This window comes from Paenibacillus sp. R-74696 (assembly GCF_055814915.1).
The window spans coordinates 115,344-171,729 of sequence record NZ_JBPULM010000030.1 but is presented as its reverse complement, the minus strand read 5'-3'; the positions used below and the strand labels follow the sequence as shown (position 1 = coordinate 171,729).

Annotated in this window: 60 protein-coding genes (2 of these 60 only partly in view); 57 read left to right on the top strand and 3 right to left on the bottom strand. The window is 49.5% G+C overall.

The window, feature by feature from the left end; all coding sequences use genetic code 11:
• From spoIVA to ACSR9A_RS12375, 32 genes are all read left to right on the top strand, one after another.
• Positions 1-1,281, top strand: the 3' portion of a protein-coding gene (gene spoIVA / locus ACSR9A_RS12530) for a stage IV sporulation protein A (protein ID WP_473757530.1). 198 nt of this gene lie to the left of the window's left edge; 1,281 of the gene's 1,479 nt are visible here — the last part of the coding sequence; the start codon falls outside the window, past its left edge; it ends in the stop codon at positions 1,279-1,281.
• A gap of 280 nt (positions 1,282-1,561) precedes the next feature.
• A complete protein-coding gene (locus tag ACSR9A_RS12525) occupies positions 1,562-2,686 on the top strand; it encodes a sugar ABC transporter substrate-binding protein (RefSeq protein WP_473757529.1) in 1,125 nt (374 codons plus the stop codon).
• Between the two features lie 49 nt (positions 2,687-2,735).
• Complete coding sequence (locus ACSR9A_RS12520) at positions 2,736-4,250, top strand: sugar ABC transporter ATP-binding protein (RefSeq protein ID WP_473757528.1); 1,515 nt, start codon at positions 2,736-2,738, stop codon at positions 4,248-4,250.
• The gene (locus ACSR9A_RS12515) at positions 4,250-5,236 is read left to right on the top strand and encodes an ABC transporter permease (RefSeq protein ID WP_338551735.1); all 987 of its coding nucleotides are present in this window, start codon (positions 4,250-4,252) and stop codon (positions 5,234-5,236) included. Before ACSR9A_RS12520 ends, ACSR9A_RS12515 begins: the two co-directional genes overlap by 1 nt.
• A 147-nt stretch (positions 5,237-5,383) precedes the next feature.
• Positions 5,384-5,695, top strand: a complete 312-nt coding sequence (locus ACSR9A_RS12510) for an HU family DNA-binding protein (RefSeq protein ID WP_074904845.1) — start codon at positions 5,384-5,386, stop codon at positions 5,693-5,695.
• Positions 5,696-5,822: 127 nt separating this feature from the next.
• On the top strand, positions 5,823-6,044 hold the full coding sequence (gene mtrB, locus ACSR9A_RS12505; RefSeq protein ID WP_341278170.1) for a trp RNA-binding attenuation protein MtrB: 222 nt from the start codon (positions 5,823-5,825) through the stop codon (positions 6,042-6,044).
• 396 nt (positions 6,045-6,440) lie between these two features.
• Positions 6,441-7,064, top strand: coding sequence for a hypothetical protein (locus ACSR9A_RS12500; RefSeq protein ID WP_473757527.1), 624 nt, complete (start codon positions 6,441-6,443; stop codon positions 7,062-7,064).
• Between the two features lie 142 nt (positions 7,065-7,206).
• On the top strand, positions 7,207-8,076 hold the full coding sequence (locus ACSR9A_RS12495) for a heptaprenyl diphosphate synthase component 1 (RefSeq protein ID WP_473757526.1): 870 nt from the start codon (positions 7,207-7,209) through the stop codon (positions 8,074-8,076).
• A 10-nt stretch (positions 8,077-8,086) separates the two neighbouring features.
• Positions 8,087-8,803 (top strand): demethylmenaquinone methyltransferase, encoded by a 717-nt coding sequence (locus ACSR9A_RS12490; RefSeq protein WP_099519932.1) that lies wholly within the window; start codon positions 8,087-8,089, stop codon positions 8,801-8,803.
• A complete protein-coding gene (locus ACSR9A_RS12485) occupies positions 8,800-9,675 on the top strand; it encodes a UbiA-like polyprenyltransferase (protein WP_473757525.1) in 876 nt (291 codons plus the stop codon). Before ACSR9A_RS12490 ends, ACSR9A_RS12485 begins: the two co-directional genes overlap by 4 nt.
• Complete coding sequence (locus ACSR9A_RS12480; protein ID WP_473757524.1) at positions 9,669-10,304, top strand: UbiX family flavin prenyltransferase; 636 nt, start codon at positions 9,669-9,671, stop codon at positions 10,302-10,304. The genes ACSR9A_RS12485 and ACSR9A_RS12480 overlap by 7 nt, the downstream gene beginning before the upstream one ends.
• A complete protein-coding gene (locus ACSR9A_RS12475; RefSeq protein WP_473757523.1) occupies positions 10,294-11,148 on the top strand; it encodes a menaquinone biosynthesis protein in 855 nt (284 codons plus the stop codon). The genes ACSR9A_RS12480 and ACSR9A_RS12475 overlap by 11 nt, the downstream gene beginning before the upstream one ends.
• 8 nt (positions 11,149-11,156) lie before the next feature.
• Positions 11,157-12,131 (top strand): polyprenyl synthetase family protein, encoded by a 975-nt coding sequence (locus ACSR9A_RS12470; protein WP_473757522.1) that lies wholly within the window; start codon positions 11,157-11,159, stop codon positions 12,129-12,131.
• Between the two features lie 27 nt (positions 12,132-12,158).
• Positions 12,159-12,602, top strand: a complete 444-nt coding sequence (gene ndk, locus ACSR9A_RS12465; RefSeq protein ID WP_473757521.1) for a nucleoside-diphosphate kinase — start codon at positions 12,159-12,161, stop codon at positions 12,600-12,602.
• A gap of 33 nt (positions 12,603-12,635) precedes the next feature.
• Positions 12,636-13,421: a CheR family methyltransferase gene (locus ACSR9A_RS12460; protein ID WP_473757520.1), complete on the top strand. Its 786-nt coding sequence runs from the start codon at positions 12,636-12,638 to the stop codon at positions 13,419-13,421.
• Positions 13,422-13,487: 66 nt separating this feature from the next.
• Positions 13,488-13,655: a hypothetical protein gene (locus ACSR9A_RS12455; RefSeq protein ID WP_341278161.1), complete on the top strand. Its 168-nt coding sequence runs from the start codon at positions 13,488-13,490 to the stop codon at positions 13,653-13,655.
• Between the two features lie 366 nt (positions 13,656-14,021).
• The gene (aroC, locus tag ACSR9A_RS12450; protein WP_338551723.1) at positions 14,022-15,191 is read left to right on the top strand and encodes a chorismate synthase; all 1,170 of its coding nucleotides are present in this window, start codon (positions 14,022-14,024) and stop codon (positions 15,189-15,191) included.
• A 3-nt stretch (positions 15,192-15,194) separates the two neighbouring features.
• Complete coding sequence (gene aroB / locus ACSR9A_RS12445; protein WP_473757519.1) at positions 15,195-16,292, top strand: 3-dehydroquinate synthase; 1,098 nt, start codon at positions 15,195-15,197, stop codon at positions 16,290-16,292.
• A gap of 1 nt (position 16,293) precedes the next feature.
• Positions 16,294-16,662 carry a chorismate mutase gene (gene aroH / locus ACSR9A_RS12440; protein WP_338551721.1) on the top strand — a complete coding sequence of 123 codons (369 nt, stop codon included), beginning with the start codon at positions 16,294-16,296 and terminating at the stop codon, positions 16,660-16,662.
• A 410-nt stretch (positions 16,663-17,072) separates the two neighbouring features.
• Positions 17,073-18,665 (top strand): anthranilate synthase component I, encoded by a 1,593-nt coding sequence (gene trpE / locus ACSR9A_RS12435; RefSeq protein ID WP_341278159.1) that lies wholly within the window; start codon positions 17,073-17,075, stop codon positions 18,663-18,665.
• The gene (gene trpD / locus ACSR9A_RS12430) at positions 18,662-19,717 is read left to right on the top strand and encodes an anthranilate phosphoribosyltransferase (protein ID WP_473757518.1); all 1,056 of its coding nucleotides are present in this window, start codon (positions 18,662-18,664) and stop codon (positions 19,715-19,717) included. Before trpE ends, trpD begins: the two co-directional genes overlap by 4 nt.
• Positions 19,704-20,498, top strand: a complete 795-nt coding sequence (gene trpC / locus ACSR9A_RS12425; RefSeq protein WP_473757517.1) for an indole-3-glycerol phosphate synthase TrpC — start codon at positions 19,704-19,706, stop codon at positions 20,496-20,498. Before trpD ends, trpC begins: the two co-directional genes overlap by 14 nt.
• Positions 20,498-21,232 (top strand): phosphoribosylanthranilate isomerase, encoded by a 735-nt coding sequence (locus ACSR9A_RS12420; protein ID WP_473757516.1) that lies wholly within the window; start codon positions 20,498-20,500, stop codon positions 21,230-21,232. The genes trpC and ACSR9A_RS12420 overlap by 1 nt, the downstream gene beginning before the upstream one ends.
• Entirely contained in the window at positions 21,229-22,434 is a 1,206-nt protein-coding gene (trpB, locus tag ACSR9A_RS12415; RefSeq protein WP_473757515.1) for a tryptophan synthase subunit beta, read from the top strand. Before ACSR9A_RS12420 ends, trpB begins: the two co-directional genes overlap by 4 nt.
• A complete protein-coding gene (trpA, locus tag ACSR9A_RS12410) occupies positions 22,421-23,227 on the top strand; it encodes a tryptophan synthase subunit alpha (RefSeq protein WP_473757514.1) in 807 nt (268 codons plus the stop codon). Before trpB ends, trpA begins: the two co-directional genes overlap by 14 nt.
• 162 nt (positions 23,228-23,389) lie before the next feature.
• Positions 23,390-23,812, top strand: a complete 423-nt coding sequence (gene fabZ, locus ACSR9A_RS12405) for a 3-hydroxyacyl-ACP dehydratase FabZ (RefSeq protein WP_473757513.1) — start codon at positions 23,390-23,392, stop codon at positions 23,810-23,812.
• A gap of 151 nt (positions 23,813-23,963) precedes the next feature.
• The gene (locus ACSR9A_RS12400) at positions 23,964-24,599 is read left to right on the top strand and encodes a TetR/AcrR family transcriptional regulator (RefSeq protein ID WP_473757512.1); all 636 of its coding nucleotides are present in this window, start codon (positions 23,964-23,966) and stop codon (positions 24,597-24,599) included.
• A gap of 186 nt (positions 24,600-24,785) precedes the next feature.
• Positions 24,786-26,090 (top strand): MFS transporter, encoded by a 1,305-nt coding sequence (locus ACSR9A_RS12395; protein ID WP_473757511.1) that lies wholly within the window; start codon positions 24,786-24,788, stop codon positions 26,088-26,090.
• Positions 26,050-28,389 carry an ABC transporter permease gene (locus ACSR9A_RS12390; RefSeq protein ID WP_473757510.1) on the top strand — a complete coding sequence of 780 codons (2,340 nt, stop codon included), beginning with the start codon at positions 26,050-26,052 and terminating at the stop codon, positions 28,387-28,389. Before ACSR9A_RS12395 ends, ACSR9A_RS12390 begins: the two co-directional genes overlap by 41 nt.
• Before the next feature lie 22 nt (positions 28,390-28,411).
• Positions 28,412-29,164 carry an ABC transporter ATP-binding protein gene (locus ACSR9A_RS12385; RefSeq protein WP_473757509.1) on the top strand — a complete coding sequence of 251 codons (753 nt, stop codon included), beginning with the start codon at positions 28,412-28,414 and terminating at the stop codon, positions 29,162-29,164.
• A gap of 139 nt (positions 29,165-29,303) precedes the next feature.
• Entirely contained in the window at positions 29,304-30,401 is a 1,098-nt protein-coding gene (hisC, locus tag ACSR9A_RS12380; RefSeq protein ID WP_473757508.1) for a histidinol-phosphate transaminase, read from the top strand.
• A 4-nt stretch (positions 30,402-30,405) separates the two neighbouring features.
• Positions 30,406-31,500, top strand: coding sequence for a prephenate dehydrogenase (locus tag ACSR9A_RS12375; RefSeq protein ID WP_473757507.1), 1,095 nt, complete (start codon positions 30,406-30,408; stop codon positions 31,498-31,500).
• A 377-nt stretch (positions 31,501-31,877) separates the two neighbouring features.
• Here ACSR9A_RS12375 and ACSR9A_RS12370 read toward each other — a convergent pair whose 3' ends face one another.
• Both ACSR9A_RS12370 and ACSR9A_RS12365 read right to left on the bottom strand, forming a co-directional pair.
• Positions 31,878-32,729 carry a collagen-like triple helix repeat-containing protein gene (locus tag ACSR9A_RS12370; protein WP_473757506.1) on the bottom strand — a complete coding sequence of 284 codons (852 nt, stop codon included), beginning with the start codon at positions 32,727-32,729 and terminating at the stop codon, positions 31,878-31,880.
• A 280-nt stretch (positions 32,730-33,009) separates the two neighbouring features.
• On the bottom strand, positions 33,010-34,224 hold the full coding sequence (locus ACSR9A_RS12365) for an MFS transporter (protein ID WP_473757505.1): 1,215 nt from the start codon (positions 34,222-34,224) through the stop codon (positions 33,010-33,012).
• Positions 34,225-34,605: 381 nt separating this feature from the next.
• On the opposite strand from ACSR9A_RS12365, the gene ACSR9A_RS12360 reads away from it, so the two are divergent.
• The 12 genes from ACSR9A_RS12360 (at position 34,606) to ACSR9A_RS12305 (ending at position 43,675) form a co-directional block, all read left to right on the top strand.
• Positions 34,606-35,202 (top strand): RNA polymerase sigma factor, encoded by a 597-nt coding sequence (locus ACSR9A_RS12360; RefSeq protein WP_056028760.1) that lies wholly within the window; start codon positions 34,606-34,608, stop codon positions 35,200-35,202.
• Positions 35,199-35,801: an anti-sigma factor gene (locus tag ACSR9A_RS12355; protein ID WP_341278147.1), complete on the top strand. Its 603-nt coding sequence runs from the start codon at positions 35,199-35,201 to the stop codon at positions 35,799-35,801. Before ACSR9A_RS12360 ends, ACSR9A_RS12355 begins: the two co-directional genes overlap by 4 nt.
• Before the next feature lie 82 nt (positions 35,802-35,883).
• Complete coding sequence (locus ACSR9A_RS12350) at positions 35,884-36,480, top strand: histidine phosphatase family protein (protein WP_473757504.1); 597 nt, start codon at positions 35,884-35,886, stop codon at positions 36,478-36,480.
• Between the two features lie 248 nt (positions 36,481-36,728).
• Complete coding sequence (locus ACSR9A_RS12345) at positions 36,729-37,961, top strand: hypothetical protein (protein ID WP_473757503.1); 1,233 nt, start codon at positions 36,729-36,731, stop codon at positions 37,959-37,961.
• 106 nt (positions 37,962-38,067) lie between these two features.
• Positions 38,068-38,574 (top strand): gamma carbonic anhydrase family protein, encoded by a 507-nt coding sequence (locus ACSR9A_RS12340; RefSeq protein WP_473757502.1) that lies wholly within the window; start codon positions 38,068-38,070, stop codon positions 38,572-38,574.
• Positions 38,575-38,596: 22 nt separating this feature from the next.
• The gene (locus ACSR9A_RS12335) at positions 38,597-38,776 is read left to right on the top strand and encodes an IDEAL domain-containing protein (RefSeq protein WP_056028751.1); all 180 of its coding nucleotides are present in this window, start codon (positions 38,597-38,599) and stop codon (positions 38,774-38,776) included.
• A 258-nt stretch (positions 38,777-39,034) separates the two neighbouring features.
• Complete coding sequence (locus ACSR9A_RS12330) at positions 39,035-39,457, top strand: DUF2487 family protein (protein WP_473757501.1); 423 nt, start codon at positions 39,035-39,037, stop codon at positions 39,455-39,457.
• A gap of 420 nt (positions 39,458-39,877) precedes the next feature.
• Entirely contained in the window at positions 39,878-40,411 is a 534-nt protein-coding gene (locus tag ACSR9A_RS12325) for a Rieske (2Fe-2S) protein (RefSeq protein ID WP_473757500.1), read from the top strand.
• Between the two features lie 16 nt (positions 40,412-40,427).
• Complete coding sequence (gene qcrB, locus ACSR9A_RS12320; protein ID WP_338551698.1) at positions 40,428-41,099, top strand: menaquinol-cytochrome c reductase cytochrome b subunit; 672 nt, start codon at positions 40,428-40,430, stop codon at positions 41,097-41,099.
• Between the two features lie 19 nt (positions 41,100-41,118).
• A complete protein-coding gene (locus ACSR9A_RS12315; protein WP_341283012.1) occupies positions 41,119-41,997 on the top strand; it encodes a c-type cytochrome in 879 nt (292 codons plus the stop codon).
• A gap of 114 nt (positions 41,998-42,111) precedes the next feature.
• Positions 42,112-42,747, top strand: a complete 636-nt coding sequence (locus ACSR9A_RS12310; protein ID WP_473757499.1) for a DUF1405 domain-containing protein — start codon at positions 42,112-42,114, stop codon at positions 42,745-42,747.
• Between the two features lie 52 nt (positions 42,748-42,799).
• On the top strand, positions 42,800-43,675 hold the full coding sequence (locus ACSR9A_RS12305) for a sporulation protein YpjB (RefSeq protein WP_473757498.1): 876 nt from the start codon (positions 42,800-42,802) through the stop codon (positions 43,673-43,675).
• Between the two features lie 19 nt (positions 43,676-43,694).
• On the opposite strand, the gene ACSR9A_RS12300 is transcribed toward ACSR9A_RS12305, so the two are convergent.
• On the bottom strand, positions 43,695-44,564 hold the full coding sequence (locus ACSR9A_RS12300) for a YitT family protein (RefSeq protein ID WP_473757497.1): 870 nt from the start codon (positions 44,562-44,564) through the stop codon (positions 43,695-43,697).
• Positions 44,565-44,864: 300 nt separating this feature from the next.
• Here ACSR9A_RS12300 and ACSR9A_RS12295 point away from each other — a divergent pair, with 300 nt between their 5' ends.
• The 13 genes from ACSR9A_RS12295 to dinG form a co-directional block, all read left to right on the top strand.
• Positions 44,865-45,200, top strand: coding sequence for a nucleotide pyrophosphohydrolase (locus tag ACSR9A_RS12295; RefSeq protein WP_341278137.1), 336 nt, complete (start codon positions 44,865-44,867; stop codon positions 45,198-45,200).
• 56 nt (positions 45,201-45,256) lie between these two features.
• Positions 45,257-45,802: a tetratricopeptide repeat protein gene (locus ACSR9A_RS12290; RefSeq protein WP_473757496.1), complete on the top strand. Its 546-nt coding sequence runs from the start codon at positions 45,257-45,259 to the stop codon at positions 45,800-45,802.
• A gap of 49 nt (positions 45,803-45,851) precedes the next feature.
• The gene (dapB, locus tag ACSR9A_RS12285) at positions 45,852-46,610 is read left to right on the top strand and encodes a 4-hydroxy-tetrahydrodipicolinate reductase (RefSeq protein WP_473757996.1); all 759 of its coding nucleotides are present in this window, start codon (positions 45,852-45,854) and stop codon (positions 46,608-46,610) included.
• A 40-nt stretch (positions 46,611-46,650) separates the two neighbouring features.
• Positions 46,651-47,070, top strand: coding sequence for a methylglyoxal synthase (mgsA, locus tag ACSR9A_RS12280; RefSeq protein ID WP_473757495.1), 420 nt, complete (start codon positions 46,651-46,653; stop codon positions 47,068-47,070).
• The gene (bshB1, locus tag ACSR9A_RS12275) at positions 47,067-47,765 is read left to right on the top strand and encodes a bacillithiol biosynthesis deacetylase BshB1 (RefSeq protein ID WP_473757494.1); all 699 of its coding nucleotides are present in this window, start codon (positions 47,067-47,069) and stop codon (positions 47,763-47,765) included. The genes mgsA and bshB1 overlap by 4 nt, the downstream gene beginning before the upstream one ends.
• Positions 47,766-47,853: 88 nt before the next feature.
• On the top strand, positions 47,854-49,020 hold the full coding sequence (gene bshA, locus ACSR9A_RS12270) for an N-acetyl-alpha-D-glucosaminyl L-malate synthase BshA (RefSeq protein ID WP_473757493.1): 1,167 nt from the start codon (positions 47,854-47,856) through the stop codon (positions 49,018-49,020).
• A gap of 19 nt (positions 49,021-49,039) precedes the next feature.
• Positions 49,040-50,323 (top strand): CCA tRNA nucleotidyltransferase, encoded by a 1,284-nt coding sequence (locus tag ACSR9A_RS12265; protein ID WP_473757492.1) that lies wholly within the window; start codon positions 49,040-49,042, stop codon positions 50,321-50,323.
• On the top strand, positions 50,313-51,293 hold the full coding sequence (locus ACSR9A_RS12260; RefSeq protein ID WP_473757491.1) for a biotin--[acetyl-CoA-carboxylase] ligase: 981 nt from the start codon (positions 50,313-50,315) through the stop codon (positions 51,291-51,293). Before ACSR9A_RS12265 ends, ACSR9A_RS12260 begins: the two co-directional genes overlap by 11 nt.
• 376 nt (positions 51,294-51,669) lie before the next feature.
• A complete protein-coding gene (gene panB / locus ACSR9A_RS12255) occupies positions 51,670-52,614 on the top strand; it encodes a 3-methyl-2-oxobutanoate hydroxymethyltransferase (RefSeq protein WP_473757490.1) in 945 nt (314 codons plus the stop codon).
• The gene (gene panC, locus ACSR9A_RS12250) at positions 52,589-53,479 is read left to right on the top strand and encodes a pantoate--beta-alanine ligase (protein ID WP_473757995.1); all 891 of its coding nucleotides are present in this window, start codon (positions 52,589-52,591) and stop codon (positions 53,477-53,479) included. Before panB ends, panC begins: the two co-directional genes overlap by 26 nt.
• Positions 53,472-53,855: an aspartate 1-decarboxylase gene (gene panD, locus ACSR9A_RS12245; RefSeq protein WP_473757489.1), complete on the top strand. Its 384-nt coding sequence runs from the start codon at positions 53,472-53,474 to the stop codon at positions 53,853-53,855. The genes panC and panD overlap by 8 nt, the downstream gene beginning before the upstream one ends.
• Before the next feature lie 113 nt (positions 53,856-53,968).
• The gene (locus ACSR9A_RS12240; RefSeq protein ID WP_473757488.1) at positions 53,969-54,709 is read left to right on the top strand and encodes a tetratricopeptide repeat protein; all 741 of its coding nucleotides are present in this window, start codon (positions 53,969-53,971) and stop codon (positions 54,707-54,709) included.
• A gap of 18 nt (positions 54,710-54,727) precedes the next feature.
• Positions 54,728-56,386: the 5' portion of an ATP-dependent DNA helicase DinG gene (gene dinG, locus ACSR9A_RS12235; protein WP_473757487.1), read on the top strand. 1,206 nt of this gene lie beyond the right edge of the window; the window shows 1,659 of its 2,865 coding nt (coding positions 1-1,659); the start codon lies at positions 54,728-54,730; its stop codon lies off the right edge, out of view.

Here is a 56,386-nt window from a genome sequence, read left to right as displayed (position 1 = left end):
ACCATCATGACAACCGAGCCGAAATTTGTGCCAAACCAAGCGGTGCAATTGAAAGTAGCCGAAGGGCTGGAAGTAAACATGCGGCTGGTCGATTGTGTCGGCTATGCGGTGGAAGGTGCGAAAGGTTATGAGGATGAAAATGGGCCGCGGATGATTACAACACCGTGGTTCGATGATCCGATTCCTTTCCAGGAAGCAGCGGAAATCGGCACGCGCAAAGTCATCCAGGAGCATTCTACATTAGGCGTAGTCGTGACGACTGATGGTTCGATCGCAGAAATCCCGCGCAGCTCCTATGTAGAGGCCGAGGAGCGGGTCATCAGCGAGCTGAAGGAAGTAGGCAAGCCCTTTGTGCTGATTATTAACTCGACGCGTCCGCGCAGCGAGGAAGCGCTGCAGCTGCGCTCCGAGCTTCAAACGAAATATGATATTCCGGTCATTACGCTCAGCGTTGCAACGATGGGGGAAGAGGAAGTTATTTCGGTACTGCGGGAAGTACTTTACGAGTTCCCTGTTCATGAAGTCAACGTGAATCTGCCAAGCTGGGTGATGGTGCTGAATGAAAATCACTGGCTGCGCAGCAACTATGAAAACTCGGTCCGCGATACAGTGAAAGATATTCGCCGTTTGCGGGATGTGGACCGGGTAGTAGCGCAGTTTATGGATTACGACTTTATCGCCAGGGCGGGACTCAGCGGCATGAACATGGGGCAGGGCGTAGCCGAGATCGACCTGTATGCGCCGGATGAGCTGTATGACCGGATTTTGATGGAAGTGGTCGGCGTAGAAATTCGCGGCAAAGATCATTTGCTCCAGCTGATGCAGGAATTTTCCCATGCGAAGCGGGAATATGACCGCTTCGCCGAAGCACTGGAAATGGTCAAGGCGACTGGCTACGGCATTGCGGCTCCGACGCTTGCAGAGATGGCGCTGGAGGAGCCGGAGCTCATTCGCCAAGGCTCAAGATTCGGCGTAAGGCTGAAAGCGACTGCTCCATCTATCCATATGATCCGCGTCGATGTGGAATCGGAATTTGCGCCAATTATTGGCTCTGAGAAGCAGACCGAAGAGCTCGTAAGATATTTGATGCAGGATTTCGAAAGCGACCCGATCAAAATTTGGGAGTCCGACATTTTCGGCCGCTCGCTGCATTCCCTTGTAAGAGAAGGCATTCAGGGCAAAATTGCGATGATGCCGGACAACGCGCGCTACAAGCTGCAGGAAACGCTGGGCCGCATTATTAACGAGGGATCTGGTGGCCTGATCGCCATAATTTTGTAACGCATCTAAACCTAGTTAAAAACAGCCGTTGCTTGAAAGGCCGATCAGGTCTTCAAGCAACGGCTGTTCTGCATTTGCGGCGGTTTGTGCTCAGGCGGCTGGGGCTTTGAAAATGAGGTTGCAATTTTTGAAAAGCGTTACTATAATGACAATTGTTGCGTCAATCGTTTTTTTGGCAATATACTAAATTCCGATTGACATAGTGGGATAAAATGATATGATTGCAAGGAAGCAATATACTGATGATGGTAGAGACATGAGATGGGGAGAGGGAAACAACATGAAACAATGGGGTAAGCTTTCATTAACAATTTTTTTAGCTGCGGTACTACTGGTAATATCGGCTTGCGGAACGGCAAAAAACAATGCGCCTGCAGGTGAAGCATCGGCCTCGCCGACAGCATCAGCTGAAGCTACAGGAGACAATGCAGCTGGCGGAAGCAGCGATTTGGCAGCTTTAAAAGGTAAAAAACTTGCGCTCGTTATGCAATTTAATACAGGAACCTTTTCGTCCCAATATGTAGAAGGGGTGAAAGAGCAAGCCGGAAAATTTGGCGGAGAAGTAACGGTTTTCGCATCCGACAATGATTTGGCGAAAATGTCCTCAAACCTTGATGCAGCAATCAACCAAGGCTTTGACGGCATTTTGATTGACCATGGACAAGCTGCGGCGCTCGAAGCGGGAATTAAAAGAGCGAAAGAGCAAGGCATTTCTGTAGTCGTGTTCGATGCAGACGTGAAAGTGGATGGCGTGCCTGTATTGCAGCAGGATGACCAGAAAATGGCTGAAATTACGCTTGAGCAGCTTGCTAAAGATGCTGGCAGCAAAGGAAATATTGTTAAAGTATGGGTAGCAGGCTTTGCGCCAATGGAGCGCCGTCAAGTGGCCTACAAGCAGTTCCAAGAGAAATATCCTGACATTAAAGAAATTGCCGCTTTCGGTAATGCCAACAACCCGGCACTTGATACACAATCGCAGATGGAAGCGATTTTGCGTCAATACCCGAACAAAGGCGATATTACAGCGGTATGGGCGGCTTGGGATGAGTTCGCTAAAGGCGCTTCCCGTGCCATTCAGCAAGCTGGCCGTACAGAAATTAAAGTATACGGCATCGACATGAGCGATGAGGATCTGCAAATGATTCAAGACAAAACGAGCCCATGGGTCGCTTCAGCAGCTGTTGATCCTAAAGATATCGGCCGTGTGCAAGTTCGTATTTTGTACAAAGAATTCAAAGGCGATGCGAATGAGCCTTTAGTCGTTCTGGAGCCGGTATACGTTCACCGTGATGCTTTGCCAGAAGCGAAAGTTAGCACTACGGAGCTTTCGGAGCATGTAGAAGGCTGGGGAAGCAGTTCGCAGGGTTATGAGGATTGGATGAAAGATTTGGAAGCATTGAAATAAGGGCTTGCCCTAAGCAATAGGCACATGCAGGGATGGAGAGATGCAAACGATGAGTGCAAACAAACAATTGCAAATGAAGGGAATCCGGAAAGCTTTTTCCGGCATTCCCGCTCTCCGGAATGTTGATTTTCTCTTGCAAAGCGGTGAGGTCCATGCGCTGCTTGGCGCCAATGGCGCGGGCAAAAGCACGCTGATGAAAATTTTATCAGGGGCCTACAGCCAGGATGAAGGAACCATTGTAATCGATGGACAGCAAGTTCATATCAGTTCGCCAGGGGATGCCAAGTCATTGGGCATCCATTGTGTTTATCAGGAGGTTGATACCGCACTGGTTGCACAGCTAAGCGTAGTGGAGAATGTCATGCTGGATCGCATTTCGGCAAAAGGAAGCAAGGCGTGGTTGAACTGGGGCAAGCTGGAGAAGGAGGCAGAGGAAACTCTGGCTCGTTTAGGTGCGCGTATTCCCGTTCGGAGGAAGGCGGGAGAGCTGACGCTTGCGGAAAAACAGCTCGTATTAATTGCGCGCTTACTGACCGAGAAAGCTAAATATGTCATTTTTGATGAACCGACCGCCCCTTTGAGTTTGGAAGAAGCGGAGCGGTTATTCCGTGTTATAGCCCAACTTAAGTCAGAAGGTATCGGCATCGTATTTATTTCCCACCGCCTGCCGGAAATATTCCAAATTTGCGATCGTGTCACCGTTATGCGTGATGGAGAGAGGATTGTTACCGAGGCTGCAGCGGCCATGACGATGCAGGATGTCGTCCACGCCATGCTCGGACGAGTGTTCGAGGAGGAGTATCCGAAGCTTGCAGCGGCAATTGGGAAGCCGCTTCTGAACGTTACCGGCATTCATAGGGGCCATCAGGTTAAGGATGTCAGCTTTGATGTGAAGAGCGGTGAAATCGTCGCGATAGTCGGCCTTGTAGGAGCGGGGAAAACAGAGCTTTCCCGGCTGCTGTTCGGTGCAGACAAAGCGGATGGCGGTACGGTGAGCGTAAATGGACAGGCCGTCAATTTGGCTTCCCCAGCAGATGCTTTTAAAGGCGGGCTTGTGCTTGTGCCGGAGGAGCGCCGCAAGCAGGGGATTTTGGTAGAGGAATCGGTTAAAAATAATCTCAGCTTGCCGATTTTGAGCGCGCTATCCAAGCTCGGCTTTTTGTCAGGAAAGCGTGAGACGAATAATGCTGAAGCTGTAATTGGGCGGCTTGGCGTCAAAACCTCCTCACCGGAACAAAAGGTCGCACATCTGAGCGGCGGGAACCAGCAGAAGGTGTCCATTGGCAAATGGCTGCCTACCGGCGCAAGCGTATATTTGTTCGATGAGCCAACCAAGGGCGTAGACATTGGCGCCAAAAGTGATATTTTCAAAATTATCGGTACGCTTGCAACTCAAGGAAAAGCCATTGTGTATTTGACCTGCGAATTTGCTGAGGCGATCGGTATTGCCGACCGAATTATGGTTATGTGCGACGGGGAGCTCGTCAAGCAGTTTGGACGCGGTGAAGCGACGCAGGAGAAGCTGATGCTATATGCCAGCGGTGGAAAGGATGAAACGGTGTAATGGAGAAGTTTTCAAGCTTTTTATTTAAATATGGCTCGCTCATCGTTATTGCCATTGTCATTTTATTTTTCTCATTATGGGATGAGCATTTTTTCACTTATGCCAATCTTTCTGATATTTTGCGTTCGATTTCCATCGTAACCTTTGTTGCGATTGGCGTAACCTTTTCGCTGACGGTAGACGGCTTTGACTTGTCGGTTGGCTCGACGGTGTCGCTGACAACGGTTGTAACCGCCGCTATGATGGTGTGGTTTCAGCAGCCGCTTATTGTTGTACTGATCGTGGCAATCGCGATTGGCGCCTTGGTAGGGCTGCTTAACGCGCTGCTCATCGTACGTATCCGAATTCCGGATCTGCTCGCTACGCTTGCCGTGATGTACATTGTAGCCGGTATTCACAAAACGTATACGAAGGGCTACTCGATTTACAACAATATGCCAATGCCTGATGGTTCGACTGCGCCTGGCGTTTTCAACAGCTCCTTCCTGTGGCTGGGCCAAGGCAAAATCGGGCAAATTCCGGTACCTGTTATTTTGATGGTCATTGCTGTTATAGTCGTTCATCTGTTTTTCAAATACAGCAAATGGGGACGTCAAATGCAAACGACAGGCGGCAACGAAGAAGCAGCCCGCTTGTCCGGCATCCGCGTTCGCCGCATTCGTACAGCCGCCTATGTGGCTTCAGGGGTCTTCGCTGCGATTGGCGGGGTATTGTTCGCCGCACGTGTTGGAACGGGGCAAATTGACGCTGGAGCGCCTATGATGATGGAGGCCGTAGCGGCCGTATTTGTAGGTTATTCCGTGTTTGGCGCGGGCAAGCCGAATGTAATCGGTACTTTTTTTGGCGCGCTGCTGATCGGGGTGCTGCTCAACGGTTTGACCATGATGAAGGTGCAGTATTATTCCAATGATATTATTAAAGGTGTTGTGCTCGTTTTGGCGCTCGCCGTTACGTTCATTCATTTGAACAAACGCCGAAATGGGTAACCTATTTTAATGAGAATCGTGAAAAAATGCGGAAACGTGCTGAAATACTTGAAATTGCCAAACGGCTGTATTACTATAGGTTTGGTAAATGCATAGAAAACTATGGCATGTATATTTTTAGGTGATTCCGTTAATAAGAGGGATAAGATGACTCTTCATTTGCCTAATAGGGAGGTGAAACGAATGAATAAAACGGATTTGATCAACAAGGTTGCTGAATTATCCGATCTGTCCAAGAAAGATGCGACTAAAGCAGTTGATGCAGTGTTTGATGCCATCTCTGATGCGCTTCAAGGCGGCGACAAAGTCCAATTGGTTGGCTTTGGCAACTTCGAGGTTCGCGAGCGTCAAGCTCGTAAAGGACGCAATCCGCAAACCGGTTTGGAAATTGATATTCCGGCTAGCAAAATCCCGGCTTTCAAGCCAGGCAAATCGCTTAAGGATCTCGTATCCAACTAGCAGCAGCATTCGTTAAATCGGCGTCCGGACGTTAGCGTTCGGGCGCTTTTTAAATAGATAAGCGTTTATAAGTGTGACACTTATAAACGACCTGTCTATCAGAGAGGAACGACAAGGGGGATGGAAAATGGAGCCGACAAACAGCGATTTTATCGTCATTAAGGCGAAGGATCAAGGGGTACAGGTTATTGGACTGACCCGCGGACAAGATACGAAGTTTCATCACACCGAAAAGCTGGATCGCAACGAAGTGCTGATCGTGCAGTTCACGAACCATACTTCAGCCATCAAGGTGCGGGGAAAAGCGGTCATCATGACGAAGCATGGCCAAATAGAGACCGACCAATAGCGACCTGCCGCTCCCTTCTGCCTTGATGCAGGGCGGGAGTTTTTTTATGCGAAAACAGCCGCTCCAGGCATAGGCGGGACCAAATGTTTGTACAATGGGTATGAGGACATATTCGCGCGTACACACTTGGTATAAAAGGGCGAAACGAGCTTTTGCCACTAAGATGGCAAAGCCGTTTACGCTTGAAATATAAGAATGAATGAGGTATGCAACTCATTATAAGGCTTATATTTCTCCGCGAAACGAGCTTTTGTCACAAAGGTGACAAAGCCGTTTACGCTTGAAATATAAGGATGAATGAGGCATGCAACTCATTATAAGGCTTATATTTCTCCGCGAAACGAGCTTTTGTCACAAAGGTGACAAAGCCGTTTACGCTTGAAAGGGGCGGTTATATTGCGCATGGCAAGGCCTTATTTGCTGTCGCTGGTTTTAGTGCTTGCGGTAATGGCGGGGCTTTCCCTGCTGCCAGATATGCGAAAGTCCGAATCGGGCGCGGAAGTGGCTGTATTTCGGCCAACTGCTGCAACAAGGCTGACGAACAGCAATCTTGTTGATATGATGATTGGCCTGCAGCTGGCTACGCCTATTATGCGGGTGGAGTGGGAGAATTCCCTGCTGACAGTGGAGTTTAAAGTGAAGGCGGGAAGAGAGCTGCCGGCAGAATGGACTCGCGATGTAGAGCAATTGCTGCGGTTGTCATTTGCCAGAATGGAAAATGTGAACCGGGTGCTCATCCGCTACGCTGTGCCAGCACATGAGGCAGCTTTACCAAGCAATGCAGGTTTGGCTGGAGGAGAGCGTACGGATGTAGCAGACAGCACGGTGACATCACGGCTGCTGCTTGCGGCGGATATTCGGCGCACAGACAGCTGGCTCGCAAGCCTTGGGGAGCTTGGCAGCGCTGATCCGCTGCATGATGAAATATGGCGGGAGAGGCTGCGTATGAGCTTCACATCGGAGTGGACGAAATGGTATGGGCCGGTGCCTACTTACTCTACCAGACCTGCTGCGGAGTAAAGGTTAATGGCCTGCTCCGCCTTTCTGCTTGAAAAAATGCCAATCCTGTGGGCAGCTTCATATGCGCCTTACATAAAGTTGTGCTATAATAGTTTAGATTATTGAGCGGCAATATCTGCTTCTCTGTTCGGAGGCTTACCCCATGAAACCGTATCGTGTACCACAATTAGCGAAGAAGTACGTCGATTATGACATGATTCAAAACCATACGCAGCTTCCTGCTTTTCCCGATTCGCGTCTGCACCTGCTTCAAGCTTTCCTTAGCGAAACCCGCTCCTATGCGGAGAAGGCCGAGCTATTCGCGCTGGTGCTGTCTTTAGTGCAGCTAGGGCTGGATACGCATGATGAGATTGATGTAGAGGATGGAAGCCGCTCGGAGCGCGAGATGCGTTCAAGGCAGCTCAAGGTGCTTGCCGGCGATTATTTCAGCGGCCGTTTCTACCAACTGCTGGCACAAGCCGGAGAGATTGCAATGATAGCCAAGATCAGCCAGGCGGTATGCGAAGTCAACGGGCTCAAAATCACCCTTTATTTACGCATGCAGCAGGATGCCATTCAGGCTGACGATTATTTTAGCAGCATGGTGCAGCTGAAAAGTGGACTGTTTCTTGCCTTTCAAGATTTGCTGGAAGGTGCAGCGGCCCTTTATTGGACGGAGCTGCTCCACGCTTTAAGCCGCTGCGAGATTGTGCTGGAGGAGCTTGCGCGCTGCAAAGTGCCGGCGCTTTTTCACCAGAGCTGGGCCTACTGGCATGTTCTGCAGGTTGGTACGGATGAAGAGCAACTTGCGCTGGAAGGTCCGCAGATGGACGCTGGTTTCATTAGCGGCTTGTTTAACAAATATGATATTCATGCCAAGCTTGCTGTGCTGCTGCAGCAGGCTGTGGAAGATGTCCGGATGATTGCGGGCAAGCTGGAATCAGACAAGCTGATTCAGGAGCTGCAGTACATTTTGGACGCGGTGCTTTACAAGATTGCGGGTTTTGCTCCCGCTCTCAACGAGACGAGGTGACCTTAGACGAATGGATGCAAACTCCAAGGGGCATGTGCATGCAGTATTTGAAAACATCGCTCCCAAATATGATTTAATGAATGACCTGCTAAGCTTTCGGCGTCATAAGGCGTGGCGGAAGTTTACTATGCGCAAAATGAATGTACAGCGTGGTCAGACTGCGCTTGACTTGTGCTGTGGCACCTGCGACTGGACGATCTCGCTAGCCCAGGCCAGCGAGAGCGGGGCCATAAGCGGACTTGATTTCAGCCAAAATATGCTGAATGTCGGCCATGAGAAAGTGAAGCAGCTTTCACTCGACAAGCAAATTACGCTTGTGCAGGGCAATGCGATGCAATTGCCTTATGAGGATAATTCCTTTGATTATGTAACGATTGGTTTCGGCCTGCGCAATGTACCCGATTATTTGCAGGTGCTTAAGGAAATGCACCGCGTCGTGAAGCCGGGCGGACAGGTCGTATGCCTGGAGCTTTCTAAACCAGGCTGGCAGCCATTCAAGGCCTTATATTATTTATATTTTGAACGGATTTTGCCAATGATCGGCAAGCTGGTAGCCAAGCGATTCCAGGAATATAAATGGCTGCCGGATTCATTAAAGCTTTTTCCTGACCTAAAGCAGCTGTCCGCACTGTTTGAAGAAGCAGGGCTTGAGCAGGTGAAAGGCTACCCGCTGACTGGAGGCATTGCTGCGCTGCATATAGGCATAAAGGAGAAGAAGCCAACATGATTCGCAAAATACGCATTATTCTTGAAATGATTAAATTTGAGCATACGATATTTGCGCTTCCCTTCGCTTTTATGGGAGCGATTCTGGGCGCTGTTGTCATGGAGCAGCGTCTTCCTTCTTGGGCGGAAATCGGCTGGGTTACACTCGCAATGGTAGGCGCTCGAAGCGCCGCGATGTGCCTTAATCGGCTCATTGATGCGGCGATTGATCTGCGCAACCCCCGCACAAGCAACCGGGCTATTCCGGCAGGCTTGCTGAAGTCAGCGGAGGTGCTTTTGTTTACGATTGTTTCCTTCGTGCTGCTCTTCGTTGCTGCGGCTAATCTGGCTCCGCTTGCGATGAAGCTGCTTCCAATTGCTGTCGTATTGCTGGTGCTCTACTCTTATACGAAGCGTTTCACTTGGTTGTGCCATGTTTTTCTGGGGCTAACGATCGGTTTGTCGCCGCTTGGCGGCTGGGTAGCCGTTACGGGCGGCTTTAACACGGCAGCATGGGTGTTCTATGTAACGATTGCGCTCTGGATTGCCGGTTTCGATATCGTCTATGCAACGCAGGATTATGAGTTTGACCGGAAGGAAGGCTTGAATTCCATTCCTGCCCGGTTTGGCGTAGCGAAGGCGCTGTGGATTGCCCGCAGTTTCCATATGGTGACGGCAGTAGGCTTTATTACTTTGTTTATGATGACAAACTTGAGCTGGGTTTATTTGCTTGGAACGGTGCTTGCGATTGTTATGCTGTTCTATCAGCATTGGCTGGTGCGTCCAAACGATCTTTCCCGCGTTCAGCTTTCGTTTTTCGGAATGAATGGCACTTTAAGTGTCGTTTTGTTTTTGTTTGCGATTATTGATTTGATGGTATTACACAAATGGTAGGGGGCGGAGCTGCTGGCGCAGCAGGCAGATGGGTAGTCGGAATAACCGGGGCGAGCGGCTCTATCTACGGCATTCGGCTGGCAGAGGAGCTGCTCAAAGCGGGCTTTGACGTCCATCTCGTTGTAACTGAGGCTGGCTGGAGAGTGCTTAAGGAAGAGCTGGGCTGGGTGTCGAGCCGCAGACAAGCTGCTGTCGAGCTGCATTTTGCAGAGGCAGTGCAGGCGAAGCGGCTTGTTTTGCATCCGAATGCAGATATTGGGGCTAGCATTGCCAGCGGCTCCTTCCGGGTACAGGGAATGGTCGTTGCGCCTTGCTCTATGGGTACGCTCGCTTCCATTGCTCACGGCATTTCCGATGATTTGCTGTCAAGGGCAGCAGACGTGATGCTCAAGGAAGGACGCAAGCTGCTGCTGCTGCCACGTGAGACACCGCTGCATGCGATTCATCTGGAAAACATGCTTAAGCTTGCAAAACTGGGCGTAACGATTGTTCCAGCTATGCCTGCCTTTTATTATAAGCCGCAATCGATGGATGACATGATTGATTTTCTGGTTGGCAAGTTATTAGACTGCATGGGAATTGAACATGCTTTATTTACAAGATGGGGGGATGGGCCTGATGCTGACTAATGACAGCTTGCCCCTGATGATTGGAGAAATTGATTACGCGAATGCATGGCCGCTCTTTGTTGGTCTTGATCAGCGTCTTGACGCTTCTGAGCTGGGGCTGTGCTCTCGCATTCCGGCAGAGCTGAACCGCAAGCTGCGAGAAGGAGAGCTTCAGGCTTCGGCCGTCTCATCCTATGCTTACGGCTTAAACAGCAGAGACTACTTGCTGCTCCCTGAGCTATGCGTAGGATCGGAGGGCCGGGTTAATTCGGTTCTGCTGTTCCTTAAGCAGCCGATTGAGCGAGTGCGTCCACAGCGAATTGCGGTCACAACCGCTTCAGCCACTTCCGTTAATTTGCTCAAAATCCTTATGAAGCTTTATTACGATCTTGATGCGGAATATATTCCTGCTGAGCCGGCGCTTGACCAGATGCTTGAGGATGCGGATGGGGCGCTCATCATTGGCGACCCGGCTATTCATGCTTCTTGGAGAAGTGAAGGGCTGCACATCATTGATCTTGGGGAGCTATGGCATCGCTGGACGGGCCTCGGCATGACCTTTGCGGTTGTGGCGGTTCATAAGGAAGCGGCAGCCGCCTTTCCACAGGAAATTCATGATTTGCATCAGGCGATGCTGGCGACTAAGCGTCACAATCTTGCCAACTTGTCCCCACTCGTGGACAAGGCTTGCAGCGAGCTTGGCGGCGAACGCTCGTATTGGCTGGACTATTTTACATGTCTGCAATATGATTTCGGACAGAAGCTGCGCGAGGGACTGGCGCTGTATTTCCGTTATGCGACACAATTAGGCCTGCTGGACCATGAGGCTCAGCTGGCGTTCTACGAAGACAATTCTGCCGAATAGGTGAAAGAATGAAACTATTAGATATGTACGCAAAATTAAAAGGCGATATCACGCAAATAGAGAAGGAGCTTGAACGCAGCGTCACTTTCGAGCATAAGCTGCTGAGCGAGGCATCCCTTCATCTGCTCAAGGCAGGCGGCAAAAGGCTGCGTCCTGTTTTTGTGCTGCTTGCGGGCAAGTTTGGGCGCTATAATCTGGAGGTCATGAAAAAAATCGCCGTGCCTCTTGAACTGATCCATATGGCCTCGCTTGTCCATGACGATGTAATTGATGATGCAGCTACCAGACGCGGCCAGCCTACGGTCAAGGCCAAATGGGATAATCGGGTTGCGATGTATACCGGAGATTATATTTTCGGCAGAGCGCTCGTTATTGCCACAGAACTCGGCAACCCGCAAATTCATCAGGTGCTGTCCAAGGCGATTGTACAAATGGGCATTGGCGAAATGGAGCAAATCCGTTATTTTTTCAATACGGACCAAACCATACGTCATTATTTGCTGCGCATCAGGCGCAAAACCGCATTGCTCATTGCAGTAAGCTGCCAGCTTGGAGCTATTGCAGCAGATGGGGACAGAGAGACGGCAAACCGGCTGTATGAATATGGCTACAATGTGGGCATGGCATTTCAAATTCGCGATGATTTGCTTGATTTGTTCGGAACCGAGAAGCAGATCGGCAAGCCGCCAGGCTCTGACATTAGACAGGGCAACATTACGCTGCCTGTTATTTTGGCTCTGCAGGATGAAGCAACTCGCGAGCGGCTGCTTGTGGAAATTGCCCGTATTCGCGAGCATAATGGCAATGTGGATACGCGTGAAGCGATTGATTTGATCAAAAATAGCAAAGGCATTCATGTCGCTGAGCAGCTCGCAGCAAAGTATGTCGAGAAAGCTCTGGCTGCTTTGAAGGAATTGCCATCTATCCCGGCGAAGAAGAACTTATCCGATATCGCACATTTTGTCGGCAAACGCAATTATTAATCAAGATGCGAAAAGGAGCTGCTACAAGTGGAAAGAACTTTTTTGATGATTAAGCCTGACGGTGTTCAACGTGGCCTCATTGGTGAAATTATGTCGCGCTTTGAGCGTAAAGGGCTTCAATTGGTTGCAGCCAAGTTTATGACCGTAAGTAAAGAGATTGCCCAAAAGCATTACGAGGAGCATGAAGGCAAGCCTTTTTATGAGCCGCTTCTGGCATTTATTACTTCTGGTCCCGTGTTTGCGATGGTTTGGCAAGGCGATAACGTCATTGCGCTAACCCGTGCTTTAATTGGCAAGACGAACGCAGTGGATGCGCTTCCAGGCACCATTCGCTCTGATTTTGCTGTACATACGAATTTTAATTTGATTCATGGCTCCGATTCGCCCGAAAATGCCGTGCGGGAAATTTCCATTTTCTTCACTCCTGAACAGCTTGTGGACTACGAACAAACGATGCAGCGCTGGGTTTAGCCAGTTGCGATACAAACGGAGGCTGAAGGCATAATGACGGACGATCGGGATTTTGCAACGTTTATCCAGAAGATGAGAGATAAGACCAACATTGATTTATCGCAATATAAGGAAGCGCAGATGAAACGCAGGCTTACGACGCTGCGCATGAAGCATGGATTCCAGACTTTCGATGAATACTGGAGAAAGCTGGAGAATGACCGGACTTTGATGAATGAATTTCTCGACAGGATGACGATTAACGTCTCGGAGTTTTGGCGTAACCCGAATCGGTGGGAAGTGCTGAAAAATCATTTTTTTCCAGAAATGCTGCAAAACAGCAGCCGCCTGAAAATTTGGAGCGCGGCGTGCTCAACGGGTGAGGAGCCTTATACGCTCGCGATGATTTTGACGGAGATTGGCGCGATTGGCAAATCGTCGATTTTGGCAACGGATCTGGATAATATCGTGCTGCAGAAGGCGCAGGAAGGCATTTATTTAGAGCGTTCGCTTAAGGATGTGCCGCCAGTATTCCGTCAAAAATATTTTGCTCCAGATCATGGGGCCTTTGCCGTATCGAATGATTTGAAAAAATCAATCCAGTTCAAGCAGCAAAATATGCTGCATGATACGTTTGATAGCGGATTCGACCTCATTGTATGCCGCAATGTTATGATTTATTTTACCGAGGACGCGAAGCGCATTTTGTACCACAAGTTTGCAAAAGCTTTGAAGCCGGGCGGCATTTTGTTCGTCGGCAGCACGGAACAGATTTTTTCGCCGGCCCAGTATGGCTTTGATACGGCGGATACGTTCTTTTACAGAAAAACGAGCAATTAATGTATATCGTCTTCCTTGTTCTCCTATACTAGTGGTAGTCAACACCATTTGGAGGCGGAACGAAAGATGGATAAACGCAAAGTGATTCAAGCCTATAAGCTTGGTTTTATATCGATTCAGGAGTGCGCGCAGATTTTGGGGCTGGACAGCGGCCAATTGCCGGGATTATTGAAAGCCCAGCAGTTCGCTTCCGATTATGCGGATTCGCAGAGCAAGCGCACGGTAAATAGCTGACGGAAGGCCCATAGAGGGTCGTCGTTTGAAAAAGAGCAGGATCAGGTGCCCAATCAGGCTTCTGATCCTGCTTTTTTTGACATATAGGAAAGGAAATGATTTTCCCATCCTTTCTCTATAGGTCTCGGACTGAAACGCGCCGCGCCGCCAAAGGACGGCTTTCGGCCGTTTACGCTTGAGATAAAAATGGCGTTTGGACGCGGATTGGCGGTGCGCATTTCTTGTCAAACCCGCAAGGCTGTACTATAATGAGCAAAGATGTTTAGGGTAGCTGATGATAGCATGCGCCTAATAATCGGCAGAATGCGCACGCTTGCAGCGCCCCAGGCCATATTAGGTTGTTTGCGTTGAAGGAGGAGCTTTAGGTTGAGTTTACGATATTTGACAGCGGGGGAAACACATGGTCCCCAATTGACCGCCATTATTGAGGGTCTTCCTAGCAATTTAACCATTGATTTTGAGGAAATTAATTTTCAGCTTCACCGTCGCCAGAAAGGCCATGGCCGTGGTCGTCGCATGCAAATTGAGAAAGATACGGCGAACATTGTCGGCGGCGTTCGTCATGGTCGGACGACTGGCGCTCCTGTAGCGTTAATCGTTGAGAACAATGACTGGAAGCATTGGACAAGCGTAATGAACATCGCCCCGATCGAAGGCGGAGATGAAGAGAAGCGCCGGGTACACCGTCCGCGTCCTGGACATGCGGATTTGAACGGCGGTTTGAAATATAATTTGAAGGATCTTCGCAACGTACTGGAGCGCTCCAGTGCCCGCGAGACAGCAGCACGCGTAGCAGTAGGTGCGGTAGCACGCCAGCTTCTTGCTGAATTCGGCATTAAAGTAGGCGGACAGGTTATCCGCATTGGCGAGATTGAAGCGCCGGCAAACCAATTGCCGCTGGATGAGCTCATTCGCCTTACGGAAGAATCGCCTGTGCGCGTCGTTGATAAAGAAACCGAAGAGAAGATGACTGCGTACATTGACCAAATTAAAGCCGAAGGAGATTCCATCGGCGGCGTGGTCGAGTGCATTATTGAAGGCGTGCCAATTGGACTGGGAAGCCATGTGCAATGGGACCGCAAGCTGGATGCGCGCATCGCAGGTGCTGTCGTTTCGATTAATGCCTTCAAAGGCTGCGAAATCGGCATTGGCTTTGAAGCGGCGAAGCTGCGCGGCTCGCAGGTGCATGACGAGATTTTGTACACTGCACAGGAAGGTTATACGAGAGCGACGAACCGTCTGGGCGGATTCGAGGGCGGTATGACCAATGGCGAGCAAATCGTTGTCCGTGGCGTAATGAAGCCAATTCCAACGCTTTACAAGCCGCTTCGCAGCGTGGATATTGACACGAAAGAACCATTCACGGCACAAGTGGAACGTTCCGACAGCTGTGCAGTTCCGGCAGCTAGCGTTGTGATGGAGCATGTTGTGGCTTTTGAAGTAGCGAAAGCATTTCTTGAGAAGTTCGGCGGCGACTCCATTGAGGAAATCCGCTCGAACCTGAATCAATACCTTGAGCAAATAGGCAGGTACTAAAGGATGAGAGAGCTAACGGTTGATTTAGGCGAGCGCTCTTATCCAATCTATATCGGGGAGGGTCTCCTGCAGGAGGCTCCCTCTTTTTTCGAAAGGCATGGCATTAGCAAAAAATCTCCGCTGCTAATCATCTCGGATGACAAGGTGGCGCCCCATTATTTGGAGCCGCTTGCAAACGCGCTAAGCGCAGCAGGCTTCCAGCCGTCGACAGCAATCGTACCGTCGGGTGAAAGCTCGAAGTCTTTGGCGATGCTGGAGGAATTGGTTACTCATGCGCTGAAGGCTGGGCTTGACCGCAAGTCGGCGATCGTTGCCCTTGGCGGCGGCGTAGTTGGCGATTTGGCCGGTTTCGTAGCAGCGTCTTATATGCGCGGCGTGAAATTCATTCAAATTCCGACGACGATTTTGGCGCATGACAGCAGCGTTGGCGGCAAAGTGGCAGTCAACCACCCGCTGGCGAAAAATATTATCGGCGCTTTCCATCAACCGGAAATGGTGCTTTATGATTTGAATACGCTTCAGACGCTGCCGCCGCGTGACGTTTCTGCAGGCTTGTCGGAAGTGGTCAAACATGGCTTCATCTGGGACGACGCTTTCGTGCAGTGGTGCGATGAAAACTCAGAGCGTCTGCTGGCGCTCGATCCAGAAGCACTGGGCTATGCCTTGTACAAGGGCTGCAGTGTAAAGGCTGCTGTCGTATCCAAGGATGAGCGCGAGAATGACCTGCGTGCGATTCTGAATTTGGGCCATACAATTGGACATGCGCTGGAGGCTGTAGCTGGCTATGGCGAGCTGCTTCATGGCGAGGCGATCTCCATCGGCATGATTGGCTCGGCCAAGCTTGGCCTGCGTTATGGAGCGCCTGAGGACGTCTATACAACAACGAAGCGCGTGCTTGCGAAATGCGGGCTTCCGGTGAAGCTGCCAGAGCACTTCGACGTGGACGCGATTATGGAAGCGATGATGCATGACAAAAAGTTCAGCGAAAGCACGATGATTTTCGTAGTGCCGACGGCGATCGGCGAAGTGGAAATCAAGAAGGATGTACCGGCGTCATGGGTTCGGGAAATCGTGGAGGAATTGAAACAGGAGGCCGAGTAATATGAGCGTTAGGGGAATTCGCGGGGCAATTACCGTCGATACAAACGAGAAAGAGCCTATTTTAAAAGCAACACTTGAAATGCTGCATGCCATTGTCGCAGACAATGACGTTCAGCCTGACGATATTTGCAGCGTATTTATTACGGTGACGAATGATTTGGATGATGCGTTCCCTGCTTTGGCCATTCGCCAAATGAGCGGCTGGGAGCTTGTTCCACTCATGTGCGCGCTGGAAGTGCCAGTCAAGGGAAGCCTTGCGCGCTGCATAAGGCTTATGGTTACCGTGAATACGGATAAAACGCAAGCCGAAATTAAACATGTGTACTTGGGAGGAGCCCAGGTGCTTCGTCCAGATTTAACGCAATCCTAATCTAATTGACGATCAGGCACAAGATGTTGTATATTGGATGAAGTAAATGAGACTAGTTGAGTGGCAAGTGAGCAGGTTTTAGTTGAAATTAGATGAGCAGAGCAGAGACGAGCATAGCCAAGTTGCGAATAGAAAGACTATAGAGCAGAGTGCGTAATTATGAAATAGATGATGTATAAGTTTAGCGCTTATAATCGCTTTCTATTTCATCGAGAGAAGAGCCTATCCATCTTATTAGATGGCGACAGCTGTTTTACGTTTACGTACCTACGTATGTGCAAGATGCTGCTATAGATTTATTTGCTGGCTGGCCTTTACTTTTTTGTCCTCATCTTAAATCAACGCCCCTGCCTTGGCAGGGGCTTTTTATTTTGAATGTGTCTACACATAGCGAGAAGGGGGACGTAACGATGAATAGTGAATTACAGCAAGTGGTCAAGCTCTCTGAGGAATACAATCTCATTCCGATCGTTCGTTATATGATGGCGGATACGGAGACGCCGATTCGGCTGTTTCAGCATTTTGCCAAGGAAAAGCATGCATTTCTGCTTGAAAGTGTAGAGGGCGGCGTGAAATGGGCGCGTTATTCGTTCATTGGAACCGATCCGTTTATGATGCTGTACGGCAAAAACGGCGAAATGATTTTTGAGAAAAATGGTGAAAAAATCAGCTTCGACGATAAGCCGCTAAGCTTGCTGAAGGATCATCTTCGTTACTATCGCAGTCCGGCGATGTCCCATCTTCCGCCATTTACGGGCGGGGCTATCGGGTTTTTCGGCTACGATTTGCTGCAATATTATGAGAAGCTTCCAGCCCACCGGATTGATGATTTGCAAATGAATGATTTGCAGTTTATGTTCTGCGATCAGGTCATCGTGTTCGACCACTTCAAGCAGCAGCTGCAAATTATCGGCAATGTGCATGTGCCGAAGGAGAAGACGCAGACGGGCATTGTTCAGTCCTACGGCGTCGAGGAGGCGTACAACGCAGCAGTTGCCAAAATCGAAGCGACGGTCGAGCGCCTGCAGCAGCAGGTGAAAATCCCCGTACCAATCGGTGCTGGCGTGCCTACTATGCCCGAGGTTGGCGATGTGCAGTCCAATTTGACGAAGGAGCAGTTCATCGCCAATGTCGACAAAGCGAAGGAGTACATCCGCGCAGGCGATATTTTCCAGGTGGTGCTGTCCCAGCGCTTCAGCATTGAGACGGATGTTGATCCGCTGCATGTGTACCGCGTACTTCGCACGATGAACCCTTCACCGTACATGTATTATTTGAAAATGGGAGAAGAGGTTATCGTTGGAACATCGCCGGAGGCGCTCGTTAAAGTAGATGGCAGCAAGGTGGAAACCCGCCCAATCGCCGGAACGCGCCCTCGCGGCAAAACGCCGGAGGAGGATCTGGCGCTGGAGCAGGATCTGCTGGCAGATGAGAAGGAGCGGGCGGAGCATCTGATGCTCGTTGACCTAGGTCGCAACGACATTGGCCGTGTATCCGAGTTCGGATCGGTGAAATGCGATTCCTTCATGGAAATCGAGCGTTATTCCCACGTTATGCATATCGTTTCGAATGTGACGGGCAAGCTGCGGGAGGATAAGGATTTTTACGATGCGTTTCTCTCTTGTCTTCCTGCCGGCACCGTATCCGGCGCACCGAAGCTGCGGGCGATGGAAATTATTGCGGAGCTTGAAAATGAAGCTCGCGGCGCTTACGCTGGAGCGATTGGTTATTTAGGCTTCGGCGGTTCGCTCGACACCTGCATCACGATTCGGACGATCATTTTCAAAAATGGCAAAGCCTACGTGCAGAGCGGGGCAGGCATCGTCTGGGATTCCGTTCCGGAGAGCGAATATACCGAAACGGTGAATAAAGCGAAAGCGCTGCTGACGGCCATTCGGGCCGCTGAGCAGCTGTTCGGCAAGCCTGGAGACGCTCGCGATCAGAGCTTCAATGCCATTAATAGCGATTATTACATTAAAGCAGGGGAGGGTTTCGTACAATGACAAACAGCCTGACACCGATTACGATGCAAAGCGCGTTAACTAAATTAATCGGCAGCGAGCATTTGTCACGGGAAGAAGCCCGCTCCGTTATGGATATTATTATGAACGGCGAAGCGACGCCGGTTCAAATTGCAGGCGTGGTGACTGCGCTGCGCATGAAAGGCGAGACGAAGGACGAAATTACAGGCTTTGCCCAGGCGATGCGTGCGCATTCGAGCCATGTGCAGACCGAGCAGGAAGGGCTGCTTGATACGTGCGGCACAGGCGGCTCCGGTATTCATAAATTCAATATATCGACGTCCTCGGCGATTATTGCGGCGGCAGCCGGCATTCGCGTAGCCAAGCATGGCAACCGCGCAATGTCGGGCAAAGCAGGCAGCGCTGATGTGCTGGAGGCGCTGGGCGTGCAAATTACGCTCACGCCGGAGCAGGCGGAGGAATGTCTGAAGCAGGTCGGCATCTGCTTCATGTTCGCGCAGCTGTACCATCCATCGCTTCGTCATGCTTCTGTTCCACGTAAAGAGCTGGGCATTCGGACGATTTTTAATATGCTGGGCCCGCTGACGAATCCTGCTGGTGCTGATCGCCAGCTAATCGGCTTGTATGATGCTAAGAAAACGGACACCGTCGCTTCAGTGCTGGCAGAGCTTGGCGTCAAACGCGCGATGGTCGTGAGCAGCAACGACGGGCTGGACGAAATCAGCATTTCGGCGCCAACTAGAGTCTCGGAGCTTCTGAATGGCAAGGTTCGCACGTATGAAATTACGCCGGAGGAGCTGGGCTTGACCCGCTATCCGATCAGCGAGGTGCTGGGCGGCGATCCTGCGGCCAATGCGGCGATTATTCGCGGCATATTCAGCGGAGAGCAGCGCGGCGCTTATCGCGATATCGTGCTTGCGAATGCAGGGGCTTGCATTTATGTGGGCGGAGCTGCTGCGAGCTTGACAGATGGTGTTAAAATTGCGGCGGACATGATTGATTCCGGATTAGCCGAGCAAAAGCTGCTGGGCCTCATTCAAACGACAGGAGAGCTGACCCATGTTTTTGGATAAAATCGTAGTAACAAAACGCGAAGAGGTTGAAGCATTATCGGCCACATTCCAATTAGCGGAATATGAGCGGACGATTGCCGAGCTTGGTCCGTGCCGCGGCTTTGAGCGTGCATTGACTGCGGGCCGCAAGCGCACGGTTGGACTCATTGCCGAGGTGAAAAAAGCTTCGCCTTCTAAAGGGCTGATTCGCCCTGAATTTCACCCGGCGGAGCTGGCAGCTGCGTATGAGCAGGCCGGCGCGGATTGTATTTCCGTGCTGACGGATCGGCAATATTTTCAAGGGGCAAATGAGTATTTGACGCTCGTGAAGGATACGGTCAGCATTCCGCTGCTCCGCAAGGACTTTATTATTGATTACCGTCAGGTGTACGAGGCGAGAGTCATTGGGGCGGATGCGATTTTGCTCATTGCGGCGATATTGACGAAGCAGCAGATGTCTGAGCTGTATGATACAGCTGTTTCGCTTGGCATGGATGTGCTGGTCGAGGTGCATAATCGCGAGGAGCTGGAGGCGGTGCTTGAGCTGAATAAAGCGACGCTTATCGGAGTCAACAATCGCGATCTGAAAAGCTTTGTCACGGATCTGCGTACAACGGAGCAGCTGATCGGCTTGATGCCGCAAGGTGTGACTGTTATTAGCGAAAGCGGCATTGCCGGTCCGGCAGATATGGATTATTTGCAAGGTATTGGCGCGCAAGGGGTTCTAATTGGCGAACATTTCATGCGCCAGGCTGATGCAGGTCAGGCTATTATCGATTTGATGGGTCCGGTGGGCCGCTAGTGCAGACGCAGACGACTCCCCGTATTAAAATTTGCGGCCTGAAGACTGTGGAGACGATTCAGCAAATGGACGGATTGCCGTTCCATGATATTGGATTTATATTTGCGGCTAGCAAGCGTCAAGTGCTTCCTGCGCAAGCAGCAGAGCTGGTTGCGGCAGTACACAGCTTGAAGGCGGCAGCGGGGCAGCGTCCCCAGACCGTCGGCGTATTCGTCAATCCTGCGCTTGCGGAGCTGCGCGAGACGCTGGCTATTGCTCCGCTCGATGTGGTACAGCTGCATGGCAGCGAAACACCTGCTTTTTGCCAAGCGGTCCGTGAGCAATTTGCGGTGAAGGTGTGGAAGGTATTTTCTATACGCGATGAAGCGGTTGTTCAGTCTGAGGAAGTCACAGGCAGGGGCGTTGACAAGGGCACGGATGCTCATACAAGTGCCGATGAGGCCGCTGCCCGGCTTGCTCCTTATGAAGGCAAGGTCGATGCTGTATTGATAGACACAGCCGGGGGAGGTACGGGCAAAGCGTTCAACTGGGAGGTTATCGACGATTACCAAGCTGCGGCAGCGCAGTTGAATGTGCCGCTTTATGTAGCGGGCGGTCTAAACCCGGACAACGTACAGGAATTGTTAGCTGCGTACGCTCCGAGTGGCCTTGATGTGTCCAGCGGAGTAGAGACGGACGGCGTTAAAGATATTGAGAAAATTAGATTATTCGTCAGAAAGGTGATGCAACGATGAACCGAGTACCGGATGAAAAAGGTCGCTATGGCAAGTTTGGCGGCCGTTATGTTCCCGAGACGTTAATGAATGCACTGCTTGAGCTGGAGGAAGCGTACAACCACTATTCCAAGGATGAATCCTTCCAAGAGGAAATCCGCAATCTGCTGCATAAATATTCGGGCAGACCTACATCGCTCTATTATGCAGAGCGCCTGAGCGAGCAGCTTGGCGGCGCAAAAATTTATTTGAAGCGCGAGGATTTGAACCATACGGGCGCCCACAAAATCAACAATACAATCGGTCAGGGCGTTCTGGCGAAGCGCATGGGAAAAACAAAAATTATTGCCGAAACGGGCGCAGGCCAGCATGGGGTTGCTTCGGCAACGATTGCGGCATTGCTTGGACTGGAATGCAAAGTATTTATGGGCGAGGAAGATATGAAGCGCCAGCAGCTCAATGTTTTCCGCATGCAGCTGCTTGGAGCGGAAGTCGTGCCGGTTCTTTCGGGAACGCGCACACTTAAGGATGCCTGTAATGAAACGCTCCGCTACTGGGTTAGCCATGTAGACGATACGTATTATATTTTGGGTTCAGCGACAGGGCCGCATCCATATCCGATGATCGTCCGTGATTTTCAGCGGATTATCGGCGACGAATCGCGCAAGCAAATTGTGGCAGAGGAAGGACGCCTTCCAGATTATGTAGTAGCAGCGGTTGGCGGCGGCAGCAATGCGATCGGGATTTTTTACCCGTTCATTGAAGATGCGGCTGTGCGTTTGATCGGTGTTGAAGCTGCGGGACGCGGAGTAGAGACGGATGAGCATGCGGCTACGATGACGAAAGGCCGTCATGGCGTATTTCAGGGCTCGCTGAGCTATGTGCTGCAGGATGACAACGGACAAGTGCTGCCTGCGCATTCCATTTCGGCAGGTCTCGACTATCCAGGGATTGGCCCTGAGCATTCGTATTTGAAGGATTCGGGCCGGGCGGAATATTTCCCGATTACAGATGATGAAGCAATGGACGCTTTGCAGCTGCTGTCGCGCACAGAAGGCATCATTCCAGCGCTGGAGTCAGCGCATGCGATTGCCCAGACGGTCAAGCTGGCACCAACGCTTGATAAAGATCAAATTATTGTCGTCAGCCTGTCCGGCCGCGGCGATAAAGATGTAGAGACGATTATGAGCAAGCTGGGAGGCGCAGTCGATGAATCTCATTGATACGGTATTTGCAAAGCTACGTGAGGAAAAGCGTACCGCGCTGATCCCTTTTATAACGGTGGGAGATCCTGACCTCAAAACCTCACTGGCGATTATTAAGCAGTTGGAGGAGTCTGGCGCTGATCTAATCGAGCTGGGCGTTCCTTATTCTGACCCGCTCGCCGACGGTCCGGTTATTCAACGGGCTTCCGAGCGTGCATTGAGAAGCAGCATTACCCTTCGCGACTGTATTGAAGCGGCAGCGCAAGCACGCGAAGCTGGCGTGAAGCTGCCTTTCATCCTGTTCACCTATTTCAATCCGGTGCTGCAGTTCGGTCTGGAAGCCTTTATGGAGCTGGTGAAAAATAAAGAAATCAGCGGTTTGATCATTCCCGATCTGCCGATTGAAGAGGATGCCGAGGTTCGCCAGCTGGCGGAAGCCGCGGGCATTCACCTCATTCCGCTTGTCGCTCCGACCTCCAAGGATCGGGTCGTACGTATTTCGCAAAAGGCGAAAGGGTTCGTCTATTGCGTTTCCTCGCTGGGCGTAACGGGCGTGCGCGCCGAATTCCACAGTGGGATCGACGATTTCCTCGCTACCGTGCGGGAAGCGACTGATCTACCGATCGCCGTTGGCTTCGGCATTTCGAGCCGTGAGCAAGTGGAGCGTTTCTCCAAGCAATGCGATGGTGTTGTGGTAGGCAGTGCGATTGTACGCAAAATAGAAGAATCAATTCCGCTGCTAGCAGAGGAGAATACCCGCGCTGAGGGCTTGAAGCAGATCGGCGAGTTTGTAGCCGGGCTCAAAGGCTAGGGCATATTCAGCCTCTTAGCGGTAGGCATCATTTAAGAGGCGCAGAATACGAGCATATTCTGCGCTTCTTTTTTAGGTTAAGTTAGTCTTTATTGTTGAGCTTATAGTCATTTTTTCCAAATAGTGTTAAAATGTTCATATACCTACAAGAGGAGGAAATCCATGTTTGATATTGAAAAAATAAAAGAGGTAATTCCTCATAGATATCCATTTCTTTTGGTGGATAGAATCTTGGAAATTGATGAGGGTAAAAAAGCTGTTGGAATTAAAAATGTGACAATCAATGAACCTTATTTCATTGGTCATTTTCCCGACTATCCCGTTATGCCTGGAGTCTTGATTGTAGAAGCACTGGCGCAGGTTGGTGGTATCGTTATGTCTAAAGGAGAAAGCAGTAAAATAGGATTATTGACTGGTATTGATAATTGTCGATTCAAGAGGCAAGTAAAACCAGGAGACCAACTTATTCTTACATTCGAAGTAACTCGAATCAAGGGGCAGATAGTTAAAGGAAAAGGCGTCGCCGCGGTAAACAATGAACTGGCTTGTGAAGCTGAAATAATGTTTGCATTCAGTTCGATTTAGGTTTTTAAGCGGGGAACATCAGCAATAGAAAGAACGCCGCAAGGCGTTTTTCTTATGTCAGCTCAAAAATAAGATTGATTATGCTCAAATAATGGCCTATACTAGCACTAGACCGACCGACGGTCTATAGAAAGGAGCGACTAAGCGGACGATGCGTATACTGAAAGATCCGGAAGAACGCAAAAATGAAATTTTAGATACGGCAGAAATGCTTTTTTATACGAAGGGCTACAATAAAACGACGATTAATGACATCCTTCAGGAGATTGGCATTGCGAAGGGGACCTTTTATTATTACTTTAAATCCAAAGAGGAAGTTATGGACGCGATCATTATACGGATTGTGGCGGCGGATGTTGCTTCTGCAAAAAGTATAGCCGCAAGTTCGGAGCTGCCGACCTTGGTCAAGCTGTTTCAAATTTTGATGGCTCAGAAGCCTAAGAATGGTGACCGTAAGGAGCTGCTGCTGGAGCAATTCCACCAGGTCGGCAATGCCGAAATGCATCAGAAAAGCCTCGTACAGACCATTATTCACTTGACGCCTGTATTAACAACAGTCATTGAGCAAGGCATAGAGGAGCAAATTTTTCAGACCGAATACCCCAAGGAGACGGTTGAATTTTTAATTGTATCTTCCACTTTTCTGTTCGATGAAGGTTTATTCGAATGGCAGCCAGAGGAAATGATCCAGAAGGCGAAGGCTTTTATTCATGTTATGGAAACGACGCTGGGAGCGATAAAAGGCAGCTTTGATTTTATTTTTGATATGCTGACTAACCCGAATTAACCTAGAATCCCCCGCTTTAGCGCTGCATCCAAGCTGCCCATGAAAGGCGTGGCCGTTAGCGTATCCAGTTATCTGATACCTGTTCAATTGTTGGGTACGCTTGTATGCCGGCTTATTTTTTTGAGTATTATAGACTGACGGTCAGTCTATAGACAAACGAACCTATTTTTAAGGAGGAGCTAATCGATGATACAAAGCCAAGTGAAAAAAGAGCTGTTCGGAAGAAGCTTCCAGTTGCTCCTATTGGGACAAATTATCTCGATTTTGGGCAGCGCTCTGCTGCGCTTTGGGCTATCGCTTTATGCGCTGGATCTTACAGGACGAGCGGATATTTTTGGCACTCTCTATGCGTTATCCAGCATCCCGCTGCTGCTGTCGCCAATTGGCGGGGCCATTGCTGATCGCTTCAACCGCCGTCATTTAATCGTTATATTCGATTTTGCAAGCTGCATGGTTGTTCTGGGCTTTTTGCTCCTATTGGCGGGGGGCCACGCGACGGTTGTTGTTATTGGTATGGTGATGGTATTGCTTTCGCTGATCAGCGCGATGTACCAGCCTGCTGTGCAAGCGAGCATCCCGCTGCTGGTGCAGGAGAGCCGGCTTGAGCAGGCCAATGGAATGGTGAATGGCATCGGCTCCCTTGCCCAAATGGCGGCCCCCGTGCTTGGCGGCATCCTGTATGGTGTCCTTGGCCTGCAAACGTTGATGATCGGAAGCGGTATCGCTTTTTTACTGTCAGCCGTCATGCAGCTATTTATGGAGATCCCGTTTGTAAAACGCGAGCAGAAGCGAAATATCGTCGCAACGCTTGCAGCAGATATGAAAGTAGGGTTTGCCTATGTAGCCCAGCAGCGCTCGATTTTAAAGGCGATGATATTAGCGGCGCTGCTCAATTTTATTTTAACGCCGTTTTTTGTCGTCGGCGGGCCGATTATTTTGCGGGTTACGATGCATAGCAGCGATACGCTTTATGGAGTTGGCATGGGCATTGTGGAATGCAGCACGATTTTAGGCGCACTAACGATCGGAATCTTTGCGAAAAAAATGCAAATGAGCTCTTTGTATCGGTGGCTGCTCATCATTGCTGCATTGATTTTGCCATTATCGATGTCGCTGACGCCATGGATGCTGGGGCTTGGCTATTATCCAGCCTATGTTCTATTTATGGCAAGTGTTGTTCCGATTGCGATGGCACTGACGATGATTTCGATTTTTGTGCTGACCCGGGTGCAAAAGCAGACACCTAATGACCTGCTTGGAAAGGTGATGGCCATTATAATGGCGGTCGCACAGATTGCGGCACCTGTGGGGCAAATCGTCTACGGCAAGCTGTTTGAAACGTTTAGCTTGCGGGTTTATTTCCCTGCGCTGCTCATGTTCGCAGCAATGCTAGTGATGGCTTGGGTGACAAAAAGGTTTTATCACAATCAAATAGAGAAGGGGCAGGAAGATGCTAGAGAAGATGTGGAGAAAAGATATCGCAAGGAATAAGCTGATTACCGCTATTTTATTTATGTTTATTATGATTTCCTCGCTGCTAGTGGCAAGCAGTGCAAGCATGCTTCTGGAGCTGTTTCGTTCGGTGGATGACTGGTTTGAGAAAGCGGGCGTCCCTCATTTTGTACAGATGCATGCCGGGGAAATCGACCAGCAGGAGATAGAGGATTTTGCCAGTCGCAATAAGCTGGTGAAGGAGCAGCAAACCGTTGAGATGATTTCTATTGAACCAGCTCAAGTTTATTTCGGCGCCAGCGGCGAGTCAGAGGCGGGCAGCGTCATGGAAATGAGCCTTGTGAAGCAAAACAAAGCGTTCGATTTTTTACTTGATTTGGACAATAAGCGGCTGGATGTACTTCCGGGCGAAATAGCAGTGCCGATTTATTTTATGCAGCAGCATGGCTTGGAGCTCGGGGATACGGTGCGGCTGGCGACGGGCTCCTTTAGCAAAACCTTTACAATAAAGGATTTTGTTAGGGATGCCCAGATGAATCCGTCTATTGTCAGCTCAAAGCGTATCGTTGTAAGCGATTCGGATTGGGAGACGCTTAAGGGCTATTTTGCCGAAAAAGAATATTTGATCGAATATCTGCTGCATGATGGGGAGCGAACGAGCGAATTTGAACAGCTCTACCTAGCTTCTGGCCTTCCGCACCAAGGGACTGCGATTACCTATGCTCAATTTCGGCTATTGAATGCGCTGACGGATGGCGTTGCGGCCGTTGTCATCCTTTTAGCCAGCGTGCTGCTGATCGTCATCGCCTTTCTCTGCCTTCGGTTTACAATGCTCGCTGCGCTGGAGGAGGATGTTTATGAGATTGGCGTCATGAAGGCGATTGGTATAGCCGGAAGCGAAATCCGCCAGCTTTATTTAATGAAATATCGGCTGATCGCTTTGACAGCGACTATGGCGGGGTGGGTGCTTTCCTTATTTGCAGAACGGGCTTTCATGGCAAATCGGAGTCTATACATAGGCACAGCTGAAAAAAATGCGCTAAGCTATATCATCCCCTTGCTGGGGGCAGGTTGTATTTTTCTATCCGTGATGTTGTTCTGCCGTCTGGTTTTGGGGAGATTTAAGCGAATATCAGCCGTTGAAGCCTTACGCTCAGGCAGCACTTCGGCCAAAGGGCGGATGACAAAACGGCTGAAGCTCCATCGCAGCCGGCTTATCCCTGTAAATATATTTGTCGGCATTCAGGATGTGTTCGTCCGGATTAAAACATTCGGCTTGCTGGCCCTCGTATTCACGCTTTGCTTCTTCCTGATCATAGTGCCTGTGAATTTTTTGAATACGATGAAATCACCTGATTTTATGACTTATATGGGGGCGGGGAAGAGCGATATTCAAATTGATATGCGGCAAACAGGCGACGTAGCGCAGCGATACAACGAGATGATCGCCTATATTCAACACGACAATGACGTGGAACTCTATTCGCCGCTCGTAACGAGTTCTTATAAGATGCGCAGCGACGATGGTGTCTATGAAAATGTGAGTGTGCAAACAGGCGATTTTTCGCTGTTTCCGCTAGCTTATTTAAGCGGGGCTGCTCCCGCTGCAAACGATGAGATCGCTCTTTCTTATCTGCATGCGAAGGAACGCGGCAAGCAGCTCGGAGACACGCTGACGCTCATCGTTGCTGGGGAAGAACGAGTGCTGAAGCTTTCGGGCATTTATCAGGATGTGACCAATGGCGGCAAGACAGCTAAAGCGCTGCTGCCTTATGAAGCACATTCCGTCCTCTGGTATATGGTCAGCTTGGATGTAAAGCCGGGCGTTGCAATTGGCGAAAAAAGGGCTGAATACGCAGCTGCCTTCTATCCGGCTAAGGTGACGTTTATGGAAGATTATTTATCTCAGACACTTGGCTCCACCATAAGCCAGCTGCAAAAAATAACGGGGCTCACCTTAGCGGCAGCTCTCGCCATTGCGCTGCTGATTACCGCTTTATTTTTCAACATGCTGATCGTGAAAGACGCTTCTGATATCGTCATTATGAGAAGCCTTGGGTTTTCCTTGAAAAATATCCGCCTGCAGTACGTCATCCGCTCATTGGCGGTATTGCTGGCGGGGATCGTGCTAGGTACCGCAGCAGCGGGAAGTCTTGGGCAGGGCGTAGTCAGCATGCTGATGTCATTTATGGGGGCAGCCCGCGTCGAGTTCGTCGTTAATCCGTTTGTGGCCTACATGCTTATTCCTTTGATATTCCTCGCTGTAGGGCTAGTAACGACGCTGCTTAGCAGCTTAACCATAACGGCAAATGTCAAAAGTGCTGGCGCAGCTAAATAATTTTCGAAAAGAGGGCATCGTGATGACCATCGTGTTAGAGGCGAAAAACGTAAACAAAAGCTATTCCGTAGGCAAAAATAATGAACAGGCTGTGCTGAAAAATGTGAATTTGCAATTGCAGGCAGGTGAGTTTGTATCTATAATGGGGCCTTCTGGCTGCGGCAAGTCTACCTTGCTGTACACGATTAGCGGGATGGACAAAATGACGTCCGGCAGTGTTGCCATACAAGGGCAAGAGCTTGGCAGTCTATCCGAAGAGCGGTTGGCTCAGCTTCGCTTGAGCAAAATGGGATTTGTTTTTCAACAGAGCGGATTTTTGAAAAATCTCAGCCTGCTCGACAACATTATTTTACCCGCTTATGTGGCGAAAAGAGAGAGTCGCGCTGCTATTGACCGGCGGGCCAGCGAGCTGATGCAGCGGACTGGAATTGCCGAGCTTGCCAATGCTGACAAGGCGGAAGTGTCCGGTGGACAGCTCCAGCGGGCAGCCATTTGCCGGGCGCTGATCAACCAACCGGAAATCGTGTTTGGCGATGAGCCGACAGGAGCTCTTAATTCCAAGGCAAGCGATGAGGTCATGGCTATTTTAGCCGATTTAAATCATGCGGGGACGACGATCTTGCTGGTGACCCATGATGCGAAGGTGGCTGCCAAAACACAGCGCGTATTATTTATGCTGGATGGCCGCATCGTGGGCGAGCGGGTACTCGGTCAGGCTGAATTGAAGGTGCGGGAAGCAAAACTATCCTCATGGCTTGCCGAGATGGGATTTTAGATTTTTTCTTAAGGCAGACGCGATCAATTGCAATAGAACATCTTTTAAAGCGGGGCAAGATGTGAGACAATAAGCCTTATGCAATTGATATTTATATATCAATTAATCTGTAGATATATAAGAAGAGGTGGTCGGCAGCATGCAGCCAAAAAATAATATTTTACATCTCCCTGTCTATCAGCCTGGCAAGCCGGTTGAAGATGTGAAGAGAGAGCTTGGGCTAACTGAAGTCACGAAGCTGGCTTCCAATGAAAATCCACATGGTTGTTCGGAGCAGGCTAAAGCGGCAATCTTGGAAGAATTGAACCAAACGAATATTTATCCTGATGGCGCGAGCATTGAGCTTGCAGCAGCACTTGCGGGCCATCTTAACGTAAAGCCGGAGCAGCTGATTTTCGGCACAGGCTCTAGTGAAATTATTTTAATGCTGGCTCGTGCGTTTCTCGTTGCAGGGGACGAAACGATTATGGCAGACGAGACATTCCCGCAGTACAAGCATAACGCTGAAATTGAGAACGCTCGCATCATCGAGGTGCCTTTGAAAGATGGCAAGCATGATCTTCCTGCCATGCTGGCAAAGGTAACGGAGCGTACGAAAATCATCTGGATTTGCAATCCGAACAATCCGACCGGCACCATTGTGACGAAGGATGAGCTGACTGCTTTTTTACAGCAGGTTCCGAGCCATGTGCTCGTTGTGCTGGATGAGGCGTATTGCGAGCTTGTAACAGATCCCGCCTTTCCTAATGGCATTGAACTGCTGAGCAGCTACCGGAACTTGATCGTACTCCGCACATTCTCGAAGGTATATGGATTAGCGGCGCTTCGTATTGGTTATGGCGTTGGCGACCCGGAGGTGCTTCGCTTTATTAATCAGGTGCGGGAGCCCTTTAATACAACGAGAATCGCGCAGGCAGCGGCTAAAGCGGCCGTGTCTGATCAGGCTTTTATTCAGCATGTTGTGCAGCAAAATGCAGCGGGTATCGCTTATTTTGCTGCGCAGTTTGACCGGCTTGGCCTTGTTTATTATCCGGCGCATGGCAATTTTATTATGGTCGATGTAAAGCGTCCATCTCCGGAAGTATTTGATGCGCTGCTGCGCAAAGGCTTTATTATTCGTTCCCGCTGGACGTATTACCCGACCTATATTCGGGTCAGCGTAGGCACGAAGCAGCAAAATGAGCAGTTTATAGCTGCTTTGGAGCAGGTTTTGCAGGAAGTGGCGGTGCAGTCATAGGGTTATGGTGAAAATAGCGATATTTGGCGTTGGATTAATTGGCGGATCACTTGCCCTTTGTTTTAAGGGCAAGCCGGACGTAACGGTTGTCGGCTATTCCAACCGGGCGTCCTCCGCAGAGAAATATGTCAATCGTGGCGTCGTCGATTCCGCAACGACGTCTGTTCGGGAGGCGGCTGTAGACGCTGACTTTATATTCCTTTGTGTTCCTGTAGGCATGCTGGAGGAGTATGTAGAAGAGCTGAGCCAGCTGCCGCTGAAGCCGGGCTGTATTGTGACGGATGTCGGCAGCACGAAAGCTTCTGTGGCGCTATGCGGACGCAGACTGGAGAGCCAGTCGGGCGTGTCGTTTATCGGCGGGCATCCGATGGCAGGCTCGGAGCGCTCCGGCGTTGAAGCGGCATCGACCCATTTGTTCGAAAATGCTTTTTACGTCCTCACGCCTGACGCGTCGACTCCGCAGGGCCAGCTGGACAAGCTCACCCAGCTGCTTGCGCTGACGAAAGCGCACATTGTCAGTGTGGATGCAAAGTCGCATGATGAAATCGTGGGCGCGATTAGCCATCTGCCGCATATGATTGCAGTTGCGCTGGTCAACCAGATCCGCGGCTACAATGAGCAGGATCAGCTTTATGCTTCGCTTGCAGCTGGAGGCTTCCGCGATATTACCCGTATCGCCTCAGGCGACCCGGTCGTATGGCGCGACATTCTGGTCAATAACAAAAGCGTGCTGCTTAAGCTGCTGAGAGACTGGAATGCAGAAATCGCTACATTCGCAGACCTGCTGGAGCGGGAAGATGGCGAAGGCATCGAGGAAGCATTCCGTACAGCTGGCGAATTCCGCAGCAAGCTGCCTGAGCGCCGCAAGGGCATGCTGCATTCGATCTATGATTGTTATGTAGACGTACCCGATCATCCTGGTATTATTGGTAAAATCGCCAGCGATCTCGGCAAGGAGCGCATCAATTTGAGCAATATCCATATTATTGAGAGCAGAGAGGACGTTCCAGGCGTTCTAAGGCTGTCTTTCCGCACACAGGAGGATTTGGATCAGGCTCAGCTTGTGCTTGCGGATGCGGGCTTTACGGTTCATCAGTAAAAATAGCAATTTGGCCCCGCAGCAGCTTTTGAGCTATTGCGGGGCTTTTTTATTTAGAAACCATGCGTCTGACGAACAAGCGACATTAGCTGGAAGGAATATAAGCGTTTTCAAAATATATTTCGAAAAAATGAAAACGCTTATTGACATATTGGAAGCGTATACATATAATAAAAGTACAGTATGGTTTCTCTCCACTCCTATCCAAAACTTATGTTCTGTAAATGAACATGGACCGCCTATATGGCGGTCTTTTTTTTTGTTGTATTACGAAAGAAGCTTTAAGGACATTTATAGAGAGATGGTTCTAAATAAAAAAGGCTGACCAGAAGTCATTGCTAATGACTTCTGGTAACAGCCCTGTAGAGTAGACTAGATTATGCTAGTTTTTCAATGACAATAGAGGCACTCACGGTTGGCGTTCCGCCGCCGATAGCGTTTTGCAATACCACATTGCCCATGCTATCAATACGATTTAAAGTCAATACGCCGCCAGCGGTCAATTGAACAACGACTTGACCTTGGTAGGGATTGTTGCCTGCTCCTGAACCGTAGTTGCTGCAAGGCACAAGTGTTGCAAGAACTGGGCCTGCGCCGTCTGGATCGAAGAATAATCCAAATGCAGAGTTTCCAGGGGTTGGGAATACTTCCCAGCTAATGTTGTAAAAGCCGTTTTCGTTAATGATAATATCGCTTGGGGGAGAGAACGTAAGCGCAGTTGCGCTAATAACCGTATTGTTAAAGGTTACTGCCCCTCCTTGCCCGCCTGGTACCGCTGCTGCTGCAACATCTTGTTCTTCCGTGCTGCATAGGAAGGCGAAGGAAGAGATACCGCCAGCTGGCCCTTGAGGTCCTTGTGGTCCTTGAGGTCCTGTTAGCCCTGTTAGTCCAGTAGTTCCTTGCCCGCCTTGAGGCCCTTGAGGTCCTGTTAGTCCAGTAGCTCCAGCAGGTCCTTGAAGTCCAGTAGCTCCAACTGTCCCTTGAGGTCCAATAGCTCCAGCCGGTCCTTGTGGACCCGTCAGCCCTGTTGAGCCAGCCGCCCCTTGCAATCCTTGTGGACCAGGTGTAGGGGTAACATTAACTTTAACTTTAGGGGCAGGACACGATACTTTAACAACTTTTTTCTGTATAATAACATTCTTTTTTCTTTTAGGTTTACAAACCGTAATAACTTTTTTATGACAGCTTTTCATTTTTTTGTTTTTGTTCTTATTAATCGTACAACTCAATGAATACACCTCCTAAGATTTGAGTTATCATACGTAGGAGTTGGAAATTTGGAAGGGTAAAAACCCAAGGTTTACTAGACTAATATCTATCTTTGTGCAAGAAGGGCGAATAACGATAGATGGTAGCCTTTTTTATAATAGTACGGATTGTCAAGGGGTTAATAATGGAGGCCATGCTAACTGTATTAGGCGTAGCGTTATGATCAGTACCTAATGAGTAAAAACATCTCTATCGGGAGTCCTATTAGAGGATCAAATAGAGAGCATTTGATCCCATTTTCTATATTTTAATTTGACTCGGTTTTATAAAAAACAAAGCAATTAAGCAGCAACCACAAGCAATAGCTACAAAAATATAAAACAACCATGCGATATGAAGTAGAAGCATGGAAGCCACTAATGGACCACATGCAACGCCTATGAACCTTGTGCTGCTGTAAAAAGAAGTGATAGTCCCACGCTGTTTTTTATCTATTCCTTCCGTAATTAACGCATCTAAGCTGGGTAGAACAAGGCCGATGCCTAATCCGCTAATAAACATGAGAGATATTAGGAAAAATAAGCTTTTCGTATTGGTTAATCCACTAATAAGCATGGCAGCGGCGATAAATACAAAACCAACCACAGTTAACCATTTCATTTTTATTTTATTTTTTCCAATCCATTTCCCAGATGCAAAAGAAGCGATGCAAATTGCGCTGAGAGGGATGGCCAGCAGTGTGCCTTTCCAAATACCATCTATATGATAACTATCTTCAAGGATGGATGATAAATAATAAAGAAAACCGAACATAATAAACATGGCGCTACCGCCAAGTGTAAATATGACATACAGCCACTTCCCATTTTCGGCGAAAATGCTTTTAAGGGAAATAAGAAAATCTCTAAAATTAAGCTTTGTTGTATTGGGCTGTTTAGGTGATTTGACGAGAAAAATAACGGCCAGAATAGATACGGTTGAAATGACTGGAATGACAGCCAAAGGAAGAAACCAAATAATTAATGCTAATGTAGAACCTAGAATTGGACTTAAAACCTTTCCTAAAGTATTAGAGGTTTCAATGATGCCGAGTCCATTGCTAACTTCTTCCTCACTTTTATACATATCGCCAACTAATGGCATTACGATCGGGAATGCGCCAGCGGCTCCGATACCTTGAATGAGTCTGCCTGCTAAAATGAATGCGTAAACATGATCATGCAGCAGCCATGCAGCTAAACCTGAGATTAAACCACCGACAGCAGCAATACACAGCCCGATGACGATAATTCGTTTTCTTCCGAAACGATCGGAAAGATAACCGGCGAAAGGGATACATAAGATCGATATCGCGGCGTAGACTGTAATAATGAGGCTGGATTGAAGAGAAGAGATATGTAATTTTTTTTGAATAAGGGGAAGGACAGGAATGAGCATTGAATTCGCAAGCGTCATAATTAGCGGAATTGTTGCTAGAGCTGATAAATCCCACTTTTTTTTCTCATTCACATTCATTCCTCCCTTCGTTAAAGTATCATAACCTTGAGCAGTCGTCGTTATACGTTATTTTCGCCCATGTCAGTATTATCTGTAAGGTAGATAGGCAAACGCGATAGTGGCTGAGCAGGATTAGTTGCCTGCTTAACCACTTTTCTTTTGTTCAATAGGGTTAAGGAGGGGAGATTTTCAAAGGCAAGCTCTTTTTTCTAAAAAATTCCTCATTTATCCTTTTGTCGAATTAAGCAGGATTTTGATTATGCGGCGCGAATTTATGTTGTTAGACCAGCGATTCGTAATTTTTATTATACATACCGCAACTTTTTGCTTCCGGCTTGGTACAATTTAATGATAACAGGGCCGGGAAGATGAATTCGCAGGTGGGGAGGTTCGCCTGTCATGACTGATTCCCAATTAATAAGGGAAATTAAAGATGGCAACATTGAGCTTTATTCAGAGCTAATGAGCCGTTATCAGCGCAAAATATTATCTTTTATTTTTCATATGCTCAAAAGCGCGAAGCTTGAGCTGCTTGCAGAGGATTTATGCTCGGAAACGTTTTATAAAGCCTATCGCAGCCTGCACTCGTTTCGCGAGGTGGATGCTTCTTTCTCCACGTGGCTTTACACGATCGCCCGCAACACTGTGCTTAGCGAGCTGCGCAAGCAGAAAGCAGCGAATTTGTCTCTGGATGAATCGGGCATTGTGCCGGTTACGGCCCCCGATGCTGGTCCGGAGCAGCTTGTGCTTCGCAATGAGCGCATGGCGATGGTGCGCGAAGCAATTAATAATTTGCCTGAAAAACAACGGTCCGCACTTATCCTTAGAGAATATGACCAGATGGACTACCAGGAAATTGCCAGCATTTTAGGGCAGACGGTCAGTTCTGTGAAATCCTTGTTATTCAGAGCCAGAGCCAGTGTGAAGGTTCAATTGGAGCCTTATTTTGGCGAAGCTCTCGGAGTGGAAGAATTTGAAGGGATGAAAACGCGATGAAATGCGAAGACGTTCAACACAAACTCCATATGTGCTGGGAGCTGCCGGAGGAAGATCCGCAGCGGCAGGAGATGGAGGCCCATCTGCTTGATTGTGAGCACTGCATGGAGCAGCTCCGTTTGTGGGAAGAGAGCGAGGAGCTGATTCGCTGTATTGCCGAGGATGATTCCATAGAACTGCCGCCAATGGATCATGTGACGCGCGGAGTCATGGATCGCATTTATGCAGAGGAATCTTGGCTCATGCCGGTTACACACAAAAGCTATCAGTTTTCTCCTTCCTTTCGTCGCAATGTAGCCCTTGTTGTGGCTGGCTGCATGGCGATGTTCGTTTGTGCGCTCGTCTTTTTCGTCGTGGGCAACGAAACGAGTACAAGTCCGGATCAGTTGGCCCAATTAACAGGATTTATGGATACAGCTAATGCTTCGGGCAGCGGGCTCGTCATTAGCGCTGAATATGAGGTGCCGGTTGCAAGTATCAGCGATCCTTTTGTTCTTAAGGTTGTTCCGGCTTTTCCACAGTATTGGGTGGCGCTGTCGCTGCTTGGCATGGTCATGACGCTGCTTATGCTAAACTGGTTATCAAGAACGCGCAGCTAGCGCAAAGGGCTCCTTGACAGGGGGCCCTTGTTTGCGTTACCTTGCGGTAATAGAGTGCAACTAAGCTGGGGAGGCTGGCGGGATGATAATAGGTCTGGTGCGTCACGGCAATACGGATTGGAATAAGCTTGGAAAAATTCAAGGGCAAACCGATATTCCCTTGAATGAGCGGGGAGTTGCTCAAGCGATGGCACTCGCAAGCCGTCTAAGCGAAGATCAGAAGCTGTGGGATGCTGTTATTTCCAGTGATTTACTGCGTGCCCGTGAGACAGCCCGAATTGTCGCGGATAAGCTGGACATTCCGCTGCTGGCACCGGATGATCGGCTGCGTGAGCGTTTTTATGGCGATATAGAAGGAACGACGGAGCAGGAGCGGATAACGCGCTGGGGTGAGCATTGGCGCAAGGCTGAAGTTGGACAGGAGTCTGATGAGACTGTGCGCGTGCGTGGGCGTTCTTTTGTAGAGGAATGGCGGCAAAGCAATCCCGAGGGGCGCCTGCTTGTCGTCACGCATGGAAGCTTTCTGGCGCAGCTGCTGGATGAGCTGTGCTCAGGACTTGATAAACAGTTTCTTGATAATATGTCTTATTCCATCCTTCAGTTTAAGGGAAATGATTGGGAGTCCTTGCTCTACAATTGCAGCCGGCATTTGCAACAGCTCGATCAGGTCGGCGTTTAAAATAATAATGAAAGCTGCTTTATTATTCTCAGAAGCAGCTGGGTTGCATCGATAGCAGCGCCATTCCTCTAACCGGAGGGATGGCGTTTTTTTTTGAAAAAAAAGCATAAAAACTATTTTTTCCGGAACTGCGGTTATAAAATCTGAGTTTCTTCCCATAATGGTAATAAAAAAAGGCTGCTCTACAATCATGAGTGCAAGCAAGGCTGTTCATTAAAGCAGCAGTTAAGCGCGAAGGAGGAGAGACTATGAATTTATCGGATATGCTCGGCTGTGCAGATATCGGGCAGCTCAGCCGCATTGCCTCCGTCTACCAATGCGAGTGCAATAGCAACTCCAAAAATGAATTGATTCAGTCGATTCTCGGCGCTGTAAGCCGAAATGATGTTTTCGAGCAACAAATCAGCAGCATGGCGATTGAGGATTTGCGGTTTTTAAACTCGCTGCTGTTCGAGACGAGAGACGCTTTTAGTTTGGAGGAGCTTCTGGCTCGTGCGCAGCAGAGCAGGTTTAATGGTCCTGAGGCAGCGAGCGCGGTTCAAAAGGAAACAAAGGGTGAGCAGCCGGCTGCAGCAGAGAAAGCCTCATCTAATCAGAAACCCGCCAAGCCTGCGCCGAAGCGCCGTTCCAAAAAAACGCCTGTTATGAAGGAAATCAGCCCCCGGGATATAATCGTTAAATTCAAGCATCAGGGCTGGCTGTTCAACGGGTTCACCGGGCAGAACCGTTATTTGTTTCAGGTCCCGGAAGATTTAAAGCAGCGGTTTCGTGAAACATTGAAACGCAAGTTTGCAGCACAGCTTGTGTATGTGGATGAGCCTCATGTGTACCGCGATGAGCAGGAACTGCTGCAGGCCGATATTCGCGGGCTGCTGCATTACATCCATCACAACGAAGTGACGATGGCGGCTGACGGCTCCCTATACAAGCGCTTTAGCTTGCAGCTGCTTGATTTGTTTTCGATCAAGGAGGAGCTGCCGGGCAAGGGAGAGTGGCGATTCGGCTACGGCAAATATTTTCACCATTATCCGAATCGAATGTCGCTGCTTTATGACTATTGCGTGCAAATGAACTATTTTGTAGAGGAGCCTCTGGGCTTAAAGCTCACGCCAGGAGGGCAGGAAAGGCTGCTTACAGCTCCAGCAAATGAATTGCAGCAGTTGTACAAATGCTGGCTTAAGCAGTATAAAGGGCCGATTCCGAACATTTTAGCGCTCGTCCAATGGATTGGCGGACTATCGGATCAGTGGGTAACGGCGCAATCGCTCAGCCAGGTACTGGTTCCGCTCATTAAACCATTCTATTATGATGATGCGGAGCGGATTTTTCAGCACAGATTGCTTGGTATGCTCGTCCATCTTGGTCTAATACGGCTAGGAGAGCATGAGCTGCACGGCATGGTCATCAAAACGACGAAGGCGGGCAAAGCGGTAATGTTGGGCATTAGCCTGGAAGAGCAGAACCGATTGTTCATGTATTGACAATGGCTGCGGCAGTTGATAGAATCACCCCACGCTAATGTAAAGGAATGGATGCATAGCAGCTGGATGCTGAACTTCCATTGCAAATGAGAGGGGAATTTACGAGATGCTGCTGCCTTATTTGGGAGTAAGACCAACGATTCATTCCAGTGTTTATATCGGAGAAGGAGCGAAGCTGATTGGAGATGTGACAATTGGCCAGTACAGCACCGTATGGTTTAACGCTGTGCTTCGCGGAGATTTGGCGCCGATACATATTGGACATAGCTGCAATATACAGGATGGAGTTGTCGGGCATGTGAATACGAACCAACCGCTCATTTTGGAAGATGAAGTTTCCATCGGGCACGCGGCGATTATCCATGGCTGTACGATAGGCAGAGGCACATTAATTGGAATGGGGGCAATCGTACTTAACGGCGCGCAGCTTGGTGAATATGCTTTAGTAGGAGCCGGTTCGATTGTTACGGAGAATAAGAAGATACCACCCTATACGCTTACTCTTGGTTCACCTGCTAAAGTCGTTAGAGAGCTTACGGAGGACGATTTGCTGCGAATGAAACGAACGATGGAAAGCTACGTGAAGAAAGGCGAAGAATATAGGATCTCTTAACGCCGGTGTGGAGGTGTATCCTATGGATAAAATGAAGGTAACGTACGAAGCGATGCTGTCGCTTGCAGCAGAAATGGCCCTGGATGAAGCGGTGCGAAAATTCCGTGCGGAGCGTATATACCGCGAAATTGACCAGTCACTTGCGGCTGGCGATGAGGATACGTTTTATCGCTTAGCTAAAGAATTGAACGAAATGAAGTGAAGGCATAACGTGGAAAGCAAGAATGAAGGGCAAAATAAGCTTCCATCAGAGGCTCCGGCGAGAAAGCTCGCGGGCTGAGGTAGAAGCTTATTTTGCTGTGCATCAAAAAGAATCGGCAGACAGAAGGGGAAAACCCATTGGCAAATGGGGAATAAAACGTTAACATAGACAAAGGTTTGGTATATAAAATGGAAGCTCGTAGGTTTTCGCAAGCTGCGATAAGCCAGCTGTAGCTGCAAGCGGAAGGAGATCTTGGCAATGAAATTTAGCGATGTGCAAGAAGAACAGTGGAAAGAGCTGCGTCCTTATTTGGACACCTGTATGCTGCCTGTCACAGGCATGAGCGGCGAAGAGCAGCCTTATGAGGCGACTGCTGCCCTGGAGCGTCTGCGTGATGTGATGGATCTGATTGAAATTCCTTTTAAAGGACGAGTCGTCACTTATCCAGCGCTTCATTATGTAGGTGCCCGCGCGGCTGTTGATATGATTAATGATGTATGCGCTTCACTTAGAGGCGCAGGCTTCCGATATATAATTGTAGCGACAGCATCCGGCAAGCTGGATTTGGCAGGCGTTCAAGCCGATTTGCTGCTGGGGCCAGATCAAGCGGGCGAACTGCCTCATGCTGCGGACGTGAAGGAGCGCGTTTCGCTGATGTGGAATCCGAAGCAGTCGACCTGATTTTTCGAAAATAATAGGAAAGGATATGAATTTTTCATCCTTTCTCTATATTTCTCTGAAAGCTTTGCCGCTAGAGGACGGAAAAGCCGTTTACGCTTGAAATATAGGAAAGTATATGATTTTGTTATCCATTCTCTACATTTCATCGCGAAACGAAAGCTTTGCCGCTAGAGGATGGAAAAGCCGTTTACGCTTGATTTGCATAATTAAACGATTTTCTGGGGAAAACAAATGCCATGCAAGGTTAAATGTGACAAATTAATTACAAATTAAAAATCAACATTTTATTAGGCAGTCAATCATCAGCCATATTCTTGACGCTCCTAAGCACCTAGGCTATTATAAGTATGTCCTAGTTCGTCATGTGTTTTGCTATGCGCAAAACACAAGAAATGGTTGGCAAAGGGGGTAGAACAGAAGATGAGTAACCACGAACATCAAGAATCGGCACACAAGCCGCTTCAACGCAAAGAGATGTCAAGACGGCAGTTTTTGTCGTATACGCTCGGTGGAACAACCGCTTTTATGATGGGCGGAGCCGTGCTTCCAATGGTGCGTTTTGCGGTAGACCCATTATTAGAGAAAAAAACCGAAGGCACCTTTGTTAAAGTAGTAGAAGAGAGCAAAATTACAACAGATCCGCAAGAGTTTAAGTTCCAAATTCACCAAGTTGATGGATGGTACGTCAGCGATCCTGAGCTGTCTGCTTGGGTGTCAAAAGACGCAAATAACAATGTATTTGCGCTTTCACCAATTTGCAAACATCTGGGTTGTACGATTGCCTGGAATGCGAAGGGTAAAGATGAGTATGACTGCCCGTGTCACGACGCGCGTTATACGAAAGACGGCAAGAACATTACCGTAGCACCAAATCCATTGGATGAATACGAAGTGAAGATTGAGAATGGATTTGTTTACTTGGGTCCAGTTAAGCCAAATTCACGGGTAGGCTAAGGAGGCGAATGATCAGATGTTTAAAAGTGTATACAATTGGATCGATGAACGTCTTGACATTACGCCGTTGTGGAGGGACGTTGCGGACCATGAGGTTCCGGAGCACGTTAACCCTGCGCATCACTTCTCGGCGTTCGTCTATTGCTTTGGCGGCTTGACGTTTTTTATTACCGTCATTCAAATTTTGTCCGGCATGTTCCTGACGATGTATTATGTTCCGGATATTCTGAATGCTTATGCAAGCGTTGACTATTTGAACCATAAGGTCGCATTCGGCGGCATCGTTCGCGGTATGCATCACTTTGGTGCGAGTCTCGTTATTGTTATGATGTTTTTACATACGCTGCGCGTGTTCTTCACCGGCTCTTATAAAGCGCCGCGCGAAATGAACTGGGTAGTAGGTATGCTTATTTTCTTCATTATGTTGGGCCTTGGTTTCACGGGCTACCTTCTTCCATGGGATAACAAAGCTTACTTCGCAACTAAGGTCGGCGTTCAAATCGCGGAATCCGTTCCGTACATCGGACCTTACATCGGGAAGTTCCTGTATGGCGGCGACATCGTAGGTGCGCAAACGCTGACTCGCTTCTTCGCGATTCACGTCTTCTTCCTGCCTGGCGCATTGCTTGCTATGCTAGCGGCTCACTTCCTGATGATTCGGAAACAAGGTATTTCGGGACCACTTTAAGCGAAGGGAGGACTTTATGATGGCACATGGTCACAAATCAGACGAAAAGGTTGTATTCGTCGGAGATTCACGGGTGAAGAAAAACAATCATCCGAATATTCCGCCCGACTATACGTCTTTTCCAGGGAAGTCAGAGGCGTTTATTCCTAACTTCCTGCTGAAAGAGTGGATGGTTGGCTGCGTCGTACTCGTCGGTTTTCTCGTATGGACGATTGCAGAGCCAGCTCCGCTTGGCTATCCGGCAGATCCGACAAACGCAGCGTTTATTCCGATGCCGGACTGGTATTTCTTGTTTTTGTATCAATTTTTGAAATATCCATATGTTTCACAGGATTATATCGTGCTCGGTACGATGGGCATACCTGGCGTTATGTTCGGCGGTTTGCTGCTTGCTCCTTTTCTTGATACAGGCAAAGAGCGCAGATTTTATCGTCGTCCGATTGCTTCCTCGCTGATGATTTTATCATTGATCGCGACGGTGTATTTGACGGTTGTATCTTGGGATCACTACCAGCACCAGCTGGAAATTACCAATACAATTCCTGAGCATCACGTTCGTGAAGAGAAAGCCAGAGAAGCGGCGGCTAAAGGTGAAGAGGCTCCTAGCACGACGAAGAAGCCTGAAACTGCGGCCGTTGCAATTGTAGAAGCGGATGATCCAGCACATAAGCTGATGGAGCAATCCAAATGTCTGACCTGCCATGCAGCAGACATGAAGGGTAACCCACCGCAAATTCCTGCACTTCGCGGTATTGGCGATGTCTTGTCCAAGGAAGAGATTGTCGCTACCGTCACGAACGGTAATGGCAATATGCCTGCCTTCAAAGACAGCCTGAGCGCTGAGCAGATTGATCAAATTGCAACGTGGCTTTCCAAGCAGAAAGCTGCAACTGAATAAAAAAGTAACAGCAAGAACCTGATTGCTTCATTGCAATCAGGTTCTTTTCAAACTTATTAGGCAAGGCAATGTTCGGACGGTACAACAAGGCTGGGAATATAGGGGTTGAAAACAATGGGATTGTCATGGTTATGGAGCCGCATGCTGTGGATGAATCGTACGATCTTGTGGCTGCTGTTTATCGTTAATTTTTTAGGGACCGTTTACGGTTACATATGGTACTGGAATCAATTGGTTTATACTTATGAACGTTTTCCGTCTTGGCTTCTTGTATTTGTGCCGGACAGTCCGACGGCTAGTTTATTTTTTACGCTTACGCTGCTGTACTTGCTGTTCCCGCCGCCTGAATCGGCATCTAGATTCGTTCAGGTGACTAGAATGATTATCGAAGGACTTGCAGTTGTCACGTCGGTGAAATATGGCTTGTGGGCGGTGTCCATGATCGTGGCGACGGGAGCGCAGGGCGGGGAACTGAATTGGCAGCACGGAATGCTCGTTTTTTCCCATCTTGGCATGGCTGTAGAGGTGCTTCTGTATGCTCGTTTTATGAAAGCGGGATTCAAGGCAGTCGTTGTTGCCACAGCTTGGCTGCTGCTTAATGACACCATTGATTATACGTTCGGCGTATTCCCGTGGCTGGCTGATGAGCTGATGGACGATTTGCCGCAAGTTCGCCTGTTTACATATGGCTTATCCATCTTTAGCTTTGTCGTGGGCTGGCTGGCGCTCCGAGCGAGAAAACAAGCATAAAAAAGCATAACGATGGACATCCCCTCATAAGCTTGATTATGGGGGGATGTCCATGAGAACGCGTATTGCAATGCCCATTCTATTAAGTATCGCAATGCTGCTTGGCTCTGTTTCTGCGACTTGGGCTTATGCAGGCGAACAACCGCTTGGCGCTAGGCAAGCGGAGGCTGTCGATGCTGAAATGCTCATGCGTCGTTTCGAGGAAGCGGCTAATTCATTATATAAGGCTTCTTACGCAGACAACCACCAAGCTGGTTATAAATATGTCCAGCAGTTGGAGCGACTGCTGCCGCAGCTGGAGACTGGCATTGAAGGCCGCCCAACTGGGTGGATTAAGCTGCAGCAAAGCATACAGGCTGTCTCGGATGAGCTTCTGAGCAAAAGGCAGCCCGCCGGGTGGCTGGCTGCCTCTGCCCGCATTCATCTAACTGCGGATGCGATGCTTAGGCCAGCCAGTGGGTTATGGATGCAATATGAGCGGGTTATGCTCGAGGATGTAAGCCGTGTGAGAAAAGCATGGAAGCGCCCATATGAAGAGCGGGCGGCTGCTGCGAGGGCGGCGATAGACAACTTAAGCGCGCATTTGGCGCTTGTTGAAGGTCCTGCCTTTATGCTGCGTCCGGAAGGACGGACAGCAGAGCTGCATGAGCGGATACGCTATACGAATGTGCTGTTATCCGCTGGACCTCAAGACCAAGCGCAAGCGAGTCGAGTCGACGAGGCGCTGACGCAGCTTGGAGCAGCCGTAAGCAGATTGTTTACGGACAAGCCGCAATCTGTTGTTGAAGAGCCTGCACTTGCGCCACCTGCATCGGCTAATCCGGTAAGCTGGACGCTGCTGCTCGGTGCTATTATTATGGCTGTGCTTGCCTATAAAAGCTGGCGTAAATACAAGCAGCAGCCTTACGGCATAAAGCCGCTCCCTTGATGGGAGCGGCTTTATGCTTTTATTCCTCGTTGAATCCTTCGCCCAGCACATCGTGGACATCATTAATGATGACGAATGCACGAGGATCTACGCTGCGAACGATTGCTTTGAGGCGGCGCAGCTCCTGCCGCTGAACGACGCAATATACAATTTCCTTTTGCTGACCGGAAAAAGCGCCTTTTGCAGGCATCAGCGTCACGCCGCGTTCCATCTCAATTGTAATGCGCTGCGCCATCGGAGTCCCTTTGTCTGTAATAATCGAGAAGGATTTGGCGGCATAAGCGCCATCCTGAATAAAATCAATGAGCTTGGCGGCAACAAATACCGTTACGAGCGTATACAGCACTTTTTCGATAGGAATAAAAAAGAGCGAGCCTCCGATAATGACAATATCGAGAATGAGAATAATCTGCCCCATGCTCAGCGTTTTGCGACGTGATACGATTCGGGCTATAATATCCACGCCTCCAGTCGTTCCGCCAAAACGAAAGACGATGCCAAGCCCTGCGCCGAGCGTAACCCCCGCATACAAAGCAGCAAGTATGTAATCGGTTGAAGTGTGGAACGTTACGATCCAGCCTTTGGCAATAAGCTGCTCCATTACGGCTAGGAAGAAGGAAAGCGAAACGATGCCAGCGAGCGTATAAAGCATTTCGGTACGGCCAAGCGTCCTCCAGCCAAGCAGAAACAGCGGAATGTTGAGGACAAGCGTCGTAATGGACAGCGGCCATCCGGCTGCATAATTGAGCAGAACCGCAATACCGGTTACACCGCCCTCCATAAGCATATTCGGTATCAGAAAATAGTGCAGCCCAAAAGCATATATGGCTGTGCCTAGCAGAATAGGCAGAATAATTTGTAATTGCTTGGTTACTTTACGAAACATCATTAGAATTCCCCTTTTTTAAAATATAAGCATATAAGTATAAAAAAGCCATTATTTCACTTATTCGCTTCCCTGTCCACTGCTTGCGATTAATCTTCTAGAGGCGACAGCTCAAAAACGCCGATGATGATCGGATGGCGGTTTCCATTCTGTAGTATAGCGCAATTTTCATCGTTCAAAAACATTGTTTTCATCGTCTCTTTGCGTTAACATATGAATTATTGACAACAATTAGTTTTAGGCTTGTTTTCCAACTGCTTTAGATGTGGGAAACGGTAGTCTTGAAAGAAGGGAATTTCACCTATGGCTCAAAAATCGTTGGCAGATATCCAGCAAGAAGTGGATGATTATATTTCTCAATTTAAAGAAGGCTATTTCAGTCCACTGGCACTGATGGCAAGAATGAGCGAGGAAGTCGGCGAGCTTGCGCGTGAAGTGAACCATTCCTACGGCGAGAAACGCAAAAAGGCGGATGAAGCCGACAACTCCATTGAAATGGAGCTTGGCGATATTTTATTTCTTTTATCCTGCTTTGCCAATTCGCTCGATATTGATTTAACGGAAGCACACAATAAAGTCATGGACAAATTCAATACACGGGATAAAAACCGCTGGACTTTAAAAAACGCTGAACAGTAATACCGCCTCTCACATATGCTGTACCATCAACCTGTGTACAAGGAGGATGGGCGGTAATGAACGGGGAAGCTTGTATCAAAAAGGCGTATGCTTTCATTTTGACCAGCGATTTTGAACAGGCTATTATCTGGTTTGAGCAAGCGATTGCCGCGGAGCCTGACAATGCCAGTTATTATCATAAGTGCGCTATTTCATGCGCGCGCAGCGGGAAATGGTCGAAAGCTTATGAGCATGCCCGCAAGGCGCTTGAGCTGGCGGAGGATGAACCGGAATATATTTATCATTTTCAGACGATAGAAGCAAGGCTGCAGCTTTCGAATGCGCAGCTGCTGCTGACACAAGAACCGCCGGCATTGGAAGAGGCGCTGCTGATGCTAAAGCAGGCAGTAGAGCTTGATCCGCTGTGCTTTGACGCTTTTTATTGGATCGCAATGACGTATGCTGAGCTTGGGCAGCTGGATGAAGCTGCTGTGCATGCGCGCGAAGCGATTCGGCTTGACCCGGGGCATTCAGCCGCCAGAAGGCTATTTGCTGATGTGAGCCGCCGGCGGCGCTTGATGCGCTACCGGATTAACGGACAACATAGACGAAGGAACAGGTGATGGATAAGTGGATACAATTAAAGTAGCAGTTATCGGAGCAGGCGGTCTTATGGGCCGTGAAGTGGTAAAAATGGTGCTGGAGGATGAGGCGCTGGAGCTCGTATCCGCCGTCGCGCCTTCAGCAGGCGCTGTAGATGCAGGAAGCTTTGCGAATAAGCCCAATACTGGGGTCATCGCTTGCAAAACGATTGAAGAGGCGCTTAGCAGCGCAAAGGCCGATGTTATGGTAGATTTTACGGCTCCGCATGCTGCCTATGAACATACAAAAACAGCCATTGAATTTGGCGTTCGCCCTATAATGGGAACGACGGGTTTTACACCTGAGCAAATAGAAGAGCTTAACCAGCGTTGTATCGAGAAGCAGCTTGGCGGGCTCATCGCGCCTAACTTTTCGATTGGCGCTATTCTGATGATGAAATTTGCTGCACAGGCATCAAAATATTTGCCGCATGTTGAAATTATCGAATATCATGGCGACCACAAGCTCGATGCTCCTTCGGGCACATCGATCAAGACGGCAGAGCTCATTGCTGAGGCTCGCCAAGAGCTGCGCCAAGGCAATCCTAACGAGAAGGAAACGATCGAAGGAGCAAGAGGCGGTTACTACAATGGCTTCCGTATACATAGTGTGAGACTTCCGGGCGTATTTGCGCAGCAGGAAGTTGTATTTGGCGGTTATGGCCAATCGCTCAAAATTCGCCATGACTCCTATGACCGTGCGGGCTATATGCCAGGCGTTAATGTAGCGATCAAGAAAGTGATGGGCTACAGCGGATTAATATATGGGTTCGAGCATTTGATGGATTAGTAGAAGGATTGAACTAGACAGCGGAAGAGGGGCCTCACCTATGAAAATTGCATTCATCGCGCATGACCGAAAGAAAGAAGAGATCGTCAACTTTGTTATTGCCTACGAGAGGGTTTTTGTAGGCCATGAGCTCTATTCAACAGGTACGACCGGTTCGAGAATTATGGAGCAGACGGATTTGAGCATCCACCGCTTCATGTCGGGACCGCTTGGCGGCGACCAGCAAATCGGCGCCCTTGTTGCCCAAAATGAAATGGATCTGATTATCTTCCTGCGTGACCCGCTTATGGCGCAGCCGCATGAGCCAGATATTATTGCGCTGCTTCGCCTTTGCGATGTGCAGGGCATTCCGGTTGCGACAAACGTAGCGACAGCCGAATTGCTAGTCAAGGCGCTGGAACGCGGGGATTTTGCCTGGAGAGAGCTTGTTCATAAGTACAAGCCTGAATTGCCGCTATGAGTGAGTCGTTAGATATTCTCGTATTTGGCGCACATGCAGATGATGCTGAAATTGGAATGGGCGGCACCATTGCCAAACATACGATGGCAGGCATGCTGGTTGGTATTTGTGATTTAACCGAAGCAGAAATGTCTTCGAATGGCACCGTAGAGCAGCGAAGGCGAGAAGCCGATGACGCTGCTGCGGTGCTTGGTCTTTATTCACGGACCAATTTGCAGCTGCCGGATCGCGGGCTTGAGCTTACCCGCAGCAACATCGACAGCATTGTGGCGGAAATCCGCCGCAGTCGCCCACGCATCGTGTTTGCGCCGTATTGGGTTGATCGGCATCCCGATCATATTGCATGCAGCAAGCTGGTCGAGGAAGCTGTATTTAATGCCAAGCTGCGAAAATATATGCCGGAGCTTCCCCCTGTTCAGGTGCAGCAGCTGATTTATTATTACATAAATGACATGGAGCAGGTTTCGCTTGTTGTAGATGTCAGTGAGCAATACGAAACGAAGCGCCAATCGCTGCTTGCTTATCGCTCGCAGTTTCAAGCGGTTTCTGGGGCGGAAGACCGCGTTTCGACGCCGCTCACCGACCGCTATGTGGAACGGGTGGAAGCGAGAGATATGCTGCTCGGTCAAGCGCGCTCTTGGAAATATGCGGAAGGCTTTGCTTTGAAACGGCCGCATGAGGTGAAATTATTTTAGAAGGCCAGGCAACAGATTCGGCAAGATATACAAACCATTAGGAATAGAATTGATTATAAAAGCTAGAGACGGCAGGAGTGAGCAGGACATGGCACGTAAGTTGAAAATTGGGATAACCTGTTATCCTACGCTTGGCGGCTCTGGTGTCGTTGCGACTGAGCTCGGCAAGCTGCTTGCAGAGCGAGGACATGAAATTCATTTTATAACGCACAGCATTCCGTTCCGGCTAGGCCATTTTAATAAAAATATTTTTTTCCATGAAGTTGAAGTCAATGATTATTATGTGTTTCGTTTTCCGCCCTATGACTTATCACTGGCAAGCAAGATGGCACAGGTTGCCAAGATGGAGAAGCTGGATTTGCTGCATGTGCATTATGCGGTTCCTCACGCCGTCTGTGCCCATCTCGCGAAGCAGATGATTGGCGAGGAGCTCAAGACGGTTACAACGCTGCATGGAACGGACATTACGGTGCTCGCGCAGGATGAGTCGCTTAAGGACTTAATTAGGCTTGCCATTAATAAAAGCGATGCCGTAACGGCGGTTTCCCAGGATTTGATTCAGGAGACGAGAAAGCTGCTTGATATTACGAAGCCGATTGATCTCACCTATAATTTTGTTGATAAGCGCATTTATTATCCTCGGGATGTCGCCTCGCTGCGACTGGATTATGCCAGCCCGAATGAAAAAATATTAATGCATATTTCCAATTTCCGCCCGGTTAAGCGGGTATCAGATGTCATTGAAATTTTCCAGCAGGTTGCTAAAACGGTACCTTCGAAGCTGCTGTTAGTCGGAGAAGGACCGGAGCTATCGAAAATCCAGTGTAAAATCCGTGAAATGGGACTGGAGGATCGCGTCGTGTTTCTGGGCAAGCAGGAGGATGTGGCGCAAGTGATATCGCTTGCCGATGTGCTGCTGCTCCCGTCGGAGAAAGAGAGCTTCGGTCTGGTAGCGCTGGAGGCCATGGCTTGTGGCGTACCGACCATTGGCTCCACAGCAGGTGGTATCCCTGAGCTTGTGACGCATGGCGAAACGGGCTTCCTTAGCCCGATCGGCGATGTGGACAGCATGGCGGCCAATGCCATTCGTTTGTTGACTGACGAAGAGCTGCATGCGAAATTTAAAGAAGCTTGTATATACCGTGCCTGCCATAATTTCTGTAATGATCGCATTACGGCTGAATATGAAGAAATATATTATCGCGTGCTTGGCTTGGAAGCTGAGCTTCCTGCGTCTGCGGTCGTTTGCGATTAAGAGGATAGAGGGTGAGAAAATGGAGCGCGGCACCTCGATTCCAAATGCGATGCGAGAGGCGCTGCCCATTCTCGCGACCTTGAACGAGCACGGCTATGAAGCCGTGTTCGTTGGAGGCTGCGTGAGGGATACCGTTATGGGCCTCGCGCTTAAGGATGTAGATATTGCGACGTCGGCGACACCGGAGCAGGTAGTTGCCTTATTTGCGTATTGTATTCCAACCGGCCTGCAGCATGGGACGGTGACGGTGATGCAGGATGGCACCGGTTATGAGGTGACGACGTATCGCAAGGAATCGGTATATGAGAAGCATCGCAGGCCGGAGAGCGTGGCTTTTATTTCGGAGCTGAAGGAAGATTTGCTTCGGCGGGATTTAACGATTAATGCGATGGCGATGCGCGTAAACGGCGATTATTTCGATCCGTATGGCGGCATGGGCGACATTGAGCTCAAGCAGGTGCGCTGTGTAGGCGACGCGGAGGCAAGGTTTCAGGAGGATGCTCTACGCATGCTGCGCGCTCTGCGCTTCGCTTCGCAGCTTCGCTTTCGGATCGTGTATCGCACTTGGCGGGCGCTTCTTAAGCATCGCGAGCTGCTGCGCTACGTAGCGATGGAGCGTGTTCAGGCCGAGCTCGATAAAATGATTGGCGGCCCCGCTCCTCATTATGCAGCAGCGCTGCTCGCAGGCAGCGGGCTGCTTGCTTACACGCTTGAGCCTTTGCCGGCAGCTCGCGCCTTGTTAGCTGAAGCTGCGAGGATGGAGCTTGTTCAGCTCGATTATTTGACCACGCTCAGAGGCACGGACATTCGTTATGCCGCATTGATGACGCGGCCAGGCGTAACACAAGCGGAGGCCAAGGCGACGCTGCAGGCACTGCGCATGTCAGGAAGCCGCAGCAGCGTCATTATGGCGATTGTATCGCTTCATCATGAGCTGCTCGTAAACCGAAGCCTGACCGAAGAGAAGCTTCGTACAAGCTGGATCGAAGCGGTGCTGCGCTATGGGCGAGAGGCAGCCGCAAGCTGGCTGCATATTGCGGAAGCCAATGGGCAAGAGCACCCTTTTTCAACTGATGTACCGCGCATGAAGCACTGGCTGTCGCATATGGAAATTTCCTCGCTCAAGGAGCTGGCGATAAACGGTAATCAGCTTGCAGCCTACTGTGATCGCAAACCGGGGGTCTGGATGGGTGAGACGCTGAAACGGCTGCTGCTCTTAGTTGCGCTTGGCGAGCTCTCTAATTCGCAGGAACAGCTGCAGAATCAAGTTGACAGATGGAAGGAAGAGACGGATGAGCCATGAAAACTTGCTGCGATTGTTTGCGGATCGTGAAGGCGAATATGTATCAGGCGAGCATATTAGCCGCGAGCTGAAAGTAAGCCGCACGGCAGTGTGGAAGCAAATACGCAAGCTGGAGTCCCAAGGATATGAATTTGAAGCTTCACGCAGACTCGGTTATCGTCTGCTTTCCATGCCGGACAAGCTCAATATGGCAGCCTTGCTAACCAGCCTTAAAACCAGAAGATTTGGCCAAAAGCTGCAGGTGCTGGAATCGGTTGAATCGACCCAAAATATTGCGCAAGTGCTAGCAGAAGGCGGTGCGGAGGAAGGTACGCTCGTTGTTGCTGAGCAGCAGCTGAGCGGGCGGGGCCGCATGGGCCGGGGCTGGATATCCCCTCTCGGTAAAGGCATATGGATGAGCATGGTCATGCGCCCGACGGTGCCGATTTATTTTGCCCCGCAGCTGACGCTGCTTACGGCAGTAGCGCTTTGCCGCAGCCTTAAGCGGCTGACGAAGCTTGACATTGGCATCAAATGGCCAAACGATCTGCTCATCAATGGCAAAAAAATCAGCGGCATTTTGCTGGAATCCGCCGCAGAGGATGAACGGCTGCGCTATGTCATCGCTGGTATCGGCATCAGCGTTAATTTGCAGCAGGCCGATTATCCCGAGGAGCTTTTGGAGAAAGCGACCTCCCTGCGTTTGGCAAGCGGCGAGAAGCAGGTGCGCGAAGCGATAATCGCCGATTTTTTGCTGGAGTGGGAGCAGCTTTATGAGCTGTATCAAAGCGAGGGCTTTGCCCCGATTGTGACCCTATGGGAGTCGCTATCGATTTCGCTTCATAAGCCAGCAACACTCATAACCCCACAAGGCGTCGTTGAAGGCACGCCGAGGGGGCTTGATGCTAGCGGAGCGCTTATCGTAGAAAAGCTGGATGGCAGCCAGGCGCTTATTTTTTCGGCAGAAATGGGCGAGCCTCGGGGCAAGTAATATTTACGAATCGACATATTTTTGCTAGTATGGGGTTAACGGGCGGTATCTGAAAAGAGCTGCACTGTGCTAAACCTCATGCCAGCATTGGTATGAATTTGCAAGAAGGATTTGATTGCAGTAAAGGTAGTCTGCTCTGAGCCGAAAGGACCGAGACAGAAGGAAGCAGTAAAGTGATATACGTTTCCTTTTTCGAAATATAAGCATTTATAAGTTTCACACCTATAAATAGGCTTATATTTCTCGGGCTGAAACGCGCCGTGCCGCCAAAGGACGGCAACAGCCGTTTCACCTTGTTTTGGGACCTTTTTAGCGACGGCTAAAAGGTTTTTTTGTGTTTATCCTAAAACAGAATTGAAGAAGGGATGAGGCCAAGATGAGGAAACGTTTAACGATAACGAACTTGCAGCAAATGAAAGAGGAAAACAACAAGCTCACCGTCATGACCGCTTACGATTATCCGTCGGCTATGCTTTCGGAGGAGGCTGGCGTCGATATTATTCTTGTAGGGGATTCGCTTGGCAATGTGGTGCTCGGTTACGATACGACGCTTCCGGTCACTTTAGACGATATGATTTATCATACGAAAGCGGTAGCACGCGGGGCACGCCATACGTTCATTGTGACGGATATGCCCTTTATGACGTACGGCATCGGGCGTGAAGCTACGCTGCGCAATGCAGCCAGAATGATGCAGGAGGGCGGCGGCCAGTCGCTTAAGCTTGAAGGCGGGGAAGAAATTGCGGGTGAAGTGGCAGCGCTGGTTAAAGCGGGCATTCCGGTGATGGGCCATATCGGCCTTAAACCGCAATCGATTCATACGCATGGCGGCTTCAAGGTACAAGGAAAGCAGGAGGCGGAAGCTGAGCAAATACTTCGAGATGCCAAGGCGCTTGAACAGGCTGGCGCTTACGCCATCGTACTGGAGCTTGTAACGGAGACAATTGCGGACCGTATCAGCCGCGAGCTGTCGATTCCAACGATTGGCATCGGAGCTGGCCGCGGATGTGATGGACAGGTGCTTGTGTATCACGATATTTTGCAATATTCATCACCCGTCATTAAGAAAAAAATGGTGAAAGTGTACGCAGACATCGGTTCAACGATTCGCGATGCCATCGGAGCTTTCGTAAGTGAAGTCAAATCCGGTGAGTTTCCAGCGGAGGAGCATGTGTTCGGTAAAAGGTCTGAGGACGCTGTAGACAGCCTCTATGGCGGTTCTGCGACCCGCGAGCATGTTAATGGTATCAAAGGTGCGGGCGAAAGCGAGCAGGCTGGAGAGGGGACTGAGCAGCGTGATTTTGTGCCGAACCATAGATGAGCTAAAAGAGCAGCAAAAGAAGATGTGGAGCGGCGGCAGTAAGCCAAGTATCGGTTTTGTGCCAACGATGGGGTATTTGCATGAAGGACATGCCAGTTTAATGCGGCAGGCAGCAGCGGAAAATGATATCACCGTCCTTTCGATTTTCGTCAACCCGCTGCAATTTGGGCCAAGCGAGGATTTTGAATCGTATCCGCGCAATGAGCAGCGCGATCTATCCATTGCTGCTGAAAATGGCGTTGATCTAGTGTTTATGCCATCCGTCAGCGAAATGTACCCGCGCAAGGTGCTGACGAAGGTGCTCGTCAGCGATGTGACAGACCGCTTATGCGGCGCATCGCGCCCAGGCCATTTTGACGGCGTTGGGACGGTCGTCAGCAAGCTGTTTCATTTGGTGCAGCCAAACCGGGCATACTTTGGCATGAAGGATGCTCAGCAGGTCGCGGTCATTGCGCAAATGACCGATGACTTGAATTTTCCGGTAACGATCGTGCCCTGCCCGATTGTCAGGGAGCCGGATGGCCTGGCGCTCAGCTCGCGCAATGTGTATTTGAATGCGGAGCAGCGGGCGCAGGCTGTCGCCCTTTCTTCGGCGCTTACAAAAGCGCGGGAATGGATAAAGGATGCCTCGCTAACGCCAGCAGCGCTCGAGAACAAAGTGCGTGCTGCGATCAGTGAAGCACCGCTTGCAAATATCGATTATGTCGAAGTGCTGGAATATCCAGCGCTTGCTACTCCTGCTGCTGAGATACCGTTTCACCGGGGCCAGCAGCGTTATATTTTGGCTTTAGCCGTAAAATTTGGGTCGACCCGCTTAATTGATAATGAGCTGTTTGAACCTTTGGAGGTGAATGGCAATGTTTAGAACGATGATGAAATCAAAGCTGCACCGCGCGACGGTAACGGAGGCCAACCTCAATTACGTCGGCAGCATTACCATTGATGAGGATTTAATGGATGCGGCGGATCTTTGGGCCAATGAAAAAGTGCAGATCGTCAACAATAATAATGGTGCACGCCTTGAAACGTACGTTATAAAAGGGGAACGAGGCTCTGGCGTTATTTGCCTGAATGGCGCAGCCGCCCGCCTCGTGCAGCCAGGAGATACGGTCATTATCATTTCTTATGCATCGATGACGGAGGAAGAGGCTAGAAATTACAAGCAGCGAGTCGTTATTTTGGATGAGGCGAACCGACCGGTTTCGCAATTGACAGAAGAAATACATGCGACGATTTTGTAAGCAGGCTGTTGTCAGTTCCTCCGTTATGTAAAGGCTGGTTCCAAGTATGAAAAGCACCCGCTTAACAAAGAATGAGGTTATCACTCCTCAATTCTTTGGTGAAGGCGGGATGCATGATGTTCCAGCATATGTTTGCGACGATGAACGAAATGCTCGACAACATTATTGATTCCTACCCTCTGGCGGCGGAGGAGCAGAAGCAATATTATGATGAGCAGCTTTACGCTTTAAAGCAGATCAGCGATTCTTTAATTGAGCAATGGATTGATTTTGAAGAAAAATTTGCCGGTTTTACAGAGGATGAAGCTGAGCAATCCAATGCTTCACTGCTTACAGCGGCAGCAGAGTATGAAGGTCAAGCATTAGCGGCGGTGCCGCAAGTGTCGTCACCACAGCAAGCGGATAAACCAAACGTTTCGCAGCAGCCTATTTCTGGCATGACTGTGGAGCAAGCGGAGCTCATATCCAAAGGACAGGGCTATTATCAATTATTTATGTTTTCCCATGCTGCAAAGCAGTTCCAGCTTGCTGTAAACCACTTGCCGGAATGCAATTTGGCAAGGCTGTTTTTGGCTATGACGAATATGCACCTGCAAAATTGGAGTGAGGCGCAGCGTCATTTTCAACTGCTAATTGGACTTACGGACTATCCGAAATGGCTCGCTTTAAGCTATAATGCCCTTGGGTGCATTCAAGCGGTTCATTTAAACTTGGAGCAGGCAGAGCAATTTTTCCTTAAAGCCTATGAGCTGGACCCAAGCTTTAAGGACCCGCTGAATAATTTGCAGAGCTGCCGGGAACGTCCGCAGCAGTTGTCATTATTGTTCGGCAGCACGGAGCTATGCTGCTTGTGAGAGGATCGGATTTATTTTATGAAATATGCAGTGCTTGATTTGGAAACGACCGGACACAGCGCCTCCGATGATATTTTACAGGTGGGGCTGGTCCTCCTTGATGATGATCTTGAAGTTGTTCATACGTATAATTCGTTTGTAAAGCCAACGATTGCCATACCGCCGTTTATTACGCAGCTTACCGGCATTGACGAGGCGATGGTGGCGGATGCGCCGGAGCTGTCTGATGTGCTGATGGACATGATTCCGCTGCTTGATGATGCGGTGCTCGTGGCGCATAATGTCAATTTTGACGCTGGTTTTCTGAACCAGGCGCTCGATCGCAGCGGGTACCATACGTTTGCAGGGCGCAGGCTCGATACGATTGAGCTGCTGCGCATTCTTTTTCCATCGATAACTTCTTACCAGCTTGGTGCTGTTTCTGAGCAGTTCGGCATTACGCATGAGCATCATCATCGCGCTGATAGCGATGCAATGGCGACCGCCGTTATATTCGCCAAATCGGTACAAAAGCTTCGGAGCCTGCCGCTGCTGACTTTGCAGCGGTTATCTTCGCTTGTGGACAATGGCAGCGATTTAAGCTGGTTTATTACGGTTACGCTTAAACAGGTAGAACAAAACATCGTAATGGGCGTCCCCGATTATGATTTTTTCAACCAGTTTGCATTGAAAGCTAGAGAATGGACAGAGGAAAAGCCCGCGCGCAGCGAAGAGGGAGCCTCGCCTTTGCAGGAGATGTCATTCGAGCAATATTTGGATGAAATCAAGCAGCGCTTTATTGAGCAATTTCCTAATTATGAAGAACGCGAAGCGCAGACGACGATGTTCCGTGAAGTGTTTGACTCGCTGGACAGCAAACGCCATTTGCTTATTGAAGCAGGAACGGGTACAGGAAAGTCTCTCGGCTATTTAATACCCGCGCTCTATTATGGTATCCGCCAGGATGAGAAGATAGTCGTCAGCACGCATACCATTAATTTGCAAGAGCAGTTGAGGCATCGCGATGTACCGCTGCTTAAGCAGATTTTGCCGATAGAGTTTCGGGCTTCAATCTTCAAGGGCAGAGGCAATTATTTGTGCCTGCGCAAGTTTGAAAGTAAAATAAATACAAGGGATATGATGTCTCCTGTTGACGATGCGATTACAGCCTCGCAAATGGTCGTGTGGCTGGGCGAGACGGAAACGGGCGATCAAGAGGAGCTGAATTTCAGCAACAAGGGGACCGACTTCTGGTCTACCGTTGCCAGCGATGCAGATTCCTGTCTGAACCGGGCGTGTCCTTGGTTTAAACGCTGTTATTATCATCGTGCCAAGCATGAAGCCAATATAGCTGATGTGTGCATTACGAATCACTCCATGCTGTTCACAGACATACAGGCCGATCATCGGCTGCTGCCGACCTACAGCCATTTGATTGTCGATGAGGCGCATCATGTGGAGGAAGTAGCAAGCAAGCATCTGGGCATGCAGCTCGGCTACTATACGATAACCAATGCGTTTACGCGTATGTTTAAGGACGCTCGTTCCGGCCTGCTGCCATCTCTGCGCATTCATCTCCAGCAGGAAAGCGATGAGCGGGTGCAAGGCTGGCTGGAAACGATTGATACCGTTATTCCCGCCTTTACGGAAGTGAAGGAGCATTGGGAAAGGCTGTTTGAGATGCTGTACAGCTTTGTT

Excerpts from the sequence above, each read along its gene's own strand:
- ACSR9A_RS12525 (WP_473757529.1), top strand. The coding sequence starts at position 1,562 with ATGAAACAATGGGGTAAGCTTTCATTAACAATTTTTTTAGCTGCGGTA.
- ACSR9A_RS12520 (WP_473757528.1), top strand. The coding sequence starts at position 2,736 with ATGAGTGCAAACAAACAATTGCAAATGAAGGGAATCCGGAAAGCTTTT.
- ACSR9A_RS12515 (WP_338551735.1), top strand. The coding sequence starts at position 4,250 with ATGGAGAAGTTTTCAAGCTTTTTATTTAAATATGGCTCGCTCATCGTT.
- ACSR9A_RS12510 (WP_074904845.1), top strand. The coding sequence starts at position 5,384 with ATGACTCTTCATTTGCCTAATAGGGAGGTGAAACGAATGAATAAAACG.
- mtrB (WP_341278170.1), top strand. The coding sequence starts at position 5,823 with ATGGAGCCGACAAACAGCGATTTTATCGTCATTAAGGCGAAGGATCAA.
- ACSR9A_RS12495 (WP_473757526.1), top strand. The coding sequence starts at position 7,207 with ATGAAACCGTATCGTGTACCACAATTAGCGAAGAAGTACGTCGATTAT.
- ACSR9A_RS12490 (WP_099519932.1), top strand. The coding sequence starts at position 8,087 with ATGGATGCAAACTCCAAGGGGCATGTGCATGCAGTATTTGAAAACATC.
- ACSR9A_RS12485 (WP_473757525.1), top strand. The coding sequence starts at position 8,800 with ATGATTCGCAAAATACGCATTATTCTTGAAATGATTAAATTTGAGCAT.
- ACSR9A_RS12480 (WP_473757524.1), top strand. The coding sequence starts at position 9,669 with ATGGTAGGGGGCGGAGCTGCTGGCGCAGCAGGCAGATGGGTAGTCGGA.
- ACSR9A_RS12475 (WP_473757523.1), top strand. The coding sequence starts at position 10,294 with ATGCTGACTAATGACAGCTTGCCCCTGATGATTGGAGAAATTGATTAC.
- ACSR9A_RS12470 (WP_473757522.1), top strand. The coding sequence starts at position 11,157 with ATGAAACTATTAGATATGTACGCAAAATTAAAAGGCGATATCACGCAA.
- ACSR9A_RS12460 (WP_473757520.1), top strand. The coding sequence starts at position 12,636 with ATGACGGACGATCGGGATTTTGCAACGTTTATCCAGAAGATGAGAGAT.
- ACSR9A_RS12455 (WP_341278161.1), top strand. The coding sequence starts at position 13,488 with ATGGATAAACGCAAAGTGATTCAAGCCTATAAGCTTGGTTTTATATCG.
- aroB (WP_473757519.1), top strand. The coding sequence starts at position 15,195 with ATGAGAGAGCTAACGGTTGATTTAGGCGAGCGCTCTTATCCAATCTAT.
- aroH (WP_338551721.1), top strand. The coding sequence starts at position 16,294 with ATGAGCGTTAGGGGAATTCGCGGGGCAATTACCGTCGATACAAACGAG.
- trpE (WP_341278159.1), top strand. The coding sequence starts at position 17,073 with ATGAATAGTGAATTACAGCAAGTGGTCAAGCTCTCTGAGGAATACAAT.
- trpD (WP_473757518.1), top strand. The coding sequence starts at position 18,662 with ATGACAAACAGCCTGACACCGATTACGATGCAAAGCGCGTTAACTAAA.
- trpC (WP_473757517.1), top strand. The coding sequence starts at position 19,704 with ATGTTTTTGGATAAAATCGTAGTAACAAAACGCGAAGAGGTTGAAGCA.
- trpB (WP_473757515.1), top strand. The coding sequence starts at position 21,229 with ATGAACCGAGTACCGGATGAAAAAGGTCGCTATGGCAAGTTTGGCGGC.
- trpA (WP_473757514.1), top strand. The coding sequence starts at position 22,421 with ATGAATCTCATTGATACGGTATTTGCAAAGCTACGTGAGGAAAAGCGT.
- fabZ (WP_473757513.1), top strand. The coding sequence starts at position 23,390 with ATGTTTGATATTGAAAAAATAAAAGAGGTAATTCCTCATAGATATCCA.
- ACSR9A_RS12400 (WP_473757512.1), top strand. The coding sequence starts at position 23,964 with ATGCGTATACTGAAAGATCCGGAAGAACGCAAAAATGAAATTTTAGAT.
- ACSR9A_RS12395 (WP_473757511.1), top strand. The coding sequence starts at position 24,786 with ATGATACAAAGCCAAGTGAAAAAAGAGCTGTTCGGAAGAAGCTTCCAG.
- ACSR9A_RS12390 (WP_473757510.1), top strand. The coding sequence starts at position 26,050 with ATGCTAGAGAAGATGTGGAGAAAAGATATCGCAAGGAATAAGCTGATT.
- ACSR9A_RS12385 (WP_473757509.1), top strand. The coding sequence starts at position 28,412 with ATGACCATCGTGTTAGAGGCGAAAAACGTAAACAAAAGCTATTCCGTA.
- hisC (WP_473757508.1), top strand. The coding sequence starts at position 29,304 with ATGCAGCCAAAAAATAATATTTTACATCTCCCTGTCTATCAGCCTGGC.
- ACSR9A_RS12375 (WP_473757507.1), top strand. The coding sequence starts at position 30,406 with ATGGTGAAAATAGCGATATTTGGCGTTGGATTAATTGGCGGATCACTT.
- ACSR9A_RS12365 (WP_473757505.1), bottom strand. The coding sequence starts at position 34,224 with ATGAATGTGAATGAGAAAAAAAAGTGGGATTTATCAGCTCTAGCAACA.
- ACSR9A_RS12360 (WP_056028760.1), top strand. The coding sequence starts at position 34,606 with ATGACTGATTCCCAATTAATAAGGGAAATTAAAGATGGCAACATTGAG.
- ACSR9A_RS12355 (WP_341278147.1), top strand. The coding sequence starts at position 35,199 with ATGAAATGCGAAGACGTTCAACACAAACTCCATATGTGCTGGGAGCTG.
- ACSR9A_RS12350 (WP_473757504.1), top strand. The coding sequence starts at position 35,884 with ATGATAATAGGTCTGGTGCGTCACGGCAATACGGATTGGAATAAGCTT.
- ACSR9A_RS12345 (WP_473757503.1), top strand. The coding sequence starts at position 36,729 with ATGAATTTATCGGATATGCTCGGCTGTGCAGATATCGGGCAGCTCAGC.
- ACSR9A_RS12340 (WP_473757502.1), top strand. The coding sequence starts at position 38,068 with ATGCTGCTGCCTTATTTGGGAGTAAGACCAACGATTCATTCCAGTGTT.
- ACSR9A_RS12335 (WP_056028751.1), top strand. The coding sequence starts at position 38,597 with ATGGATAAAATGAAGGTAACGTACGAAGCGATGCTGTCGCTTGCAGCA.
- ACSR9A_RS12330 (WP_473757501.1), top strand. The coding sequence starts at position 39,035 with ATGAAATTTAGCGATGTGCAAGAAGAACAGTGGAAAGAGCTGCGTCCT.
- ACSR9A_RS12325 (WP_473757500.1), top strand. The coding sequence starts at position 39,878 with ATGAGTAACCACGAACATCAAGAATCGGCACACAAGCCGCTTCAACGC.
- qcrB (WP_338551698.1), top strand. The coding sequence starts at position 40,428 with ATGTTTAAAAGTGTATACAATTGGATCGATGAACGTCTTGACATTACG.
- ACSR9A_RS12315 (WP_341283012.1), top strand. The coding sequence starts at position 41,119 with ATGGCACATGGTCACAAATCAGACGAAAAGGTTGTATTCGTCGGAGAT.
- ACSR9A_RS12310 (WP_473757499.1), top strand. The coding sequence starts at position 42,112 with ATGGGATTGTCATGGTTATGGAGCCGCATGCTGTGGATGAATCGTACG.
- ACSR9A_RS12305 (WP_473757498.1), top strand. The coding sequence starts at position 42,800 with ATGAGAACGCGTATTGCAATGCCCATTCTATTAAGTATCGCAATGCTG.
- ACSR9A_RS12300 (WP_473757497.1), bottom strand. The coding sequence starts at position 44,564 with ATGATGTTTCGTAAAGTAACCAAGCAATTACAAATTATTCTGCCTATT.
- ACSR9A_RS12295 (WP_341278137.1), top strand. The coding sequence starts at position 44,865 with ATGGCTCAAAAATCGTTGGCAGATATCCAGCAAGAAGTGGATGATTAT.
- ACSR9A_RS12290 (WP_473757496.1), top strand. The coding sequence starts at position 45,257 with ATGAACGGGGAAGCTTGTATCAAAAAGGCGTATGCTTTCATTTTGACC.
- dapB (WP_473757996.1), top strand. The coding sequence starts at position 45,852 with ATGGGCCGTGAAGTGGTAAAAATGGTGCTGGAGGATGAGGCGCTGGAG.
- mgsA (WP_473757495.1), top strand. The coding sequence starts at position 46,651 with ATGAAAATTGCATTCATCGCGCATGACCGAAAGAAAGAAGAGATCGTC.
- bshB1 (WP_473757494.1), top strand. The coding sequence starts at position 47,067 with ATGAGTGAGTCGTTAGATATTCTCGTATTTGGCGCACATGCAGATGAT.
- bshA (WP_473757493.1), top strand. The coding sequence starts at position 47,854 with ATGGCACGTAAGTTGAAAATTGGGATAACCTGTTATCCTACGCTTGGC.
- ACSR9A_RS12265 (WP_473757492.1), top strand. The coding sequence starts at position 49,040 with ATGGAGCGCGGCACCTCGATTCCAAATGCGATGCGAGAGGCGCTGCCC.
- ACSR9A_RS12260 (WP_473757491.1), top strand. The coding sequence starts at position 50,313 with ATGAGCCATGAAAACTTGCTGCGATTGTTTGCGGATCGTGAAGGCGAA.
- panB (WP_473757490.1), top strand. The coding sequence starts at position 51,670 with ATGAGGAAACGTTTAACGATAACGAACTTGCAGCAAATGAAAGAGGAA.
- panD (WP_473757489.1), top strand. The coding sequence starts at position 53,472 with ATGTTTAGAACGATGATGAAATCAAAGCTGCACCGCGCGACGGTAACG.
- ACSR9A_RS12240 (WP_473757488.1), top strand. The coding sequence starts at position 53,969 with ATGATGTTCCAGCATATGTTTGCGACGATGAACGAAATGCTCGACAAC.